The sequence below is a fragment of the Bradyrhizobium sp. 195 genome (genome assembly GCF_023101665.1).
In the GTDB taxonomy this organism is placed as follows: Bacteria; Pseudomonadota; Alphaproteobacteria; order Rhizobiales; family Xanthobacteraceae; genus Bradyrhizobium.
Genome location: NZ_CP082161.1, coordinates 6,479,071 through 6,535,495, shown reverse-complemented (window position 1 = coordinate 6,535,495; position 56,425 = coordinate 6,479,071). Strand labels below are relative to the sequence as shown.

Sequence of the window (56,425 nt, the reverse complement as noted above, 5' to 3'; positions counted from 1 at the left end):
TCACCTCGGCGAAGCGCGCGTTGAACGGCATCAGCTGCACCTCGGTGCGGATTTCCTGCTCCTTGTTGGTGAAGGTCTGGCGTATGCCGTCGCTGTTGAGGTCGGCGGGATCGGCAAGGCCGATCTCGTTGTGGCGGTAGTCGGTCGCGCCGGCCCAGAAGCGGACGGCGTCGATCGCGGCCGCATCAGGATGGTACTCGCCCTTGACGTTGATCTTGGTCTGGTGGCCGTCGATCCGTGTGTGGTGGTCGGCGCCGTCGATGCCGGGGATGTGGTAGAGCGAGTCGTTCTGCGTGATCGACGCGCCGATATAGCCGCCCTGGAAGAAGTAGGAGCCGCCGATCGAGGCACCGTCCGAACGCGTCGCCGAGTTCGGCTGGCGGCCGTTCACGGGGCGCGACTGATCGTTCAGATACGGATAGCTCGGAATGGAATAGTCCGAGGTCGTGCGGCCATAGGCGTCGGCATGGAACGCAAAATTGCCGCCGCCGGTGTCGAGCAGCACGCCGCTTTCGACGCCGCGATCGACCGAAGAGAACGCGGTGCGGGTCTCGGCGGTGACGCAGGGTGAGGTCGCGGCGCTCGCGAGCGGAGCCTTGGTCGGCAGGCCGTAGGTCTGGAACGATGGAGCGCAGGAAGGCACCGCTTCCGGAATCCGGTTGTTGGTGGCGCTGACGACGCCGCCGATCGAGGTCGAGCCGTAGCGGAGTGCTGCCGGCCCGCGCACCACTTCGATCTGGTTGGTGGCGAGCGGATCGATCGGAACGAAATGATCCTCGCCGAGATCGGACGCGCCGCTCGAATTGGTGCCATTTTCGACGATGCCGACGCGGTTGACGTCGAGACCACGGATGATCGGCCGGCTGGAGGCGCCGGGCGCGAAGCTCGAGCCGGTGATGCCGGGCTTGGAGAACAGGAGATCGCCGAGCTGGCCGCCGCCTTCGCGGCGGATCTCGTCGTTCGGCACCACCGTGACCGTCGCGAACTGATTGGTCACGATTGGCAGCACGCCCTGCTGGGGCGCGGCGGGTGCTTGGGCTGCTGGCGTTGCTTCCGCCGTTTGCTCGCGGTTGCGCACCCGCGCGGTCCGCGTGCCGCGGCCAGCGTTGCGGGACGGCACCGCCGCTCTGCGCACGATCGGGCTCGGCGCCGTCACGGTGACGGCGGGGATCTCGGTCGACGATTTGTCTTGCGCAGGCGTTTGGGCGAAAGCGGGCGTGGCGGCAGCGCCGAGCAGGAGCAGGCTTGCTCCGCCAAGACGCTGCGCGCGTCGCAATTGAAATGACATGATCCTGATTCCAGCCAGGCCGTCCGCATGTTGTTTGTTGACGGGAGGCGGCCTGCCGTCGCGGCGCGACGGAATTCGACTTCAACTTCTCCCAGGCATTCGCCGATTTGCAGCGAGCCCGGGCGTGATCAAGAGTTGGAAGTCAGGAGGCAGGAGGGGCGCGCGGCTGGAATGCCGTGCCGGCCGATTTCAGATGAATGAATTCGGCATCGGTGGTGCGGAGGAGCAGCTCGATCGCCTGCGGCAGCAACAATACGGGCGGTGCCGCGAATACGACGGTGCCCGCCATTGCGACGACGGCGCAGATTGCGCAATTGTCCTCGTCGGGGTGCTCGCGGTCGGGGCTTGAGGGCGATTGCTTCTGAACCGCTGTGCGGTCGACCGCAACAACGCCCTTGGCGCTCTCCTTGGCGCCGTCGGCCTGTTGCAGCGTGGCTTGGGCAAGCGGTGCGGCCTGGGCGAACCAATGGCTGTGGCCGAACGTCAAAGCGAACTGCACCAGCATCGCGAACAACGCGAGCCGGGCGCCGTGCCTTATATTCGACCGGAACCACTTCATCTGGAAAAGCCACCCCACATCGCGAGACGCCAATCCGCGGCGGCTGCGATGTTATAATGTAACATCGCTCGATCGGTTGGCGGATGTCAACGGCAGTCAGGCGATCCCGCAAGGGTGGCCGCGTGATGTGTCGTTCGGGCAACTAGCGTCTGTAGGATGAGCCTCGCCGAGCGCGCCAACGGAGGTGCGTCCCTCCCCCCTTGTGGGGGAGGGTTAGGGAGAGGGGTTGCCCGGGAAAAGGTCTCGGTTGTTGATGACGCACCGAGGAAGGACGCGCGACGGAAAGAACCCCCGTGTGGCACCCCCCCTCCCTGACCCTCCCCCACAAGGGGGGAGGGAACGGAGAGAGCGTCGCGGCTAAACTCGATTTATCACGCCTTAGCGCCCTTCGCGCACCCACGTCGCCGCGAAGGCGCCGAGCAGTAGCAGCAGGCCGATCACGCCGGCGAAGATCGGCAGCACGCCGACACCTTTCACCACGCTGGCATCGCGCATCCGCACGCCCATCCAGCCGTCGCCATGGAACATGCCCACCGAGCGCACCGGCAGGATGCGCGGCAGCTCGACGCTTGAGCCATTGGCCACGCGGACGGCGTCGCCGCCGGTCGCTTGCGTCAGCGGCTTCAACGTGTCGGTGGTGGAGGTGACTTCCGAAAACTCCTTCGGATTGGTCGGGCCGACATTGATCAGCGCCTTCAGCGTGCCGTCGGTCGCCTGCCACAGGCCGAGCTCGCTCGCCGGAAGGCTGGCGCGCCACTCGCCGGGATCGGCAGCCGCGAGCGTCAAATCGCGCGACACGCCCGACGGCGAGGTCACGCTCACCGGCTGAACGCTGTCGGCCATGGTCTGACGCACCACGACGAGGTCCTTGCCCTGCACCTGCAGACGCAGCGCCTCTTCATCGAGGTCCGGCTGCTTCATCAGCCAGTGTGACATCCGCCTGAGCAGATCGAGATGCGGGCCACCGCCCTCATAACCGCGCGCCCACAGCCAGATGTGATCGGACAGCAAGAGCGCAACCCGGCCCTCGCCGAAGCGCGACAGGAACAGAAGCGGCTTGCCGTCGGCCCCCGTCATCACCGGCGGGTTGACGGAATTGCGGGTGTCGACCGTCCTGAAGAAGCGGCTCCAGCGTGGCGGCTCGCTGGCGGAGCCCTCCAGGGCGCGCGTGACGGGGTGGCGTTTGCCGACGTCGGACAGATGCGCATAGAACGGCTTTTCCGTCACGCCGACGGGTTCGGCCGGCAGCACCGTATCCAGCGGCGTGCGCCAGATGCTGGTGTTGGAGGCGTAGTCGGGTCCGGCCGAGACCAGCACTGCGCCGCCCGCGCGGACATAGCGCGCGATGTTGTCGAAATAGGCGATCGGCAGCACGCCCTGGCGGGCGTAGCGGTCGAAGATGATCAGCTGGAATTCGTTGATCTTCTGCTGGAACAATTCGCGGGTCGGAAACGCGATCAGCGACAATTCGTTGATCGGCGTGCCGTCCTGCTTCTCCGGCGGACGCAGAATGGTGAAGTGCACGAGGTCGACGCTGGCGTCGGACTTGAGCAGATTGCGCCATGTGCGCTCGCCCGAATGCGGCTCGCCCGAGACCAGCAGCACGCGCAGCTTGTCGCGGACGCCATCGATGGCGACGACGGCGCGGTTGTTCACCGGCGTCAGCTCCTTCTCGAGCGGCGAAGCCTCGATTTCGACGATGTTCGGACCGGCATGCTTGATGTCGACGTCGACGCTCGCGGCCTGGCCGCTCGACAGCGTGCGCTCGTTGATGACCTCGCCGTCCCTGCGGACCGTGACCTTGGCGCGCTCGCCGGTGACGCCCTGGTCGTCGAGGCGGTAGCTGATAGTCTGGGTCTGCCCGACGATGCCGAAGCGGGGCGCAGCCGTGATCGCGATGCGGCGATCGCGCTCGTCCTTCTGCCCGGTGATCAGCGCGTGCACCGGCGCCTGGAAGCCAAGCGCGGCGGCGTTCGCAGGAATGTCATGGACGCGGCCGTCGGTGATCAGGAACGCGCCGGCGACGCGGTCGACCGGCACGTCCGACAAGGTCGAGCCGAGGGCGCCGAACAGCTTTGTGCCGTCGGTCTCACCGTCGGCCTGTCCGGCGTCGACGACGCGGACTTCGAGACCCTTGATCTTCTTCAGGCTGTCGACCAGCGCCTCCTGCGCCTGCGCGGCCTCGCGGTTGCGGTTGCCGAAATTCTGGCTCGGGCTCTTGTCGACGACGACGGCGGCAACCGAGGTGAGGGGATCGCGGTCCTCGCGGGTGAAAGAGGGATTGGAGAGCGCCAGCAGGAACAGCGCCAGCGCGGCCACGCGCACGGCGGCGCCACGCGCGCGCGCGAGCAGCAGCACGAGCGCGACGACGACGATCGCAGCGAGGGCGAGCCAGAGGACGATCGCAGGGACAAGCGGCGTGAACGCGATGCCGTAATTCATGTCGATCTTCTATTCGTTGTGAGCATGATCTCGCCGGAAAACCGGCTTCCACTTTTCCGGATCATGCTCATTGCCCCAGCCGTTCGATCAGGGCCGGTGCGTGCACCTGGTCGGCCTTGTAGTTGCCGGTCAGGGTGTACATCACGATGTTGGCGCCGGCGCGGTAGGCGAATTCGCGCTGGCGGGTGTCGCCGCCGGTCACGGGCAGCATGGCCTGGCCGTCGGGCCGCACCGCCCAGGCGCCGGCAAGATCGTTCGAGGTGATGATGATCGGCGAGACGCCGTCGCCGCCGCGCGCCGGCCGCTGCGCGCTGTCCTCGTCCTCGTCGCGCGGCAGGGTCTCGACCCAGGTCTGGCCGGTGACGAAGCGGCCGGGGAAGTCGCGCAGCAGATAGAAGGTCTTGGTCAGCACGTGCTCGCGCGGCACCGGCTCGAGCTCGGGCACGTCGAGCGAGGACAGGATCTCGCGCAGCGTCTGCATGCCCGGGGTCTGTGCCGCGCCGTTTGCGCCGGGCGGTGCTTCGATCGCATCGCGCGTGTCGAACAGCACGGTGCCGCCCTGCTTCATGTAGGCGTCGATCTTGTTGATGGCATCGCGCGGCGGCTTGGGCGCGCCCGGCACGATCGGCCAGTAGATCAGCGGGAAGAAGGCGAGCTCGTCGCGCGCAGGATCGACCCCGACGGGATCGCCGGCCTCGAGCGCGGTGCGCTGCGCCAGGAACAGCGTCAGCCCGTTCAGGCCGGCCTTGACGATGGAATCGACGTCGGCATTGCCCGTGACGACATAGGCGAGGCGGGTCTGCGACGTCGCCTTCATCGCGAAATCGTCCGCGGCGCCGTCGGCGCGTGACGGCGCCGGCGAGAGCGATGCGAACAGCAGGCCAAGGACGATCATCGCAGGCGCGGCGCGGCGGCGCAGCAGCGCGGCGATCCCGCCGCCGAGCACCGCGACGATGATGGCGTCGATCAGGAACAGCGCGAGCGCCGTCGACAGCAGCCAGCCACGCAAGTCCCGCGGCTCGGAATTGGTGTAGGTGGCGTGCCGGGCGCGCAGGCTCGCGGTATTGAGGGCCGCGATGCGGTCGGCGCTGGCAAGCGTGTTCACGGCGAGAGGTCCTTCGGCCGGACCATAGAAGCCCGGCGGATGATCGGGAGTGGCGCGGTCGCGATAGTCCGCGGGCAGGGGCTTTGCGGTCGCCGGCGGCGGACCGAAGGCGCCAAAACCGTCGAGCATGTGCAGCGGCGCCACCGTTTCAGTGGTCGCTTCGCTGGCAACGCCTGCGCCGGGCTTGGACGTGTAGCCGGACATGTCGACCACCCGCCGCAGCATTTCGACGAAGGTGCCCGACATCGGCAAATCCGACCAGCGCATGTCGGCGCTGACGTGGAATAGGCTGACGAGGCCCTTGCCGCGATGCTCGCCGGTCACGAGCGGCGTTCCGTCTTCCAGCGAGGCCCAGCTCTTGGTGGCGAGCACCGCGTCGGGCTCGGCCAGCACCTGGCGGCTCACGGTGACGTCCCTGGGGACTGCGACGCCGGCAAACGGGCCGTCGGCGGCGAAGGAGGCCAGATGCTGCGGCTTCTCCCAGGTCAGGCTGCCGCCGAGCGTGCGGCCGCCCTTACGCAGCTTGACCGGCACGAGATCGTCTTCGGCCTGCGCCAGCCGGGGACCTGCGAACCGCACCAGCACGCCGCCCTGGTCGATCCAGGCATTGACGCGCTCGCGCAGCTCAGGGGCGATGGTGCCGACATCGGCGAGGATGATCATCGGCAGCTTCTGGTCGAGAAATTGCGTGATGCCCTGCTGCGGCGAGCCCTTGTCGGCGAGCCTGACGTCGGCGAACGGCGCCAGCGCGCGGGTGAGGTAGAAGGTCGGCGCCAGCAGCGGCTGCGCGGTCTCGCTGGTCGCGCCCGAGACGATGCCGATGGCGCGGCGGCGCCAGCGCTTGTCGAGCAGCTGCACCGCGCCGGCGGAGCGCTCGCCCGAGATCTCGAGCCGGGTGATGTCGTTGCGCAGCTCGACCGGCAGATCGAAGGAAGCGTCGGTCTCCTTGTCCTGCGGGCCGAACGTATAACGGGCTTCTCCGATCGGCGAGGCCTTCTGGTCCAGCGCGCGCACGGTGCCGACAGCGATGCCGCTGTCGGTGCGCAGCACCTTCACCGTCATCCGGGCGGCCGCGTTCTCGGCCGCAACCAGCGCCAGCGGCGAGGAGGTGCCGCCTTCGAACACGGTCAGGCTGCGCTCGCCCATGGTCTTGCCGAGGCCCTGCACGAAGTCCTCGCCACGGCCGGTGTCGACGCTGTCCGACAGCCATGCGATCTCGCAATCGCCGGTGGCTTTCAGGAAGCGGTCGATTGCAGCCAGCGTCTCGACGCGGTCGATCGAATAGGGTTTTGGCGCGAGCTGGCGCAGCGCGACGCGCGCCGCGCCCGCCGGCATCAGCGTGATGTCGCGGTTCGGCTCGGACAGCGGCACCAGTGCGATGGCGCGGCGGTCGTTATCGGCGTTGGCGATCAGCTCGTCGGCGGCCCTGATCCTGACGTCCCAGTGCGAGGCCGCGCTCCAGCCGTCGTCGAACATGATCATCAGCGGCGCCTTGCTGCCGGCGAGGCCCGTTTGCGGATTCCAGATCGGGCCGGCGGCCGCGAAAATGACGAGCGCTGCAGCCAGGAGGCGCAATGCGGTCAGCCACCATGGCGTCCGCGAGGGCGTCTCTTCCCTTGGCGCAATGTCGAACAACAGGCGCGTCGGCGGAAACTCGATGCGGCGCGGCCGCGGCGGCATCACGCGCAGCAGCCACCACAGCACCGGAAGGCTGATAAGCCCGATCAGGAGCAGCGGTTGGGTGAAGGCGAGCGGCAGTCCCATCATGCGGCCGGCCCCACCTTGATCGTCGTGGTGCGGGCGCCCGACTTGCTCACCTGCATGCCGGCATGCAGGAACAGCAGCAGCTCGGCGGCGGAGCGATCGGTGGCGTGCGTCGTGAACAGCCAGTCGAGCTTGCCCGTCTCGGCGCGGATCTGGTCGCGGTGCAGCGCGAGCCGCGCGGTGTAATCCTGTGCCCAGCTCTCGGCGCGGCCGGCGGTGATCACGCCGAACCCTTCGGGCTCGACGAACTCGACGCGGCCGGAATAGGGGAACGATTCTTCGGCGGGATCGACGATCTGCACCAGCGTGCCGTGCGCGCCGGAGCCGGAGAGCCCTGCGAGCGTGGCCCTGATCTCTGATATCGGCGACCAGAAATCCGACAGCACGATCGTCTCGGCGAGCGCCGCAGGCACGAAGGACGGCGGCAGGCTGAGACGATCGGCATCGTCATGCAGCATCGCCTGCGCCATCTTGTCGATGACGCTGCGGCTCGCCGTCGGCGCCATCAGCCCGGGAATGCCGACGCGTTCGCCGCCGGAGACCAGCAGCTCGGCCAGCGCGAAGGCGACGATCAGAGTCCGTTCGAGCTTGGACTCGCGCGCACTCTTCGAGGCGAATGCCATCGAGGGCGAGCGGTCGGGCCAGATCCAGACCGTGTGCGAGGCTTCCCATTCGAGCTCGCGGACATAGAGATGGTCGTCGCGCGCCGAGCGCCGCCAGTCGACGTTCTGCGCCGGCTCGCCGGAGACGAAGCGGCGATATTGCCAGAAATTCTCGCCGGAGCCGGCGCGGCGCCGACCATGCAGACCGTGGATGACGTTGGCGGCGATACGGCGGGCCTCGAGCACCAGGCGCGGCAAGGAAGCTGCGAGCGTGCGGCTTTCGCCATCGGCACGTCGGATCGCAATGATCTCCTTTGCTGCGTGCCCGTTCTCCGCTGCCATCAACCGATCCGTGTCTTCAATTGCCGGATCACGTCCGGAATCGTGCGGCCTTCTGCGCGCGCCTGGAACGTCAGCGCCATGCGGTGCTTCAGCACCGGCTCGGCGAGGTCGAGCACGTCGTCGACCGAGGGCGCGAGGCGTCCGTCGATCAGCGCACGCGCGCGCACGGCCAGCATCAGCGATTGGCTGGCGCGCGGGCCGGGGCCCCAGGCGATGAACTTGCCGGCTTCGCCGGCGTCCGGACCGGGACGGGCCGAGCGCACCAGCGACAGGATCGCCTCCACCACGGAATCGCCGACCGGCAGGCGCCGGATCAGCCGCTGCGCGGTGATCAGCGCATCCGCGGTCATCGCCCCCCTCGCCAGCGTTTCCTCGGCGCCGGTGGTCTCGAACAGGATGCGGCGCTCGGCGTCGCGATCGGGATAGTCGACGTCGATCTCCATCAGGAAGCGGTCGAGCTGCGCTTCGGGCAGCGGATAGGTGCCTTCCTGCTCCAGCGGGTTCTGCGTCGCGAGCACGTGGAAGGGCTTTGGCAGATCGTGGCGCGCGCCGGCGACGGTGATGTGCTGCTCCTGCATCGCCTGCAGCAGCGCCGACTGCGTCCGCGGGCTGGCGCGGTTGATCTCGTCCGCCATCAGCAGCTGCGCGAACACCGGACCTGAAATGAAGCGGAAGGCGCGCTTGCCGGCGGTGCTCTCATCGAGCACTTCGGCGCCGAGAATGTCCGACGGCATCAAATCGGGCGTGAACTGGATGCGCTTGGCATCGAGACCGAGCGTGACGCCGAGCGTCTCGACCAGCTTGGTCTTGGCAAGACCCGGCACACCGATCAGCAGCGCATGGCCGCCGGAGAGGATGGTGACCAGCGTGTTCTCGATCACGCGATCCTGGCCGAAGATGACGGATGCGATCGCCTCTTTCGCTGCGCGAATCTGGCCCGACACCTGCTCGGCCGAACGGACGATCCCGTCCTCGAGTTTCTCGACACTCTCCGCCATCCGTTCGCTCCTTCAGCCCGCCATGCGGCTTGCCTGCGTCGTCACGTCAGCACGTCACGGCAGGCCATCACGCTAGATCATGGGCCCTATGCTAGACTTGCAGGAAGGCCATGTATTCGTTGAATTAACCTATCCCCACCTTATCGGCTTCGGGTTATGTACGGCATCACGAAGTGGCGACCTCCCCACCGCACTGATCCGGGGTGGAACCGAGCACCAACCTACAACGTAGACCTGCACCAATCGTGCCAAGGACAAAGTCAGGGCAAACCATGGCGAACCAAGGGCAGAGCGCCGATCGCAGTCTCGAAGGGCTGACTGCCGCCGCAAAAAGCGCTGCCAATCCCGAAGGCGCCAAAAAGGGCCTGCCTCCGGTGCATCTGTGGAATCCGCCATTTTGCGGCGATCTCGACATCCGAATCGCCTCCGACGGTACTTGGTTCTACATGGGGACGCCAATCGGGCGCCCCGCTCTGGTCCGGCTGTTTTCGACCATCTTGAAGCGCGAGGGCGACAAGCATTTCCTGGTCACGCCGGTGGAGAAGGTCGGCATTCGCGTCGATGATGCGCCGTTCATGGCAGTCGAAATGCAGAAAGACGGCGAGGACAACCATCGCGTGCTGCGCTTCCGCACCAATGTCGACGACTGGGTCGCCTGCGACGCCGCGCACCGGCTCCGCTTCGAGCAGGCCAGGGACGGCGGGCTGACGCCGTACTTGCATGTCCGCGCCGAGCTCTGGGCCAAGGTCACGCGCGCGCTCTACTACGATCTGGTTGACATGGGTGAGGAGCGGATGGTCGATGGCCAGCCGATGTTCGGCGTCGAATCATCAGGCGAATTCTTCGCCATGGCCGATGCGGAGCAGGTGAGGGCCGCGCTTTGAACAAGGCTATTCCCAAGAACGATCGGGCCGTGATGGGCGCGGCGGATTTCTTCGCGCGCTCCCGGGCCAAGCTCGATTTCGACGTCCCGGCCGGCCTCTACGATCCCAACATCATCCCCGCCTCGGGCGATCCCGGCACCGACAAGATGCTGGAGATCATCGCGCGCGAGCAGCCGGTGCGCCCCGCCGCGGTCCTGATCGCGGTGGTCGACCATCCCGAGCCGACCATCCTCTTGACGCAGCGCTCGGCGCATCTGAACGACCATGCCGGCCAGATCGCCTTTCCCGGCGGCAAGATCGACGCGACCGACTCCTCGCCGCTGGACGCGGCGCTGCGCGAGGCCGAGGAGGAAGTCGGGCTGTCCAGGGACTTCGTCGAGCCGCTCGGCTATCTCGATCTCTACGGCACGGGGTTCGGCTTCCGCATCTTGCCGACCGTCGCCAAAGTGCGACCGGGCTTTCAGCTCACCATCAACCATTCCGAGGTTGATGACGCGTTCGAGGTGCCGCTATCCTTCCTGATGAATCCAGTGAATCATCAGGTGCACAGCAAGGAATTCCGCGGCATGGAGCGCTCCTACTACGCGATGCCGTTCGCGGAACGCTATATCTGGGGTGCGACGGCCGGAATGCTGCGTGTGCTGTATGAGCGGATCTATTCGTTATGATCCGGCCGGTTCTGACCGAGATCGGAATCTTCCTCATTCCCTTTGCCGTCTATGCGCTGTTCCTGGCCGCCACGCGGTCCGGCCTGTTCGCGCGATCGTCCTGGCCCGTGGCGATCGTCGCGCGTCTCGCACTGGCGGCGATCGTGCTGGTCATCGCGGGCCTGATCGGACTTGCACACTTCTCCGGCGCGTCACCGGATTCGACCTACGTTCCCGCCCATATCGAGAACGGCAGGCTGGTGCCGGGCGTGGAAAAATAGGGGCAGCACGATGAGCGCGGAGCCGCTACTTGCGCCAATTCTTGCCGATGCGCCCTGGCTGATCTCTGGCGGGACCGCGCGCGTCCTGCAATTGCTCAACGCTGAGGGCGAGGAGGCGCGGGTGGTCGGCGGCGCCGTGCGCAACGCGCTGCTCGGTCTTGAGCCCGGCGACATCGACATCGCGACCACGGCGCGGCCGGAGGAGGTGATAAGGCGCGCCAAGGCTGCCGGCATCAAGAGCGTGCCGACCGGCATCGATCACGGCACCACCACGCTGGTGATCGACAGCCACCCCTATGAAGTCACGACGCTGCGTGAGGACACCGAGACCTTCGGGCGCAAGGCCAAGGTCGCGTTCGGCCGCGACTGGGTGAAGGATGCCGAGCGGCGGGACTTCACCATGAACGGCCTGTCGGTCGATGCGGCCGGCGTCGTCTACGACCATGTCGGCGGCATCGCGGATGCGAAAGCGCGCCGCGTGCGCTTCATCGGCGATCCCGACCAGCGCATCGCCGAGGATTATCTGCGCATCCTGCGCTTCTTCCGCATCCACGCCGCCTTCGGCGCCGGCGAGCCCGACCGCGACGGCTATCTCGCCTGCATCCGGGGACGTGCGGGCCTCGCCAGCCTCTCGGCCGAGCGGGTGCGGATGGAGATGCTGAAGCTGCTGGTGACATCAGGCGCATCCGCGGCCGCGCTGGCCATGGCCGAGGGCGGATTGCTGCAAGCGCTGACCGGCGGCGTCGTCTATACCGGGCCGCTGGCGACGATGATTGCGATCGAGCGCGAGCTCGGCCTCACCGCGAGCAGCACGCGGCGCCTCGCCGCGCTGACCGTCGCGGTGACCGAAGATGCCAAGCGCGTCGCCGCGCGCTTGCGGCTGTCCAACGCCGAGACCAAGGCGCTGGATTCGATGGGCCACCGCTGGTGGCGCTTGGCCGCCAAGGACGAAGCCAATGCACGGCGGCTGCTCTACCGGCTCGGGGCCGAGCGCTATCACGATCGTGTGTTGCTGGGATGGGCGCGGGCCGGCGGCGATGTCACCTCAATGCACTGGCGCGCGCTCGCCGAGCTGCCGCAGCGCTGGACTGCGCCGAAATTTCCGTTGAAGGCCGCGGATTTCATCGCGCGCGGCCTGGCCGAGGGACCTGCGCTCGGACATGTGTTGACGCTCGCCGAGGACGCTTGGCTTGCGGCGGATTTTCCCCTAGATGAAGCCGCGCTCGCTTCCATCGCCGATCAAGCTGCGGCCCGCATCAGCCGCGACGAGAGAACGTGACCATCGTCTCAGCCCTCGCCGACATCTCGATTTTTCAGCTCCTGCTGGTCGCGTTGATGGCGTTGTTTGCTTCGATCATCGGTGGTCTCGCCGGTTATGGCACCGGCGCCTTGATGCCGCTGGTGCTTGTGCCCCTCGTCGGCGCCGAGCCCGTGGTGCCGATCATCGCGATCTCCGCCATCTTCACCAATTCCAGCCGCGCGCTTGCCTATATCCGTTATGCCGATCGCCGCCGCGCGCTGATCGTGCTGGCCTGCGCGGGCCTAACGACGGCGCTCGGCGCTTACGGCTATACGCGTCTGACCAATGCGGGCGCGGCGCTCGTGATCGGCGCCATGCTGATCCTGAGCGTGCCGCTGCGCCGCGTGCTCCGTCGTCGAAGCGTGCGGATCGGCGACACCGGCCTTGCTGCCGGCTCGGTCGGCTACGGCGTGCTGGTCGGCGGCACCTCCGGTTCGGGCGTGATCCTGCTCTCGCTCCTGATGGCGGCAGGGCTCGAAGGCGCCGCCGTGATCGCCACCGACGCGATGATCTCGCTCGGCACCGGCCTCATCAAGATCTCCGTGTTCGGGCTCGCCGGCGCCGTCACCGCGCAGGTGCTCGCCTTCGCGCTGCTGATCGGCGCGATTGCGATCCCCGGTGCGTTCCTGGCAAAAGCCTTCGTCGAACGGATGCCGGTGCACATCCACACCGCGATCCTGGACGTAGCCGTCATCACCGGCGGGCTCGTGATGATCTCGGCGGTGGCGAGGCAGTTCGTAGCGTAGATGATTTGGGCCAATTGGCGTTCGCAACTTGCCCGCGATCGAGGCTCGTTCTTTTGAGCGTCGGCTGCGGAACGCCAAATCGGAGGTCGCCCGGCTCAACTGTCCGCGGCAGCTGTTGGACCCATTGCGGAACTCAATCCATCCGTGGCAAGCTTCCTCCTATTCCGGCCGAAGCTTTCAGCACCCCGCCCCCCACCAGGAGGATCGATGCGGCGCAGGCATTTCCTCGGCATTGTCGCCACGGTCATGGCCGCTTCCGCGCGATTGGCCCACGGTCAGACCAAGGCAACTCTGCCTACGATCGGGCTTCTCGTGCATCTTAAGGAGGACACCGATCTTGTGAGACAGAGAGTGACTGTGCTGCACAAAGGTCTCGCAGATGAAGGGCTCATTGAGGGAACGCACTATTCTCTTGTGAAGCGTTTTCTCGAAGGCGACTACAGCCGTATCGATAGCCTTGTACAGGAGTTGGGCTCGCTCAAGCCGCGTGTCCTGGTTATTGGCACGATGGGGATTAGCGCGACCCGCAAACTCTACCCGGACCTTCCGGTTGTATTCACCGGCGTTGCGGCAGATCCGATCGCCATGGGACTTGCTCAAAGCTACGTGCATCCGGGCGGAATGATCACCGGCAACGTGATGAACGCGGTAGGCGGCGAAGAGACCATGGCCCAAAAGCGTCTCGGGTTGTTCCGCGAACTCGTGCCTAACTTGAAACGGTTGGGCGTGATGGGACCTGCCGGCGGGGTGCTGCTGCTTAAGGAGAAGCAGGCCCTTCAGAAGGTTGCCGAAGCAGTCGGCTTTCAAGTTCTGCCCTACGATATCAAAACGCCGGATGATTTGGAGGGTGCCTTCGCTGCGGGCCTAAGCGATGAGGTTGACGCATTTTATATCTCGGGCGAGCCGCTTCTGTTTGCGCATATGCCAAAGGTGATGGAGCTCGTAACGGCATCACGAAAGCCCACCTTTGGCCCTTACCCCGAATGGGGGCGGGCCGGTCTCCTTCTCTCATACTCCACCGATCCGATGGAAGGATGGCGAAACGCTGGGTCGTATGCAGGAAAGATTTTCAAAGGCACCAAGCCCGGCGACCTGCCTATCCTGCAGGCCAGCAAATTCCTTTTCGTAATCAATCAGAAAACGGCAAGGTCGCTCGGCATCGCGGTGCCTCCGGCGCTTCTGGCACTCGCAGATGAGGTGATTGAGTAGAATTTGGATCTCCGCTCTTGCCCCGTTGGAGACTTGTGTCCGCCTATGGGGATAGACCGGAAGCTCTTTGGTAAAGGGCAACCCGCGCGATAGCGCATCGTGACAACTCCGCTGTCACCAAAATTATCATGTCACTTCAGGGGGGCAGTCCAGCACTGTCACCGTAACCGCAATCGAAGAACAGGTCGCTCGCCCTTCGTTCGTACGTGGTCAATGCGCCCGCCCGACGGTTGCCGTTTTGTCGGGCTCGCCGTGACTCGCGGTATGCACGTCGCTGTCACCGACCCAGCGTGCAAGCATGATGGCCAGGGCAAACATGAATGCGATGATCGCTATGCGCTGCATGCGATGTAAATGCCGAATGGCCCTACAAGGTTGCGTTCCCCGCCGTGTCGGAGGTTGGAGGAACCGGTAGGCCGTCCATTATTGGAAGTGCAATCAAGGCGAAGGGGGCTTTGTTCCAGGCGGAGCCTTTCACCGCGCAAGGTGTTGCGAAGAGGAACCACGGAGATCGGAGCAGGTTGCTTCGTCAACGACATGGGAGGACGCGCATGGATATGAAGGAAGCCTCGGCAATGACGGAAGCGTCCGGGCTGACGAACGAGCTCAGTGCCGTCAAGCAATCGTCCGGCCGACCGTCGGCCTCGCCGCCGGAAACAGCGGGCCGTCGGCCGTCTTCGTCGGACTTCGCGATGAAATGGGCCGACCAGTTGCGCGAGACAACTGTGAAGGCGCCTCTGCGCTCGCTCCTTGTCGCATTTCTTCTTGGCGCCTGGTTCGTGCGCCGGCACTAGGTTGCGAGCCTTCAAGGCGAGACGTTCGTCGGCTCTCGAAAACTTGCCGGTGATAAATGGAGGGGAAGGATGAAGCTCTTTGTGATCACGGCGGCCATCCTGCTAGGCAGCATCTCGTTTGCAATTGCGCAAAGTTCAGGAGGCGGTTCGGGTGGCTCGTCATCCGCTGGCGGTGCAACCGGGACAAGCGGCACAGGAGGCACAGGAGGCACAGGAGGTTCGACGCTTTCGAATGGGACCACGCTCAACGGAACAGGCGGTTCGCCAGGCCCCAACACGTCCAATGCCAAAAGCCACCGCACCACGGGTGAGAAACTCGGCGCGGCGGCTCCTGATCAGGATAGCGGTGGCTCTCGACCGACGTACAACACTCCAGCCGCTGACGCCGCGGTCCGGCAACTTGGAAACACCAACCCTGGCATCCTGAAGAAGTAGAGCAGTGGGCTCCACACGCCCTCACGACTTTTTCTGCTTCGCCTCGACATATCGTGCGAAGTTGTCGAGGATCGCCTGCCAACCGCCTTGCTGCTGCTCGACCGAGTGCGTCGGCTCGCTATCGAAGACAACGCGGACGACAACCCCCTTCGGGCCGGGCACGAACTCGATCTCGGCTTTTCGATCGCCGAATGCGTATTCGATCCGCTCGTGTTCGACGATCTTCGTGTAGGTGCCGGCGAAGTCAAAGCCCATGCTGCCGTCCTTGGCCTCCATCCGGGATGAGAAGGCACCGCCTTCTCGTAGCTCGACCGTCGCCTTGGTCGTATGCCAGTCGTCGGACGCGGTATTCCACGTCACGATGTCGGCCGGCGTCGTATAGGCCCGCCAGACCTGATCGATAGGGGCCGCTACGCTGGTTTCGACGCTGATCCTCATGGGCATTGCTCCAGTTCGATTTCGACAGCTCGAGGTGACGACATCACCTGACGTTTGCAGGGTCCATCCACGGCACTTCCGAGAAGTGTCCATCCAAGGACGGTCGAGACCAGCTCGTGCCGACATGGTCGAGCCGTCAATGCGTCAAAAAGTACAAAGGAGCGGGGGTGGGGTCCGGTCTTGGCTGAACGCAGTCTGATCAGCTTTTGCGGCTTGCAAAAGCGTATACAACTACCGGACCTATGGCGACTGCCATACGGACGCGACGAAGTCGGGTTGGCGAGGCAACGATACTTGGTGGTATTGTTCAAGTATCGGCTTGAAGAACTGACCTCGCATCAAAATCGCGCTCAGGCCGGCCCTCCGTTGACGGACATTTTCATCTGAGTGGGACTGTTGACCTTCCACAACATCGAGCGATGTCCGCTGCGCCATTGTTGGCAGAGAAGCGGACATCAGGGAGCCGGGTCATTCCGGCTCGGTCGTAGGCGTGCCTACTCTTCCTCCTCGTCGTCTTCTTCCTCGTCTTCATCCTCTTCCTCTTCCACCTGCACGAGCGCGGCCAGCGGCAGCGTTTCGCGGAACAGGTCGCCTTCCATGCCCATCCAGAGGCAGAGCACGTCGCTCTCCTTCACCTCCGCAACCGTCAGCGGCTGACCGCCGGATTTCAGCATCACCACATCGCCGGCTTTCAATTCCATGGATTGTTCCTTTCGAGTGATCGACTCGGGAGGGAACCTAGCAAGCGGTCATGACAGGCCGATCACGCAGGCCAGCCACGACGGGAAATTCCGCCGACGGCTTGGCGGAGCGGAGGGGAAGTCTGTTCAAATCAGAAGAGATCGCGATCGACGCTATCAGGCCGCGAAGCCCGCAGTCGCCAGTCGGTCATGGACTAGCTGCTGGTCAGCAGCAGGCGCCTCATCCCAAATGCATCACGGCGCGCCGAGCGGGCGGGTGCAGGTGACACGGAAGCTGTCCCATCGCAAATTTCGACGATGGCATTTTGCTCCTGTTTTGCCCGATGCGTCAAATGGATTTCGAAAAATCCGCAAGCCCTTGATTTTGCAGCGGCCGGCTACTGTGCATGGGGTTGTTTTTCAGTTTTTTTGTTTGGCGGCCCTGGTCAGGGCCGGCCCGGCACCAGTTCGGTCAGCGAGCGGATGATGCGGTCGGGCTTGACGGTCGAGCCTTCGGGCAGGCCGTCGCCATGCACGTCGATCCAGATCGAATAGATGCCGAGGCGCTGCGGCGTCACGACTTCCCATTCCAGATTGTCGCCGATCATCCAGGTGTCCTCGGCGGTGACGCCGAGTGCCTCCATCGCGTGCAGATAGGCGCGCTCCTCGGGCTTGCCGAAGCCGTGCTCGCCTTCGATCTGGATGTGGTGGAAACGGTGCGCCAGCTCGAAGCGTTCGACCTTGGCGCGCTGGGTGTCGGCGGCACCGTTGGTCACCAGCGCGAGCTTGATGCCGAGCGCCTTCAATTCGTCGATCGCTTCATGCGCGCCGGGGAAGACGAACATCTCCTCCTCGCGATAGGCGGTGAAGCGGTCGGCGAGGCGAACGGCGAGATCATCGGAGAGGGCGCGATGGCCGGCGGCCGCGAGCGCGGCAAAACCGCCCTTGACCGTCAGGTGCCGCGCCTCGGCGAGCTTCATCCGCCATGCGGCTTCGGCATTGGCCCAGAAGTTTCGCGCGAAGGCGAGCACGGCGGTTGCGACCAGCGCTGGCGGCAGCGGCGCAATCTCCTCGGCAAATTCGTTTGCGATCGTATTCCAGGCGATCTCGGGCCGGCCATAGGCCGACAGTATAGTGTCGTCCATGTCGATCAGCATGGCGCGGGGGAGCGGCTTGGCGGGCTTCATCGACGTCACGGCCATTTCACCTCGGGCGGCATCGACGACAGAATCGAGTCCACATTGCCGCCGGTCTTGAGCCCGAAGATGGTGCCGCGATCATAGAGCAGGTTGAACTCGACATAGCGGCCCCGCCGGATCAATTGCTCCTCGCGGTCCGCAGCGGTCCAGGCGCTCGCGAAATTGCACCTGACGATCTCGGGATAGATGTTCAGGAAGGCGCGGCCGACGTCCTGCGTGAAGGCGAGGTCGGCGTCCCAGTCGCCGCTGTCGTGCCAGTCGTAGAAAATGCCGCCGATGCCGCGCGCCTCCTTGCGGTGCGGCAGGTAGAAATACTCGTCGCACCATTTCTTGTACTTGTCGTAATCGGCGACGCCGCTCGGCTGCACACAGGCTTGCTTCATCGCGGCGTGGAAGGCGATCGTGTCGGCGTCCTCTTGCGTTCGCCGGCGATCCAGCACGGGCGTGAGGTCGGCGCCGCCGCCGAACCAGGCCTTGGTGGTGACGACGAAGCGGGTGTTCATGTGCACCGCGGGCACGTTCGGATTGCGCATATGTGCGATCAGCGAGATGCCGGAGGCCCAGAATTTTGGATCCTCCGCGGCGCCGGGGATCTGAGCCCGGAATTCCGGCGCGAACTCGCCATGCACGGTCGAGCAGTGCACGCCGACCTTCTCGAACAGCCGGCCATGCATCATCGACATCACGCCGCCACCTCCGGCCGCGCCGGTATGGTCGGTGCGCTGCCAAGGCGTGCGCTTGAAGCGGCCGGCTTCGCCCGGATAGAGGCTTTGCGGGGCGTCGTCCTCGAGCCGCTCGAAGCTCGTGCAGATGTCGTCGCGCAAGGCTTCGAACCAGGCGCGGGCACGGGCCTTGCGGTCTTCGATCGTCGAATTGTCCATGTGCATTCCCGGTCGCGTCCTCAGCGGAGTGGCGCTCTTGCGCCGTGCCCACGTCTTTTGCCGTCATCTCGAAGGGTGGGCACGCTACGCTTTGCCCACCCTACAAAATCTGTCCCTATCTGATGCCGAGCGTCTTATGCGTCTGCACGCTGAGCCGCCATTGCGGATGGCGCAGGCAATAGTCGATCGCGCGCGCGGTGTTCTGGATAACCTCGGGTCCGTCCATCGGCTGCAGCGAGAAGCGCTCGAAGGCGAGGCCCTCGAAGGCTTCAGGCGCGGCGAGGGCCTGCGGATAGACCAGCTTCAGCTCGTGGCCCTGGCGCAGCACCAGTTCGCTGCCTCCCTTGGGGCTGACGCAGATCCAGTCGAGCCCCCCCGGCGCTTCGATCGTGCCGTTGGTCTCGACGCCGATTTCGAAGCCGCGCGCATGGAGCGCGTCGATCAGCGCGGCGTCGACCTGGAGCAGCGGCTCGCCGCCGGTCAGCACCGCGTAGCGGTTGGCATTGGATGCCGTCCATTGCGCGGCGATGGTGTCGGCGAGTTCCACGGCCGAGCCGTAGCGGCCGCCGAGCGTGCCGTCGGTGCCGACGAAATCCGTGTCGCAGAACTTGCAGGTCGCATCCATGCGGTCCGCCTCGCGCCCGCTCCAGAGGTTGCAGCCGGCAAAACGGCAGAACACGGACGCGCGCCCGGCATGGGCGCCTTCGCCTTGCAGGGTCAGGAAGATTTCCTTGACCGCGTAACTCAATCGTCTCTCCTCAACCTGTCAGACTTGCAGGGCCCGGATCTGCCGCAGCGCCTCGCCGGCGGCCATCGCCGCGGTCATGGCGACATTGAGCGACCGCAGCCCCGCCTTGATCGGAATCACCAGCCGCGCATCCGCGGCCTCGACCACCGCGTCGGTGACGCCGGCGCTCTCGCGTCCGAATAGCAGGATGTCCGACGTCTGGTAACGGAAATCGCGATAGTCGGTGGCGCCCTTGGTGGTGAACAATAGCAGGCGGTAGCCGTGCAAGGCGCGCCAGTCCTCGAATGTCTGCCAGGAGTCGTGCCTGACGATGCTGACATGGCCGAGGTAGTCCATTCCCGCCCGGCGGAACGCGCGGTCGGAGACCGGGAACCCCGCGGGCTCGATGATGTGGGCGGCCAGTCCCAGGCAGGCGCAGAGCCTGAGAATCGTGCCGGTGTTCTGGGGGATGTCGGGCTGGAAAAGCGCTATCTGCATCATGGGCGGCGGATTGGTTGTGGGCGGAAATGTCTCAATAAAACATCGCCTGCCCGGGAATTCGTGCATTGCACGCTCCCGCGCCGATAGCGGGCTTGCGCTCGCCGGGCAAGGGTGCCAATAGAACGATTCTGGACTGCTGTTTCGCCTGTTTAGAGGTGGATGAGCGAAGTTCTGCCGCCGCGGGGGGCCGCGGGCGCCGGCAGCCTTTCCGGGGACCTCATGGGCGCCCCCTGGAGCGGTTCCACCGGCTGCACAAGAAGAAAGGGTTGGAATCGTGACGACAGCGTCTTCGGCGGACCATCCGACACGCCGTGATTTCTTATTCGTTGCAACCGGGGCAGCTGCAGCAGTAGGGGGCGCAGCTGCGCTCTGGCCCTTCATTTCGCAAATGAATCCTGACGCCTCGACCATCGCCGCCGGTGCGCCGATCGAGGTCGATCTCAGCCCGGTCGCCGAAGGGCAGGACATCAAGGTGTTCTGGCGCGGCAAGCCGATCTACATCAGCCACCGCACCAAGAAGCAGATCGACGAGGCGCGCGCCGTCAACGTGGCGAGCCTGCCCGATCCGCAGACCGACGAGGCCCGGGTCAAGTCTGGCCACGAGCAGTGGCTGGTCGTGATCGGCATCTGCACCCATCTCGGCTGCATCCCGATTGCTCATGAAGGCAGCTACGACGGCTTCTTCTGCCCCTGCCATGGTTCGCAGTACGATTCGTCCGGCCGCATCCGCCAGGGGCCCGCGCCCGCGAACCTGCCGGTGCCGCCGTACCAGTTCGTTTCCGACACCAAAATCCAGATCGGCTGAGCCTCGGACCCTCGTCCGAAGCTTCGCGCCGTCTCGTCGTACTATTTCCTCAGGATCGCATCATGAGCGGACCATCCGACTACCAGCCGAGCAATCCGGCCCTGCAATGGATCGAGCGGCGCCTGCCGATCTTCGGCCTCATGCACTCCTCGTTCGTCGCCTATCCCACCCCGCGCAACCTGAACTATTGGTGGACCTTCGGCGCCATCCTCTCCTTCATGCTGGGGATGCAGATCCTGACCGGCGTGATCCTGGCGATGCACTACACGCCGCATGCCGATCTCGCCTTCAAGTCGGTCGAGCTGATCGTCCGTGACGTGAACTATGGCTGGCTGCTGCGCAACATGCACGCGGTCGGCGCCTCGATGTTCTTCGTCGCGGTCTACGTCCATATGTTCCGCGGCCTTTACTACGGGTCGTACAAGGAGCCACGCGAGGTGCTGTGGATCCTCGGCGTCATCATCTACCTGCTGATGATGGCGACTGGCTTCATGGGTTACGTGCTGCCGTGGGGCCAGATGAGCTTCTGGGGCGCCACCGTCATCACCAACCTCTTCTCCGCCATTCCCTATGTCGGCGAGAGCGTCGTGACTCTCTTGTGGGGCGGCTATTCGGTCGGCAACCCGACGCTGAACCGCTTCTTCTCGCTGCATTACCTGCTGCCGTTCCTGATCGCGGGCGTCGTGGTGCTCCACGTCTGGGCGCTGCACGTGGCCGGCCAGAACAATCCTGACGGCGTCGAGCCGAAGACGGAAAAGGACACGGTGCCGTTCACGCCGCATGCCACCATCAAGGACATGTTCGGCGTGGCCTGCTTCATGCTGCTCTACGCCTGGTTCATCTTCTACATGCCGAACTATCTCGGCGACGCCGACAACTACATTCCGGCGAACCCGGGCGTGACGCCGCCGCACATCGTGCCGGAATGGTATTACCTGCCGTTCTACGCGATCCTGCGCTCCATCCCGAACAAGCTCGCGGGCGTCATCGCGATGTTCGGCGCGATCATCATCCTGTGCTTCCTGCCCTGGCTGGACGCCGCCAAGACGAAGTCGTCGAAGTATCGCCCGCTCGCCAAGCAGTTCTTCTGGATCTTCGTCGTGGTCTGCATCCTGCTCGGCTATCTCGGCGCGCAGCCGCCGGAAGGCATCTACGTCGTTGCCGGCCGGGTCCTGACGGTCTGCTACTTCGCCTACTTCCTGATCGTGCTGCCGCTGCTCTCGCGCATCGAGAAGCCGCGGCCGGTGCCGAACTCGATCTCGGATGCGGTCCTGGCCAAGACCGGGAGCAGGTCGACGCCGATGGTCTCGACCGCGATCATGCTGGCGCTCGCCGGTTCGTTGTTCGCGGGCTCGATCGACAGTGCGAAGGCGTCCGAAGGCAGCGACACGCCTCCGGGCAACAAATGGTCGTTCTCGGGCCCTTTCGGTAAGTTCGACCGTGGCGCGCTGCAGCGCGGCCTGAAAGTCTACAAGGAAGTCTGCTCCAGCTGCCACGGCCTGTCCTACATCGCCTTCCGCAACCTCGCCGAAGCAGGCGGACCAGGCTATTCAGTGGCGCAGGCGGCAGCCTTCGCTTCCGAGTACAAGGTCAAGGACGGCCCGAACGATGCGGGTGACATGTTCGAGCGTGCGGGGCGCCCGGCGGATTATTTCCCGTCGCCGTTCCCGAACGAGCAGGCCGCGCGTGCGGCGAACGGCGGCGCCGCGCCGCCCGACCTCTCCCTGATCACCAAGGCGCGCTCGTATAAGCGCGGCTTCCCCTGGTTCATCATCGACTTCTTCAGCCAGTATCAGGAGCAGGGCCCGGACTACGTCGCGGCGGTGCTTCAGGGCTACGAAGACAAGGCGCCGGAAGGGGTGACCATCCCGGAGGGCTCCTACTTCAACAAATACTTTCCCGGCCACGCCATCAAGATGCCGAAGCCGCTGAGCGATGGCCAGGTCACCTTCGACGACGGCTCGCCTGCCACAGTGGCGCAATATGCCAAGGACGTCACCACGTTCCTGATGTGGACCGCAGAGCCGCACATGGAAGCACGCAAGCGCCTCGGATTCCAGGTTTTCGTGTTCCTGATCCTCTTTGCAGGTCTGATGTACTTCACCAAGAAGAAGGTCTGGGCCAGCTCCCACTGAGCGGCGAAAGACGAGACATGAAGAAGCCCCCGTAAGGGGGCTTTTTTGTTGGCGTCGCCGGTGTCCCGGACGCGCTGCAGCGTGCAACGCTGCTGCGCAGAGCCGGGACCCAGCGTGCTCGTGGCTGGGCCCCGGATCAGCAACGCACCACGCCGCACGGGACGATGCTTCGCATCGCCAGGGGCGCGCTGCATTGCATCCGGGGCACGAGAGTGTGTTGTTTGGCGCGATTGCCTATCTGCCGCCCACCCGCCAAAATGCCGCCAATCGCTCCCACAAAACTCATCGGAGGACACCATGGGAACCGCCATCACCTTCAAGCGTCCGGACGGCAAGGACGCCTCGGGCTATCTCGCCAACGCCGCGCGCGGCAACGCGCCGGGCGTGGTCGTGATCCAGGAATGGTGGGGGCTGTCGGACCAGATCAAGGGCCTGTGCGACCGCTTTGCGCTGGCTGGTTTCGATGCGCTGGCGCCCGATCTCTACAAGGGCAAGGTGGTGCCGTACCACGACATGGAGAGCGCCAACAAGGAGATGAACTCGCTCGACTTCATGGACGCCACCACGCAGACCGTGCGCGGCGCCACGCAATACCTGTCGCGCAATGGCGCCAAGGTCGGGCTGACAGGCTTCTGCCTCGGCGGTGCCGTTACCATCATCGGCGCGACCAAGATTCCGGAGCTCGCGGCCGGCGTCGTGTTCTATGGCATCCCGCCCGAGCAGGCGGCCAAGCCCGCCGACGTCAAGATCCCGCTCCAGGCCCATTTTGCCAACAAGGACGATTGGTGCACGCCGGAGCTGGTCAATGGCTTCGAAAAGGCCATGAAGGCCGCCGGCAAGTCGCTCGAGCTGTTCCGCTATGACGCCGAGCACGCGTTCGTCAACGAGCAGCGCCAGGCCGTGCACGACCGCGAAGCCGCCGAGCTCGCCTGGGGCAGGGCCACGGAGTTTTTCCGGAAGCATCTGGGGTAGGGCGCTGAAATCGTGTAGCCCGGATGGAGCGCAGCGTAATCCGGGCTGTCTCGTCGTGGCAGGAATCCCGGATCGCGCTGCGCTCCATCCGGGCTACGGCTCGGGCGCCACCCTTGACGCCGCCTCCCGGCCATGGTGAGTATCCGCCCATGAGCACCGCCGTCCGCCCAGCCCGTCTTTGGTGGCGCACCTCCTAACGAGGTGGCCGGTGCGATTTTCCTTTCCCAAATCGTCTGAGGTCGCCAACGCAGTGCGGCGGCCTGATCGTTTGTCCTGTGTGGCGTTCCCTCGGCAAGTTTCGTAAGAGGACGACATGAACAGGACAGTCTTTGCCCTCCCGGCCCGAAGCGACTATGTGACCCGCGCAGGACTTGCGATCACGCGGGTGGCCGAGCAGTTTACCGGCGGCGCCAACCGGCTCGACGATCTCATCAATCTGCTCGACCGCCGCCGCGGCGTGGTGCTGTCCTCGGGCACGACCGTGCCCGGCCGTTACGAGAGCTTTGACCTCGGCTTCTCCGATCCGCCGCTCAAGCTCGAGACCACGGGCGTCAATTTCAAGCTGGAAGCGTTGAACGCGCGCGGGCAGGTGCTGATCGCCTTCCTCACTGACGTGCTGCGCGAACCCTGCGTGGTGATCTCCGAGAAGACCGCTTCGCGCCTGGCCGGCCACATCATCCGCGGCGACGCCCCGGTCGAGGAGGACCAGCGCACGCGCCGTGCCAGCGTGATGTCGCTGGTGCGTGATCTCGTTGCCGCCTTCTCCGCCAATGACGATGGGCTGCTCGGCCTGTTTGGCGCCTTCGCGTACGACCTCGTGTTCCAGATCGAGGACCTCGTGCAGAAGCGCGCACGCGAGAGCGACCAGCGCGACATCGTGCTCTACGTGCCCGATCGCCTGCTGGCTTATGACCGCGCCACCGGCCGCGGCGTGGTGCTCACTTACGACTTCGCCTGGAAGGGCAAGTCCACCGAGGGCCTGCCGCGCGAGACGGCCGAGAGCCCGTACCTGAAGACGCCGCGCCAGGGCTTTGCCGATCACGCGCCCGGCGAATATCAGGCCACGGTGGAGACCGCGCGCGCGGCTTTCGCCCGCGGCGATCTGTTCGAGGCGGTGCCCGGGCAACTGTTCGCCGAGCCCTGCGACCGCTCGCCGGCCGAAGTGTTTCAGCGCCTCTGCGTCATCAATCCGTCGCCCTACGGCGCGCTGATGAATCTGGGTGAGGGCGAGTTTCTCGTCTCCGCCTCGCCGGAGATGTTCGTGCGCTCGGACGGACGCCGGGTCGAGACCTGCCCGATTTCGGGCACCATCGCGCGCGGCCTTGATGCGATCGGCGATGCCGAGCAGATCCGCCAGCTCCTGAACTCGGAGAAGGACGAATTCGAGCTCAACATGTGCACCGACGTCGACCGCAACGACAAGGCGCGCGTCTGCGTTCCCGGCACCATCAAGGTGCTGGCGCGCCGGCAGATCGAGACCTACTCAAAATTGTTCCACACCGTCGATCACGTCGAGGGCATGCTGCGCCCCGGCTTCGACGCGCTCGATGCCTTCCTCACCCACGCCTGGGCGGTCACTGTCACCGGTGCGCCGAAGCTCTGGGCGATGCAGTTCGTCGAGGATCACGAGCGCTCGCCGCGCCGCTGGTATGCCGGCGCGATCGGTGCGGTGAATTTCGACGGCAGCATCAACACCGGCCTCACCATCCGCACCATCCGCATGAAGGATGGTCTGGCCGAAGTGCGCGTCGGCGCGACCTGCCTGTTCGATTCCGATCCCGCCGCGGAAGATCGCGAGTGCCAGGTCAAGGCCGCCGCCCTGTTCCAGGCACTGCGCGGCGATCCGCCAAAACCGCTGTCGACCTTCGCGCCGGATGCGACCGGTTCGGGCAAGCAGGTGCTGCTGATCGACCACGACGACAGTTTTGTGCACATGCTCGCCGATTATTTCCGCCAGGTCGGTGCCGACGTCACCGTGGTCCGGCACGTGCATGCGCTCGACATGCTGAAGCGGAAGAGGTGGGATCTGCTGGTGCTGTCGCCCGGCCCCGGCAGGCCGGAGGATTTCGGGATCAAGAAGACCATCGACGCTGCGCTGGAGAAAAAGCTGCCGGTGTTCGGCGTCTGCCTCGGCGTGCAGGCCATCGGCGAGTATTTTGGCGGCGAGCTCGGGCAGCTCACGCATCCCGCCCACGGCCGGCCCTCGCGGGTGCAGGTGCGCGGCGGACGGCTGATGCGCAATCTGCCGAACGAGATCGTCATCGGCCGCTATCACTCGCTGTTTGTCGAGCGTGACAGCATGCCGGAGGTGTTGTCCGTTACCGCCAGCACCGAGGACGGCGTCGCCATGGCGCTGGAGCACAAGACCCTGCCGATCGCCGGCGTGCAATTCCACCCGGAATCGCTGATGTCGCTCGGCAATGAGGTGGGACTACGTATTGTCGAGAATGCGTTCCGGCTGGATGCGCGCGTTGATTGAGAGGCACCAATGACCTTCGACCATGATATTAAGGCGAGCGTCCGCACCATTCCTGACTATCCCAAGCCGGGGATCATGTTCCGCGACATCACGACCTTGCTTGCGGATGCGCGCGCGTTCCGGCGCGCGGTCGACGAACTCGTCAATCCCTGGGCCGGCAACAAGATCGACAAGGTTGCCGGCATGGAGGCGCGCGGCTTCATCATTGGGGGCGCAGTGGCGCACCAGCTCTCGGCCGGCTTCGTGCCGATCCGCAAGAAAGGCAAGCTGCCGCACACGACCGTGCGCATCGCTTACTCTCTCGAATACGGCATCGACGAGATGGAGATGCATGTCGACGCGATCCAGCCCGGCGAGCGCGTGATCCTGGTCGACGATCTCATCGCCACCGGCGGCACCGCGGAAGGCGCGGTGAAGCTGCTGCGCCAGATTGGCGCCAACGTCGTCGCCGCCTGCTTCATCATCGACCTCCCCGAGCTCGGCGGCGCCGCCAAGCTGCGCGCCATGGACGTGCCGGTGCGCACGCTGATGACGTTCGAGGGGCACTGAGCCGCCGCTGCGGTCAGATCATCTCGGCCTTCAGTTCGGCCCGCCAATGCAGCATGCGCTCCTTCAAGAGCGCGTTCCTGACATAGGCGCTTTCCTCGTCGTCCAGGCGCTCGCATTCGCCGAAAGTGAGGCTCGTCTCGCCATGCGTGTTCCAGGCGGCCTGGAGGCTGCAGCACGCGTGGCTGCCGTGGCGTAGCGAGAACCAGATGCGGTTCTGGATCGTCTCCAGGTTCGGCGCCTGGCCGACCCAAGCCTCGCCCGAGGCGGTGCAGCGCACGACGAAGATGCCCGCGATGGTCTTTCGCTCCTTGTAGGCGGCGATCGCTGCTTTCCGGTCAATGCTCATGGTGACGGGCCTGATTGAGGGACGTTGCTGCGCAATCCCAGTAGCGGCAGCCTTGCCCTCTGTCAATATTACCCGGGTAAAATGTTCAAGATCGCTGCAGGATCAGGTTGAGCTCGAGCTCACGGAAGGCGAGGTAGTTGCGTCGGGTCCACTGATGCAGCTCGGTGGACGAGTCCTTCTCCTGGCGCAGATAGCCGGTGAAGGAGAAGTTCAGCCGGTCGATATAGGTCTTCAGGAAGCCCGGCAGCGCGGGCAGGCGGAACAGCCGGCCCCCCGCCATCGCGGCCGGCAACTCGCCACGCACGACATATTCGTTGTCCACCGTGATCAGGTTCATGCGCGGGATCTGCCCGCGCAGCATCTCGTGGGCGCGAAGTGAGACGCGGTCGGTGTCGGCGATGAACAGGATCTGAGGCGCGACATGGCGGCGCGCTGCCTCCTTCAACAGGCCGATCTCGTCGGTCATCTTGAAGAACTCGTCGAAGGCGTGGAAGCCGAGGTCGATCACCTTGGCAAGCCCGTCGTCGACGATGACGCGGTCCATCAGCTGCATCTTGCCGTAGGTGTCGATCACGTCGGCGGTCTCGGTGATCCCCGGCAGATAGTCGAGCAGCGACGGCTCCTTCAGGTTGACGTCGAAGGCCGCGACGTTGCCGTTCTTGAGCAGCAAAAATTCGCTCAAAAGCCGCGCCAGCAGGGTCTTGCCGACCTGCGGGCGGGGCGAGCAGATGATGTAGACGGGCGTTGCGGACATCGACTGCTATATCAGGCCAACTCACCGCCCAATCCAGCCGTATCCGCCCGCCTCGCGCAACTATTTTTCGCTGTTGCGGGTCGCCGGTTTCGAACCGACGATGTCAGTCAGGCGGATGCGGTCGAACTCGCTCCAGACGTTGGCCAGCCAGTGCCTGACATAGCCGCGCAGCACGAAGGAATAGTTCGCGGCATCGTCGTTGATGCCCTTGTTGGCGACGAATTTCAGGAACGGGACGGAGGACACCTCGACCTGCTCATAGGCCATTTCGTTGAGCTTGGGGATGGTCAGCTCGGTCGCGTCCTTGATGCGGTGGAAGTAGGAATTATAGGTCGCCTGGTCCCACTGGAAGAACTGGGTGTCATTGATGAAGTTCTTCACCAGGAAATATTTCGCGCCGGTCATGAAGCCCGCGGTCTCGGCGATCTCCTCGAGCGAGGCGATCGAGGGTCCCAGGATATGGAACACGGCGAACGTAATCTGGCCGGCCTTGGCGGCGTCCAGAAAGCCGATGTCGCGCAGCGAAGCCAGTGCAGGCGAGAGCAGGCCGGCGCGGACGTCGATGACGGTGACTGAAGGGCTGACAGCGTTGAGCGTGTCAAAAATCTTCATCTGGTCCGACGTCGTCGTCATGTCGACGATCTCGGTGATATCGGGGTGGAAGCGCTTCAGGGTTCCGCGCGGCGACTCCGTGTCGAAGGCGCGCGTCGGCACGTTGTTGGCGGAAAAATAATCGAGCAAGGTACGCGACACAGTGGTCTTGCCGACCCCGCCCTTGTCTGCGCCCACCACAACCACTGCCGGCTTTGCCATTGCTGTCCCCTAACGCGCGCCCCCGATCGCGAGGTCGCAATCGGCCGGGCCCCAAATCGATGTCCGAAGGATGTCCCAAGGATCGTCCCAAGTCTGCTGTTGGGCGCGAACATGGCAGAAACAAGGGAGAATTCAATTCCGCAGGCCCCAGTTACGGCAATTCCCGAGGTTTTTCCCAATCGCGATCAAACCTGCCGCGCGTGGCGTCGAATGACGTACTCAATGGCGGCCCCAAGGTCCCATGGGATTGCCGATGGGATTGCCTATCGGGTTGCTGCTTGTGGTTCCGGCGGGGCTGGGTGCTGGCACCGGCGGCGGGTTGGTCGAGCCGCCTGCATCGTTCCAAGGCCCCTGCCGCAGCGGCGGCGCCGCATCCTGCTGGCCGGCTTGCGCTTCTGGTTCTTCCCCCTCATAGCCGGGCGGCGGCAACGGACCGGAATCATGGCCGCCGGCGAACTTGACCAGCGCGTCGACCCGGGACTGCACCGAGGGGTGGGTCGCGAACAAATCGGCAAAGCCCTCGCGGGGATTATCGACGCAGAGCTCCATGACGGCCGAGGTGGCGCCGGGCAGCTCGCCGCGGTTCTCGATCTTGCGCAGCGCTGAGATCATGGCGTCCGGATTTTTGGTTAGCTCGACGGAGCCTGCGTCGGCGAGATATTCGCGCGAGCGGGACAGTGCGAGCTTCACCACCTGCGACAACAGCCAGGCCACCACGATCAGCACGACCGCGATGATGATGACGATCACCGCACCGCCGCCGGAGCTCTTGCTGTCGCTGGACGAGGAGGACGACCGCGACGACGAGGAGGAGCCCGACGACCACGATCCGCCGCTCGAGCTCCAATTGAAATTCGTGAACAGGCGGAAGAACAATTCGCCGAAGAAGCCGACCACGCCGGCGATGATGACGGCGACCACCATCAGCTGTACGTCGCCGTTCTTGATATGGGTCAGCTCGTGGCCCAGCACGGCCTCGATCTCCTTGTCATCAAGCGCATCGAGGAGACCCGTGGTCACGGTGATGGAGTATTGCCGCGGATTGAGGCCGGTTGCGAACGCGTTCAGCGCCGGGCTCTCCATGATCTTCAGCTTCGGCATGGTGATGCCGCGCGAGATGCAGAGGTTTTCGAGCAGATTGTAGAGCCGCGGCTCCTCCTGCCTGTTAACGTCGTGGCCGCCGGTGACCGCGTCGATCATCGACTGATGGAAAAAATAGGCGATTACGATCCAGACCGCCGCCACGACCGTCGCAACGGGGGCTGCGACTTTCAGATCCTGGAAGGCGTGGCTCAGGTAGAAGGCGACAGTCCGGTTGCTGTCGATGAGAACTTCGGCGACCAGCGCACCGGCATAGACCAGCACGTAGACCAGCATGAACAAGCCGGCGAGCAATAGCATCGAACGAAACTTGTTCGAGGCGATATGCGTGTAGAGACCATACGCGGCCATGACGCGGGTGCCCTGCCGGCCTATCGGCTCAAATCAGAACTTCACCTGCGGCGTCGCCTCGACCTCGGTGCGGCTGGCGCCGAGATCGAAGAAGTCCTTCCTGGTGAAGCCGAACATGCCGGCGAACAGGGCCGCAGGCAGCTGCTGGATGCCGGTGTTGTATTCCTGGACCGCGTTGTTGAAGAAGCGGCGGCTCGCCGCGATCTTGTTCTCGAGGTCGGAGAGCTCGGATGCGAGCTGCTGGAAGTTGGCATTGGCCTTGAGGTCCGGATAGGCCTCCGACAGAGCGATCAGCCGGCCGAGCGCACCCGAGAGCTGGTTCTCGGCCGCGGACACCTGCGCCGGACCCTGCGCCGACATCGCCGAGTTGCGCGCCTTGATGACGTCGTCGAGCGTGCCGCGTTCATGCGAGGCATAGCCCTTCACCGTCTCCACCAGGTTCGGGATCAGATCGTGGCGCTGCTTGAGCTGCACGTCGATATCGGCAAACGCCTGGCCGACACGCTGGCTCAGCGCCACCAGGCGGTTGTAGGCGCTGAAGCCTAAGAACACGAGGACGACGATGACGCCGAGAACGATCCAGCCGGTCGACATGGAGAACTCCTGAAGGGGAAGAAGGCGGGCGCTAGGGTAGACCAAATTGGCGCGAAGCGAGAGCCCGGCGCAGAGGGGAGGTAAGACTTGGTCGAATGGGAAGCCGCTCGAGTTCAAGGCAAGAGAGGTCAGCAAAATTAACTTTCGGACATGATCGCATCGCCCCAGCGCCAGCGCCGGGCGTCGGCATAGGCCGCCTTGTCGCGTCGCGGGACTTTCGTCAGCGCGACCCCAGCCCCGGTGCAAAGCTTGGCCGTGATCTCGGCCTTGCCGACGTCCGGCAGCGCCAGCACGCGGGCGGCGCGGCTCTCGGGCGCCGTGCGGGTCAGGGCGACGTAGATGAAGCGCTCGTCCTCGAACGGCACCTCGGCGCCCTTGATCTGGCGGTGTGCCTGGGAGCGCGGCAGGCGCTGGGAGAAATGACACCAGTCGGGCGCGGTGAGCGGGCAGGGTTTTTCATGCGGGCAGGGCGCGGCGACATAGGCACCCTGTGCGATCAGTTGCTGGCGCAGCGCGAGGATGCGCGCATAGCCGGCGGGTGTGCCGGGCTCGATCACGAGCAGCGCGTGGCGCGCTTTGGCCCACATCGCCTCGGTGAGCTTGCGCTGGTCGGCCTCACTGAGCTCGCCGATGATGTAGCTCGCAATGACGAGGTCGGCGTGCGAGGCCTCGGCGAGATTGCCGCCGGCATCGCCCGGCAGATTGCGGCACTCCGCAAGACGCGTGCTGTCGCGCGCGAGCTCAAGCGCGAGCCGGCTAAGCGTGGCGTTGGCGTCGAGCAGGGTAAAATCCTGCAGCGACGGAAAGGCTTCCGCGGCCGCCCAGCTCGCGGTGCCCGGGCCTGCGCCAACGTCGAGCAAGGTTTCCGGGGCTAGATCAGGCGCGATCGCCGTGAGTGCATTGAGGCTGGCCGCCACCGCCGCGTAGGTCGCCGGCATGCGCGCGAGCGCATAAGCGAGTGCATCGGCTTCGGACTTGATCATGCCGGAGCCGCCACCGGCGCGATAGGTGGTCGAGATTTTCTGCGACCGCTGCGCGGCGTCGCTGCGCGAAAAGCCCTGGAGCTTGCCGTCGAGGGCGGCCTTGAGTTCGGCGGGGAGGGTGGGGGCGATCATCATCCGCGGTCATGCCCCGCGCAGGCGGGGCATCCAGTACTCCGAGACAGTGCCGTCAAAACCGAGAGGCCGCGGCGTACTGGATCATCCGCCTTCGCGGATGACGACGTCAATGGGTGTGGAACGCGTGCCGCCTCACGCCACGTTCTGGTCGAGGATGTCCACGGCCTCTGACAGGCTCACCGACACCAGTTGCGACACGCCGCGCTCGGCCATGGTGACGCCGTATAGGCGGTTCATCCGCGCCATCGTGATCGGATTGTGCGTGATGATGACGAAGCGCGTGTCGGTCGAGCTGGTCATCTCATTCAGCAGGTTGCAGTAGCGCTCGACATTGTGGTCGTCGAGCGGCGCGTCGACTTCGTCCAGCACGCAGATCGGTGAAGGGTTGGTCAAGAACACCGCGAAGATCAGCGCCATCGCGGTCAACGCCTGCTCGCCGCCCGAGAGCAGCGACAGCGTCTGCGGCTTCTTGCCCGGCGGTTTTGCGATGATCTCGAGACCGGCTTCGAGCGGATCGTCGCTCTCGATCAGATGCAGCGCGGCCTCGCCGCCGCCGAACAGCTCGACGAACAGGCGCTTGAAGTGGTTGTTGACCACCTCGAACGAGGTCAGCAGCCGCTCGCGCGCTTCCTTGTTGAGGCTCTGGATGCCCTGACGCAGCCGCTTGATGGCTTCGACGAGGTCGTCGCGTTCGGTGACGAGGCCGGTGTGCTGGGTCTCGACCTCGCGCAGCTCCTCCTCGGCGCGCAGATTGACTGCGCCGAGACGCTCGCGGTCGCGGCGCATCTTTTCGAGATCTTCCTCGATGTCATGCAGCGGCGGCAGCTCCGCGCCGGGCTCGATCTCGGCGAGGCCGGCGACGGCCTGCGGCTCGACTTCCAGCATGTCGCGGATCTCGCGCTCGATGTCCTCCAGCCGGCGCCGCGCGCCTTCCATGCGCTCCTCGGCGCGGGCGGTAGCTTCGCGCGAGCTGGAGAGCGCCTCGAGCGTCAGCTTGGCGACGCGGTCGGTCTCCGCCATCGCGGTCTCCGCAGTGGCGAGCGCGTCGGCGGCCATGCGGCGGTCGTTCTCCGCGTATTCGATCTCGGTGATCAGCGCGCTGCGCTTCTCGGCGAACACTTGCGGCGCGTTTTCGAGCTCGCTGCGCTCGATCGTGAGTTCGGCGATACGAGCCTGGATAGTGTCGATGTGAGAAGCCGCGCTCTCCTTACGGTTCTGCCACTCGGTACGCTCGGCCAGGATCGCCTGCACGCGGCGGTCGGCGAGCTCGGCCTCGCGCGCCAGCGCCTGTGCCTCGGCGCGGACCTGGGCGGCCATGCGACGATGGCCTTCGATGTCGCTGCGGACGGCGGCGAGACGGGTCTCGGTGTCCTCGCTCGACGGCAGCTCGGAGATGCCGGCTTCGGCATATTCGTAGGCGGCTTCGGCTTCGGCACGGTCGGCGGCGAGACGGCTGTGGGCTTCCGACAACGTCGCCTTGCGCGCGGCGTGGCGGCTGATCTCGCGCTCGGCGGTGGCATGACGCTCACGCGCGACGTTGAGCTCGCGCTGCGCGGCGCGCCAGGCTTCGCGGCTGGCGCCTTCGGTGCTGGCGGCCATCTGAAGCTCGGACTCGGCATTCTCCAGCGCCTGGCGCTTGATCTGCGCGTCGATGCGGGCCTGCTCCAGCTCGTTCTCGATGTCGACGAGGCGGGCGCGTTCGGCGAGGCGGCGGGCGGCACCGGTCGGGGCGTGAGCCGCGGCGACGAAGCCGTCCCAGCGCCAGACGTCGCCCTCGGGCGAGACCAGCCGCTGGCCGGTCTTGAGCTGCGAGACCAGCTCGGCGCCGCGCTCGCGCGGCACCACGCCGATCTGCGCCAGGCGGCGCGCCAGTTCGGCCGGCGCCTGCACGTGATTGGCGAGCGGTACGACGCCTTCGGGCAACTCGGGATCGCCATCGGTGACGCCGGCATTGGTCCAGCGCATCGGCGCCGACGGATCGACCGGCGCGTCGAGATCGTCGCCGAGCGCGGCGCCGATGGCTTTTTCGAAGCCCTTGTCGACGGTGATGCCATCGATGATCGGCGGCCACAGATTCTTGGTCTCGCCGTTGAGGATCTTGGAGATCGTGCGCGCCTCGGTTTCGAGCCGCTGCGCGCGCTTGTCGGCTTCGACCAGGGGCGAGCGCGAGGATTCCAGCGTCTGGCGCGCTGCAACATGCGCAGCTTCGCTCGCCTGCGCCGCGGCTTCCGAAGCGGCAAGCGTCTGCTCCGCCGTCTCGACCGTCGCGGTCAGCTCGTCGAGATCGCCGAAACCGCCGGTCTCGGCGGCAAGCTTCTGCTCTTCCGCGGTAACGTTCGCGATCTCCTGGTCGAGCCGGGCGAGCTTGTCGCGGTGGGTGCGGACGTTGGCCTCTAACTGGTTGCGCTTGGCGGTGAGGTCGGCCAGCGCGGTGGTGAGCTCGGCGAATTGCTGCTCGGTCTCGGTCAGCACCGCCTCGGCTTCGCCGACGCGTTCATCCACGCCAGAGCGCTTCTCGACGCGCGACTTGATCTCTTCCTTCAGCTCGGCGTCTTCGGTGTCGAGCCGCTGCAGCGCGACGTCGGCGTCCATAGTTTGTTGCTGAGCACGGGAAATGTCGCCTTCGAACTGAGCGAGGCGACGCTCGAGCTCGGCGACGCGTTCCTTGGCGCGCTCTTCCTCGCGGTCGAGCAGCTCGCGGGCATTGGTCAGGCGCTGCAGCCCGGCCGCGGCGCGCGCTTCGGCATCGCGCAGCGCCGGCATTTCGGCGGCGCGGATCGCCTGGATGCGGGCGGCTTCGGCCTGGTGCTGGGTGCGCTCGGCCATCTCGCGGACGGCGAGATCGTGGGTCTGGCCGGACTCGTTGACGTCGGCATGGGCGCCGATCCAGCGCAGATGGAACAGGGTTGCTTCGGCCTTGCGGACCTTGGCCGCGACCTCGCGGTAGCGCACGGCCTGGCGGGCCTGCTTCTTCAGGCCTTCCATCTGCCCTGCGAGCTGGCCGATCACGTCCTCGACGCGGGTGAGGTTGGTTTCGGCCGCCTTCAGCCGCAGCTCGGCCTCATGACGGCGGGCATGCAGGCCGGCAACGCCGGCGGCGTCTTCCAGCACGCGGCGGCGCTGCTCGGGCTTGGCCTGGATGATTTCGCCGATCTTGCCTTGGTGGACGAGAGCCGGCGAACGCGCGCCGGTGGCGGCATCCGCGAACAGGATCTGCACATCGCGGGCGCGCACGTCGCGGCCATTGATGCGATAGACCGAGCCGGCTTCACGCTCGATGCGGCGGGAGATTTCGAGAAGCTGGCTGTCGTTCATCGCCGCCGGCGCGGTGCGATCGGCATTGTCGATCGTCATCGTCACTTCGGCGTGGTTGCGCGCGGGACGGTTGCCGGAGCCGGCGAAGATCACCGCGTCCATGTCGGCGGCGCGCAGCGACTTGTAGGAGGTCTCGCCCATCGCCCAGCGCAGAGCCTCGACGAGATTCGACTTGCCGCAGCCGTTGGGGCCAACCACGCCGGTCAGGCCGGGCTCGATGACGAAGTCCGTGGGCTCAACGAAGGACTTGAAGCCGTGAAGGCGCAGGCGGGTGATTTTCATAAGCACGCATCTCTGTTGGCAGGCGCGAATCCCCCTGCCGGGACAATACCATGAAAGGCAATGTCGCTCTCTGGGTGAGTCGCGCGAGGCGGCTCATGCGGCTGGACAATGGCCGCGGTGCGCCGCAAGGGCAACCAGCGAAAGCCGCTTTTCCCAAGGGATTTATGCCGGGAAAGATACGGCTTTAGATGCGCGAATCAGGATTGTCGCGTGCGAATCAGCTCTTCAACAGCGGATTGATCTTCTTGGCGAAATCCTCGAACGAGGTCTCGCCCTTGATCTTCTCGCCGTTGATGAAGAAGGTCGGCGTCGAATCGACCTTCAACACGTCGCTGGCATATTTCTGGTCGGCGGCGATTTTGTCGAGCAGCGCCTGGTCCTTCAGGCAGGCTTCGACCTGCTGCTGGGTGAGGCCGGCCTGCTTGCCGATCCGCGTCAGGGTCTCGGTGGTGTTCTTCATGACCCAGTCGTTCTGCTGGCGGAACAGCATGTCGGTGACCGCGAAGTATTTCGGCGCGTCCTCCTTGGCGATGCAGCGCGACAGCATCGAGCCGGCGGCGGCTTTGATATCGAGCGGGAACTCGCGGAAGATGTAACGCACCTTGCCCGTGTCGATGTATTCCTTCTTGATCTTGGGGAACACCTGCTCGTTGAAGGCGGCGCAGTGTGGGCAGGTCATCGAGGCGTATTCGGTGATGGTGACGGCGGCATCCTTCGGGCCGAGCGCCATGTCCGGCAGCGACACGGGCTTCGCCACATCGCCGGCCGACTGTGCCATGGCCTCAGAGACGAAGCGCAGCGGCGAGAACCCGGCGAGCGCGGCAAGCCCGGTCAGCGACAGCATCGTGGTGAAGGCGCGGCGGGTGATGATCACGGTCGGCTCCCGGATTGGCAAGGTCTTGCCCGGAGTTCCCGCCGGGCGGCCTGTCGCTAGCTCGAAACGTCGTTTGAGGCAATGGCGAGCGCTATGGACAGGTCCAGATTAGCGGCGGAATGAGGCTCAATTTCGCTTGATGGCGGCCCCTAGCCGCGCCAGCGCCGTCTTCAGTTGTTCATCTTCGATGTCGCCGAGGCTCTCCGCCACCTTGGCCACCGATTGGGGATCGGGCGGACCGGGTCGCACCGGCCGCCGGGCGCGCGACAGCGGGGCCTGGCGGAAGGCGAGCTTGCCGACCGCGCTCCAGCCGAAGAAGCGGTTGACCCGCTCCAGGATCACGTCGGCGGAATGCTGGATCTCAAGGGCCATCGGCCCCTCGACCCGCAGCACCAGCGTCGCCGGCTCCTGCGGCTGGCCCTCCACCGGCCGCGGCCATTGCATCTTCAGCGGCTCGGCATGAGCCGCGATCTCCGGCCCGGCAATCTGGGCCCACCGCGTCACCAGCTCGCGCGCGGCAAACCCCTGCTTGGCATAGGCCTCGGCAAAGACGTCGTTGAGCAGAATCCCCAGCGGCTTGGCGCTGATCGGACCGGGCTTGGGAGGGAATTTGGACATGGGGGCTTTATAGCACTTCAGGCGGAAGACCACAGACCTCGGCCGTCATGGCCCGGCTTTGTCCCGGCCATCCACGTTGTTCAGCGAAGAAAGACGTGGATGCCCGCAACGAGCGCGGGCATGACGTGGAGAGATCGGTGTTACGCCGCTACAGTGTGAGCATGAGCCCTAAATCCGCGCTGAAGGCAAAATCGGAACCCAGTCAGGCGGAGACCCTGTCGCGCCCGATCGCACTTCTGCAATGGTACGACCGCCACCGCCGCCGATTGCCCTGGCGTGCGGCGCCCGGAGAGGCATCGGATCCTTACCGCGTCTGGCTGTCGGAGATCATGCTCCAGCAGACCACGGTGAAGGCGGTCGGCCCCTATTTCGAAAAATTCGTCGCGCGCTGGCCTGAGGTCACCGCGCTCGGACGGGCCTCACAGGATGACGTGCTGCGGATGTGGGCCGGGCTCGGCTATTATTCGCGCGCACGCAACCTCCATGCCTGCGCGGTCGCCGTGACGCGCGACCATGACGGCACCTTTCCCGACACCGAGGAGGGCCTGCGTGCACTGCCGGGCATCGGGCCCTACACGGCGGCGGCGATCGCGGCGATCGCCTTCGATCGTCACACCATGCCGGTCGACGGCAATATCGAGCGGGTGGTGTCGCGGCTCTTTGCTGTCGAAGAAGAGCTCCCGCAGGCCAAGCCGCTGATCCAGCAATTGGCGGCGACGCTGCTGGCGAACTCTCGCGCCGGCGACAGCGCGCAGGCGCTAATGGATCTGGGCGCCTCGATCTGCACGCCGAAGAAGCCGGCCTGCTCGCTGTGTCCGTTCACTGAGGATTGCACGGCGCGTGCACAAGGCACGCAGGAGACGTTCCCGCGCAAGGCGCCGAAGAAGAGCGGGACGCTCCGCCGCGGCGCCGCCTTCGTCGTCACGCGCGGCGATGAGCTGCTTGTCCGCTCAAGGCCGGAAAAGGGCCTGCTCGGCGGCATGACCGAAGTGCCCGGCTCGGACTGGCTTGCCGGCCAGAAAGACGCCACAGCGAAGCAGCAGGCGCCGGAGCTGAAGGGGCTGTCGCGCTGGCAGCGCAAGCTGGGCGTGGTCACCCACATCTTCACGCATTTTCCGCTGGAGCTGGTGGTCTACACGGCGAAGGCCGACGCCCGCACGCGCGCGCCCGAGGGCATGCGCTGGGTTCCGATCGCGACCCTTGCCGGCGAAGCGCTGCCCAACGTGATGCGCAAGGTGATCGCGCACGGATTGAATCTCCAGGACTGATCCTGCTGACACCAGGTTGTCAGCAGGCTTGCGCTATCGGTTGACGGCAACGGAGGTTCGCCATGGTCAAGACCGCGCTCGACAACTTTCCAAGGCCGCCCTGCGCCGAGCTGCTCGGCTGGCGCCTGCTCGATGCCCGTCCCGGGGAGGGCTGGATCAGGCTCGCCTTCAACGGCAAGCCGGAGTTCTGCAATCCGGCCGGCTTCATCCAGGGTGGCATGCTCTCGGCCATGCTCGACGACACGATGGGCCCGGCCGTGCTGGTGATGAGCGAGGGCCGGCTCTACACGACGACCATCAGCATGACCGTGAATTTTTTGGCGCCTGCAAAGCCGGGGCCGATCATCGGCGAAGCGAAGGTCACGCAGCTCGGCAGGACGATTGCGTTCGTCGAGGCGAAGCTGATGGCGGAGGACGGCACGGTGCTGGCGACGGCAAGCGCGAGCGAGCGATTGCTGGAAGCGGCGAGGGTGGTGGGCAAATAGTCTCGTCGCGCATGCGGTACCCCTTTTCACCTTGTGGGAGAAGGTGGCGCGGAGCGCCGGATGAGGGGTATCTCTCCGCGGATTCAAATCGCGAGATGCGCGCGCCGAGACAGACCCCTCACCCAACTGAGGTTGTGTCTACCGGCGTCGCCGCCCTCTCCCACAAGGGGCGAGGGCACAGTCATGCGCATCTCGCCTGGTGCAGAAACTCACGCCTCAATCCGCCGCGCGTCCTTGCTCACGATCGGCGGCTTCGCGTTCAACGCTTCCACCTGGAATCCCGCGACGCGCTTGTAGTTGGCGGCGATGTCTTCCAGCTCCTGCTGCGACAGCACGTCGGTGACGACCTCAAAGCCGTCGGGCGCGCGCTCCTCGACGAGCTGCATCACCTGTTCGGGGCCGTTCTTGCGGTTGAGCAGGACGAGGTCGGTGGTCGCGGGCCGGCGCTCGGCCTCATAGGCGAGCAGCGCCGCGCTCGTCGGTCCATGCGCGAGAATCTCGCGGGTGATGGTGCGGGCATCGAGGATCGCCTGCGAGGCGCCGTTCGATCCGATCGGATACATCGGATGCGCGGCATCGCCCATCAGCGTGACCTTGCCAAAGGTCCATTGCGAGACCGGATCGCGGTCCACCAGCGGATATTCATAGGCGTGCGGGCAGTTCTTGATCAGGCCGGGCACGTCGAGCCAGTCGAATTGCCAGCTCTCGAACCAGGGCAGAAACTCCTCGAGCCGCGCAGTGCGGTTGTAGTCCTCGCGCCGCCACTGATAGGTCGGCGGCATGTGGCGCTCGGCGACCCAGTTGATCAGATGATTGCCGGCCGCGTCCGACGCCTTGCTGATCGGATAGCAGACGAATTTCAGGATCTCGTGCCCGGCCATGATCATGGTGCGGCCGGTGAGGAAGGCCTTTGCCGGCGTGACGCCGCGCCAGAGGATGCGCCCGTTCCAGATCGGCGGGCCTTCGCCCGGATAGAGCTTTTCGCGCGCGGCGGAATGGATGCCATCGGCGGCGATCAGGATCGCACCGTCGTAAGTTCCCGCGGCCTTGCCGGTTGCCCTGTCGATAAAGTCGGCGCGCACGCCCTCGGCCGTTTCGGTCCAGCCGGTCAGATGGTGGCGGGTGAGGATGTTCTCGCGGCCGAGCCGCTCGACCGCGGTGTCGAGCAGGAGCTGCTGCAGCGTGCCGCGATGGATCGAGAATTGCGGCCATTTATAGCCGGCCTCGAGCCCCCGCGGCTCGCTCCAGATCGGCTTGCCGTGCTTGGAGAAATAGGCGAGCTCACGGGTCCGTACGCCGCTGGCATCCAGCCTGTCCATCAAGCCCAGCTCGATCAGCTCACGCACCGCATGCGGCAGCACGTTGATGCCGACGCCGAGCGGCTTCAGTTCGGCGACGCTCTCGAACACTTTTACGGGAACGCCGATCTGGTGCAGGCTGAGCGCAAGCGTCAACCCGCCGATGCCGCCACCGGCGATGAGTACGGTCATGACAAAATCCCCCTCCGATTGACGCGTCTTCGCATAGCAGGGCGGCGGTGGGCAACTGCGAAGAGCTCGCCTATGGACGGCGCGGACGAGGGCCGATAACCTCCGGTTTTCCCATGAGGTCCGCCATGCTCAAGCTCTACTACGCCACCGGCACCTGCGCGCTCGCCACCTACATCACCCTGGAGGAGGCCGGCGCCGACTACACGGCTGAACGGCTGAGCTTCAAGGACAACCAGCAGAACAGCCCGGACTATCTCGCGATTAACCCGAAGGGCCGCGTGCCGGCGCTGGTGACCGATCGCGGCGTCCTCACCGAGACGCCGGCGATGCTGGCTTACCTCGCGCAGACGTTCCCGAAGGCGAAGCTCGCGCCGCTCGACGATCCCTTCGACTTCGCCCAGGTGCAGTCGTTCAACTCCTATCTCTGCTCGACCGTGCACATCAACCATGCCCACAAGATGCGCGGCGCGCGCTGGGCGACGCAGGAGAGCTCGTTCGCCGACATGAAGGCTAAGGTCCCGCAGACCATGGCCGCCTGCTTCGTGCTGATGGAGCAGAAGATGCTTCGGGGACCCTGGGTGATGGGCGATCAGTACACGATCTGCGATCCCTATCTCTACACCCTCTCGACCTGGCTCGAAGGCGACAGCGTCGACATCAACGCAACGCCGAAGATCGCCGATCACTTCAAACGCATGTCGGACCGCCCCGCGGTGGCAAAGGTGATGGCCGCGCAGAAGGCGTAACGCGCGCCGGCTCATAGGGTGGGCAAAGGCGCGCAGCGTCGTGCCCACGATCTTTTTCCGGAACGTAGGGCGGGTAGCGAAGCGTAACCCGCCACTTCGGTTTCCAAACGGGAAGCCAGCGGCGGATTACGCCTTCGGCTAATCCGCCCTACGAAGATTTCTTCTCCAACGCCCGCCCCGTTTCCAGCATCAGCCGCCGCAACCAGATCGAGCCGGGGTCCATCTGCGCGCGGGTCGGATGGAACATGAACTGTTCGTCGATCCCAGGATCGAGCGGCGGCGTCACTGCGACGAGGCCGAGCTGCTTCGACAGCGCGGCGATCAGCCGGCGCGGCACGAAGGCGACGAGGTCGGTACGGGCGGCGACGTGCAGCGCTTCGAGATAGCCTGACACGGCCAGCGAGATGTGCCGCTCGATGCCCTTGGCCCGCAGCCAGGTGTCGATGAGATCCTCGGGCTGGCCGCGGATGACCACGCCGACATGGCGTGCGGCCAGGAACGCCTCGCGCCGTTTAAGTTTGGCGCCGATTGGATGGCCGCGCCGCACCGCCAGCGCGTCACTGTCGGTATAGAGCAATTGGCGATGAAACCCCTTGAACGCATTGCCGATCGCGATCACGAGGTCGATGGTGCGGGCGAACTCGGTGTGGAAGATCGCAGGTCCCCGCCATGGCACGACGTCGATGCGGACGTTGGGCGCAAGACGCGTCACCTTCTCCATCAGCGGCGGCATCAGCAGCTCGACTGCCAGGTCGGGCATCATCAGGCGGAATTGCCGCTCGCTGCGTGCCGCGTCGAACTCGTCAGGCACGAACAGTCCGCGCACCTGGTCGAGCGCCTGAGCGAGCGGTGCGCGCAGGGCCTGCGCCCGCGGCGTCAGCTCCATGCGCGCGCCGGTGCGCACCAGCAGCGGATCGCCGAGAATGTCGCGCAGGCGCTGCAACGCATGGCTCGCTGCCGGCTGGGACAGGCCCATCCGGAGCGCGGCGCGACTGACACTGGCCTCGCGCAGCAATGCGTCGAGCGCGGTCAGCAGGTTGAGGTCAAGCGAATTCAAATTCATAAGACGAATACATATCATATCTACTATCGATTTGAAGAATGTCGATCGGCCGGCGATGATCTCCGCGTTCTCACCAAAAAGGAGATGCCGCCATGAGCGCGAGCGCCAACAAGAAACTGATGCAGGATATTTTTGCCGCCGCCGCCAATCCCGATCCGGCCGCGCGCGATCGCGCCCTGTTCACCACAAGCCTTGCCGAGGATGCCAAATGGGTCGTGACCGGACAATATTCCTGGTCCCGCACCTTTGCGGGCAAGGAGGCGATCCTCAACGATCTGCACGGCTATGTGCGCACCCGCCTGCGCGACCGCACGCGCACGGTCGCGCATCGCTTCATCGCCGACGGCGATGTGGTCGTCGTGGAGGCCAAGGGCGACAACGTCACGCCTGAGGGCGTGCGCTACGACAACGACTATTGCCTGGTGTTTCGTCTTGAGGACGGCAAGATCAAGGAAATCCGCGAGTACTGCGACTCGATCCTGACCGAGAGGGCGCTGGGCCCGTTTCCGCAAGCACCGGCTGCGAGCTGACCGGCTTGGACGGCGTCGCGTCCACCGGCCGGCCCTGTCCGTCACGCCTCACGATGTTTGTGCGGGTGTGGCGGACGCTGGTGGACCTCGTGCGGGCCCGGCGCCAGCGGTCCCGGGTCCGATGCCAGCTCGCTGCGATGACCGAGCGGGAGCTTCAGGACTGCGGGATGACCCGCGCCGAGATTGCCTACGAACTGACAAAGCCTGTGCGGCGGAAATAGATCGATCAAGAGGAAACGCCGCCCGCGCCGCTTCCGGCTTGAATCCCGGACCCTCAGGAACCTTTGCAGCTCGGCCACGTTTTTGTGGCTTGCTGGGGCATCGCGCCCGAGACCGCGAGCTTTTGGGAATTGCATGCTGGTTGGGGCTTCGGACGTTACGAGACATGCGGGCCGCAGCTTTTCCGGTCTCCGTGAACGCCTGAGAGATGCGACGTCGGATGCCCATCGCGAGCTCGATTCGCAACTGTCAGCGTTCGATCTGACCGGTTTTTCCGGCTATCGCTGCTTTCTTCATGCCAGTGCCGGTGCCCTTCTTCCGCTCGAAGCCGCGCTGGTTGACGCCGGTGTGGAGGAGCTCTTTCCGGACTGGCCGGAGCGGTCGCGGAGCGCTGCCATTGCGACCGATCTCGAACGCCTGGGCGCAAGCGCGGCGGCGACGGTGTCCGTGCCGCCACTCACGCGCAGCGGCGTGCTTGGCACCATGTACGTGCTGGAGGGCTCCCGGCTCGGCGCGAAATTTCTGCTGAAGATGATTGCCGATGCGACCGATCCGCGCATCGGCGGGGCCACCAGCTACCTCCGCCACGGCACGGGCAAGCGGCTCTGGCAGAGTTTCCTGTCAAAGCTCGAAGACGAAGAAGAGTGCGACGAGGTCGAGGTGATCACGTCGGCGCGCGTTGCCTTTGCCGCGTTCGAGCGGGCGGCGGACCGCGCATGAACGAGGCGGTCGATCTCACCAATTGCGATCGCGAGCCGATCCACATTCCCGGCACCGTGCAGCCGTTTGGCTTCGTGCTCGTCGTGCTCTCGGATTTCACGATCTGCATGGCCTCGGACAATGCCGGCAGCTTTCTTGGAAGTGACTTCGCCGATCTGCTCCTGCAGCCGTTGTCGAGCGTCATCTCCGCAGCCGCCGTCGAGACCATCCGCAGCCGCGTCGATCATCTGAGCGGGCCGGATGCGACCGAGCGCCTGTTCGGTGTCGGGCTCCAGGCCGGCAAGCCGCTTTACGATCTCTCGATCCATTTCTCGGGCGTCTATCTCATCGTCGAGGCGGAGCCGAGCGTGCACGAGCCGGGCGTCAATTCCGGCGAGCTTGTCCGCCTGATGCTCGACCGGATCCGCAAGACGCGCGGCATGACCGACCTCGCGCGCGAGGCGGCGCGCCAGCTCAAGGTGCTGACCGGCTTCGATCGCGTCATGGTCTATCAGTTTCATCCGGACGGATCGGGCGAGGTGATTGCCGAGACCGCGGAGACGGGTCTCGAATCCTTCCTCGGCCTGCGCTATCCCGCATCGGACATCCCGAGGCAGGCGCGTGCCCTCTACCAGCGCAACTGGCTGCGCATCATCGCCGACATCAACGCCAGGCCGGCCGCTCTGATGTCGACGGCGACGCACAATGCGGGATTGCTCGACCTTTCAATGAGTGTGCTGCGCTCGGTCTCGCCGATACATATCGAATATCTGCGCAACATGGGGGTGGCTGCCTCGATGTCGGTGTCGATCCTGCGCGACGGCAAGCTATGGGGATTGTTCGCCTGTCATCATTATTCGCCGCGTTACATCTCGTTCGACAAGCGGACGGCCTCCGAACTGTTCGGGCAGATGTTCTCCTGGATCGTCGAGGGGCGCGAGCGCGAGGGCGACGTCGCCTATGAGGCCCGCGCCCACCAGGTCCAGGAGCGGTTGATCGAGATCGCGGCCTCGCACGAGCACAGCCGCCGCGCGATCGTCGACTTCCTCGGCGACTATCGCAAGATGATCGACTGCGACGGCGTCGCGGTGTGGTCCGACAACAAGATCGCGCGTCAGGGCGAGACGCCGACCGAGGACGAGGTGAAGGATCTCGTCGCCTTCATCAACCGGACCTCGCCGGGGCGGATCTTCGCCAGCGCTGATATCGCCAAGGTCTATGCCGCCGGCCAGGCCTTCCGTGATCGCGCGGCGGGATTTCTCGCCATTCCGATCTCGCGGACCCCGCGCGACTGCCTGATCTTCTTCCGGCGCGAGCTGACGCGTTCGGTGAACTGGGCCGGCGCCCCCGACAAGGTCTACGACGAGGGCCCGAATGGACCGCGTCTGACGCCGCGCAAGAGTTTCGAGCTCTGGCAGGAGACGGTGGAGGGCCAGTCGAGACCGTGGTCGACGGCCGACATCCGCATCGCCGAGAGCCTGCGCGTCACACTGCTGGAAGTGATCCTGCAATTGTCCGATCTCGCCGCGCGCGAGCGCCGCGGTGCCCAGGAGCGGCAGGAGTTGATGATCGCCGAGCTCAACCACCGCGTCCGCAACATCCTGAGCCTGGTCCGCGCGCTGGTGGCGCAGAGCAAGGACACCGCGATGAACGTCGAGGAGTTTGCCAGCGTTCTCGGCGGCCGCATCCAGGCCCTGGCCCGCGCCCATGACCAGATCACCAATTTGAACTGGGCGCCGGTGGCGCTGCGGACCCTGTTGGAATCCGAGGCGGGCGCCTATCTCGGGTCGCGCGCTGACCGCGTGAAGATCGGCGGGCCCGACGTGGCGCTCGATCCCAAGGCCTTCGCCACGCTGGCGCTCGTCGTGCACGAGATGATGACCAATTCCGCCAAATACGGCGCGCTCGCCGATTCCACCGGGAGTGTCGAGGTGGTCTGGCGCCTCGATCCCTCGTCGAGCCTCGTGATCGAATGGAAGGAAAGCGGCGGTCCGCCGGTGCAGCCGCCGTCGCGGCGCGGCTTCGGCACCACGATCATTGAGCGCTCGGTGCCGTTCGATCTCAAGGGCGATGCCGAAATCCGCTTCGACCTTCTGGGGGTGCAGGCGAAGTTCGTCATTCCCCCCAATTTCGTTGAATTGGTGCCGTCAATCGCAGGAGCCGCCATGCGCATCGAGGAGCAGGAGTCGAGCCGTCCCCGGATTTCCGAGACCGCGCTGATCGTCGAGGACAATCTGATCATCGCAATGGCGGCGGAGGTCATCCTGCTCGATCTCGGCGCCCGCCACGTCGACACCGCCGCAACCGTCGACCAGGCGCTGCGCTCGATCGAACGCACGCGGCCGAGCTTTGCGTTGCTCGATCTCAACCTCGGCAGCGAGAGCAGCATCAAGGTCGCGCAGAAGCTGAAAGAGATCGGCGTGCCCTTCATCTTCGCAACCGGCTATGGGGAGCGCGCGCCGCTTCCGGCGGAGCTAGCCTCCATGCCGGTCGTCCAGAAGCCGTACACGCTCGAAGTGGTCGAGCACGCACTCGGCAAATTGCAGCAGGCCAGCGCCCTCTAGAGGTTCGCGTACGACGCTATGCACGCCGCTGCGGATTCTTGCATGACTTCGCATAGCTGCCGATAAAATCAGCACATCTCATGTGCGGTGAGGCGCGCACGCGCGAGGAATTTGAAGGTTCAATTAACGAGTGTCATCCATTGTGTCGCGGTGCAGCGTGGGTCGCAAGGATGCGAGCGCGGCTGCCAGGGTGGCCGGTGACGATCGCCGGAAGCGTTCGGCCGCTCGAAGTGGAATGCATCTGGGTGGACAGTGGGAATGCCGAAGTTTCGTTTGCGGATCAGGGGACGCCTGTACGCAGGCTTCATGGCCCTGGTGGCGGTTGGTCTCGTGATGGCGGTGGTTGCCGTCTGGAATTTGTGGGCGGTGCAGGATCAGGTCGCAAGACAATCCGCGCTCTCGGACAGCACGGCGCGCGTGCTGGAGATCTCGACCCACCTTCAGGCAATCCAGCGCGCTAATCTGCGCTACGTCTACGATGCCAACGAGCCCGCGATGAAGGAAGCGCAAGAGCGCGAAACCGCGGCGACCGAGCTGTTGCGGGTCGGCGCGAGGGGGACGCTCTCGGAGGAGCGGCGGGCGCTCTACAACGGCCTCATCGACGACGTCGCCAAGATGCGGCGCCTGCGTGACAACCTCGCAGACGCCGTCAACGAGACGAGGACGGGCAAGGCGACGTTGCTGCCGAGCGGCGAGGAGCTGGCCGTCAAGATGGGCAAGCTGGTCGACGCGGCACGCGCAGCCGTCGACGAAGACACTGCGGCCCTGGTCGCCGACCTCGAATCCAGGATCCTCCTTGTTCGGGTCGCAAACTGGCGTTTCCTGGCCCTGCGCGACACCCAGGGGCCGGCCAACTTCCGGGCGAGTGTGGACAGGGCGGCGCAGCGGCTCGTGGCGATCGAAAAGAGCCCTCAGGCAGCGGAATTGCGATCCACGCTCGCGCCGGTGAAGACCTCGCTCGGCATCTACAAATCCGCGTTCGAGGCGACCTCCGCCGCGATGCTCCAGGCCGACGAGATCTATCACAAGAACCTCGCGCCCCTCATCGTCGACAGCATCGGCAGGCTCAAGGCCGCTGAAACGACCCTGAAGAAGGACTATCAGGACTCGCGCACCCATGCCGAAGCGGTGATCGCCGGCACGACGACCATTCAGGAGATTGCAGGCGGTCTGGCTATCCTGTTCGGCGGCATCGTCGCCTTCCTGATCGCCCGCAGCATCGTCGGCCCTCTGACCTCGATGACGAGCGCGATGGGACGGCTCGCCGGCGGCAATCTCGAGGTCGAGATCCCCGGCCGCGGCAAGGCCGACGAGATCGGCGACATGGCCAAGGCGATCCAGGTGTTCAAGGACAATATGATCGACACCGAGCGCATGCGCGCCGAGCAGAGCGAGCTCGAGGCGCGGCAGGCCGAAAGCCGCAAGAAAGACATGGTCAGGCTCGCCGACCAGTTCGAGCAGGCGGTCGGCGAGATCGTCGACACCGTGTCGTCGGCATCGAGCGAACTGGAGGCCTCAGCCGGCACCCTGACCACGACCGCCTCGCGGGCCCAGGACCTGTCGACGGAGGTGGCCTCCGCATCGCAGGAAGCCACCGCGAATGTCCAGGCGGTCGCCACCGCGACCGAGGAGCTGTCGTCCTCGGTCGGGGAGATCGCCCGCCAGGTGCAGGAATCCGCCCGCATCGCGGGCGAGGCCGTCGGCCAGGCGAGCAGGACCAACGATCGCGTCGGCGAGCTCTCCAAGGCGGCGGCCCGGATCGGCGACGTCGTCGAGCTGATCAGCACCATTGCAGGCCAGACCAATCTCCTCGCGCTCAACGCCACCATCGAGGCGGCGCGTGCGGGCGATGCCGGCCGCGGCTTTGCCGTCGTCGCCACCGAGGTCAAGGCGCTCGCCGAGCAGACCGCGAAGGCGACCGGCGAGATCGGCCAGCAGATCGCGAACATCCAGGCCGCCACCGAGCAGTCGGTCGGCGCCATCCGGGAGATCAGCGGTACCATCGAGCGGCTGTCCGAGATCTCCTCTGCGGTCGCCGCCGCGGTGGAGCAGCAGGGCGCGGCCACGCAGGAAATCTCGCGTAATGTACTGCAGGCCGCTCAGGGCACCCAGCGCGTCTCGACCAATATTGGCGACGTGCAGCGCGGGGCGTCCGAGACCGGTTCAGCCTCCTCGCAGGTGCTGTCGGCGGCGCGCTTGCTGTCGGCCGACAGCAACCGGTTGAAGCAGGAAGTTGCCAAGTTCCTGAGCTCGGTTCACGCCGCCTGAGCTGAAAAGCAAAGGGCCACGCGCACCCGCGTGGCCCTCAATTGCGGCGTGGCGCGATCAGGCCACTTTGGTCGTCATGTGCTTGAACATGTTGGCGCGCGCCTCATCGTCCATCTCGGCCTTGAAGGCGAACTTGTCCTTCAGCGCGATCGCGCGCGCGGCTGCCGGGCGCGCCGAGATCTCGTCCACCAGCCGCTTCACGTTCGGGTATCGCGCAAAGGCGTCGTCGCCGAGCTTGAACGGCAGCATCCGCGCCCAGCCCCACAGCGCCATGTCGACGATCGAGTAGCTGTCGCCGACCATGTAGCGGCGGCCTTCGAGGTGACCGTCGAGAATCTTGTAGTGGCGATCGGTCTCGTACTGATAGCGGTTATGGGCGTAGTCGTGGTTCTGGTCCTTCGGCGCAAAATGCTTGAAGTGCACCGCCTGGCCCGAATAGGGCCCGACGCCGGTGGCGATGAACATCAGCCATGACAGCATCTCGCCACGCACGCTGGCTGAGGGCAGGAACTTGCCGGTCTTCTCGGCGAGGTAGAGCAGGATGGCGTTCGAGTCGAACACGATCGTCCCATTGTCGTCGATCGCCGGCACCTTGGCGTTCGGATTGACCTTCAGATAGTCCGCCGTGAATTGCTCGCCCTTGCGGGTGTCGATCTTTACCGGTTCGTAGGGCAGGCCGGACTCTTCGAGATAGAGCGCGACTTTGGTCGGGTTCGGCGAACCGTTGAAATAGAATTTGAGCATCACACATCTCCCCAGTGTTTCTTGCCGAGAGCGAACGCGGCGTCATCGCCGCAGGGTCGTCTTCTCTTGCCCGAACCTCCGTAGGGAGGGCAACCGGCGAGTTTGCCGGGCGGTATCTGCGCCCTGCGCAGATCAGCCGGCGTAACAAAGGCCGATCGCCGCCGTAATGACCATCACCGCGCCGACCGCCTCCAGGCGCAGGCCGAGCCGTGTGGCGAGATGCATGTCGCCGGCCCGCGCCTTGCGCTCCGATCCGCGCGAATAGCCATGAACGATGACGTCGTGATTGAAATTGTCGTGAGCCTCGTTGCTGCTGGCGAGCCCGACGCAGATCACCAGCACGCCGAACAGCGCGAGGCCGAAGAATCCGAGCAGGGCGATCAGGAACATCGGAAACATGCCGACCAGGAAGATCGGCAGCAGCGGCACCAACAGCAATGTCTCGGACTGTCGTCGCATGGGAGCCGGCCGGTTAGGACGGGGCTGATGGGCGAATCTAGTCCTGACGGCGGCGGCATTCAAGGTGCCGTAGGTGGGCAAAGGCGCGAAGCGCCGTGCCCACGTCTTCGCATCAATTGGGCAGGACGTGGGCACGCTTCGCTTTGCCCGCCCTACGAGGGCAGAGGAGGCCTACTCCGCCGCCATGCCGGCGCGGATTTCGGCGCGCAGCTCGTCGATCAGCTTGAGACCCTTCTTGGTCTCGATGTGCCAGAACGTCCAGCCGTTGCACGCCTGCGCGCCTTGCGCCACCGCGCCGATGCGGTGGATCGAGCCGACCTTGTCGCCGAACATGATGGCGCCGTCGGCGCGCACCAGGGCGCCGAGCTTCTTCTTGGCGTCGAACAGCTTCGTGCCGGGCATGATCATGCCGCGTTCGATCAGTTCGGAGAACGCGACCCGCGGCGCTTCGCGCGCAGTCATGAACGGGGCGAGGCTTGCCTCCGGCAGCGGCTCGACCGCGGCGATGCGCGCTTCGGCGGCCTTGGCATAGATCTTGTCGCGCTCGAAGCCGATATAGGAGCGGCCGAGGCGCTTTGCGACGGCGCCGGTGGTGCCGGTGCCGTTGAACGGATCGATCACGAGATCGCCGGGTTTCGACGACGACAGCAGCACGCGCGCGAGCAGGCCTTCCGGCTTCTGCGTCGGATGCACTTTCTTGCCGTCGGCGCCCTTGAGGCGCTCCTCGCCGGTGCAGAGCGGGATCAGCCAGTCGGAACGCGCCTGCACGTCCTCGTTGGCGGCCTTGAGCGCCTCGTAATTGAACGTGTAGCCCTTGGCCTTTTCGTCGCGCGCGGCCCAGATCATGGTCTCGTGCGCGTTGGTGAAGCGGCGGCCGCGGAAATTCGGCATCGGGTTCGACTTGCGCCAGACGATGTCGTTCAGGAGCCAGAAGCCGAGGTCCTGCATGATCGCGCCGACGCGGAAGATGTTGTGGTAGGAGCCGATCACCCAGATCGTCGCCGACGGCTTCATCGCGCGGCGGGCCGCCAGCAGCCAGGCGCGGGTGAAATCGTCATAGGCGGAGAACGAATCGAACTTGTCCCAGTCGTCATCGACGGCGTCGACGTGGGATTCGTCGGGGCGCTTGAGATCGCCCTTGAGCTGGAGATTGTAGGGCGGATCGGCGAACACAAGGTCGACCGAACCTGCCTGAAGCTTCGACATCTCGGCGACGCAATCGCCGAGAATGATGCGATGCGAAGGAGACTCAAAATTTGTGCGGGGCGCCCTTGCAGACGCCCCGCGACGCGACTCTACCATGACTCAAGAACTCTGACTCAGGCGACGCTGTCGGCGACGCGGGACCAAACAACCGACTGACCGTTACAATGAAGCGGCAAAGTAAAAATCGACTTAACCCGCCGCTTTCGTGAGCAGGCCGCGCATCACTCCTCGCGTGCGATTCATCATGCGCATTCGTCGTGTTTTGCAGTGTATTTCGCGTTTCGTCGCATTGCGGGAGCGATCATGGCCCCAGAAAGGCGTCGAATTTCTCTCGGAAAAAATTGCTCGATCCTCGGAAAAAATTGCTGGCACCGGCATGCTGTCGCACTAGGCAATAATTGCCGAGCGGGATATTGATTAACGCAATGGAAATTTTACGTGTGTGGCGCGTTGAGCTTTCGCGCTTCTGCGTCCGAATGACGCCAATCGAGGACTGAGGAAAACCCGCCATGCGCTACGATGATTTCCGCCGCAGCGACGACATCGAGGATCGTCGCGATGATGGTGGCGGCGGCGGTGGAGGAGGCGGGTTCGGGCTGCCGATGGGGGGCGGCGGGCTCGGCATCGGTACCATTATCGTGCTTGGCCTGGTCGGCTACGCCTTCGGCATCGATCCGCGCATCCTGATCGGCGGCGCCGAGATCCTCACCGGCGGCGGCCAGGCGCCGAGCTACCAGACCGACCGTCAGTCCACCTCCGCCAAGCGCGGCGCGCCGACCGACGAGATGGGCAGCATGATCTCCGGTATTCTCGGCGAGATCGACGATCGCTGGAGCGAAATCTTCCAGGCCTCGGGCCAGTCCTACACCGGTCCGAAGGTCGTGCTGTTCCGCAACGTCACCAATGGCGGCCGCTGCGGCCGGGCGGAGTCGGCGATGGGGCCGTTCTATTGTCCGCCGGATCGCACCATCTTCCTCGATACCTCGTTCTTCCGCGAGGTCGAGACGCGCTTCCGCGGCTGCTCCGGCAAGTCGGCGTGCAATTTCACCACCGCCTACATCATCGCGCATGAAGCCGGCCACCACATCCAGAACCTGCTCGGCATCATTCCGCGCGTGACGCGGCTGCAGCAGCAGGCCGGCTCGAAGGCGGAGGCGAATGCGCTGCAGGTGAAGGTGGAGTTGCAGGCCGACTGCCTGTCCGGCGTCTGGGTCAATCGCGAGGCGAAAAAGCGGCCGAACTTCCTGGAAGCCGGCGACATCGACGCCGCGCTGACCACGGCGAGCGCGATCGGCGACGACACGCTGCAGCGTCAGGCCACGGGACGCGTCGTGCCGGATTCCTTCACCCATGGCTCGGCCGCGCAACGCAAGCAGTGGTTCATGACCGGCTATCAGCAGGGCACGGTCCAGGCCTGCAACACGTTCGGCGGCGGACAGATGTAGTTATCCGTCATCCTGAGGTGCGCGCTCTTGCGCGCCTCGAAGGATGGCGAGTCCGCGGCCCATCCTTCGAGGCGCGTAAGGACGCGCACCTCAGGGTGACGGCGGTGGGTGGGAGAGAAGGTGCAGCGAATGGCCTCCATCGACGAAGCAAAACAATTCATCCCGCTCAACATCGCGGTGCTCACCGTCTCCGACACGCGCGCGCTTGCGGATGACAAGTCCGGCCAGACCCTGACCGACCGCCTCCTGGCTGCCGGGCATCATCTCGCAGCGCGCGAGATTGTCACCGACGACGTCGAGGCCATCCGCACCGTGATCCGCCGCTGGATCGAGGACGCCGGCGTCGACGTCGTCATCACCACCGGTGGCACCGGCTTTACCGGGCGCGACGTCACGCCGGAGGCGATCGAGCCGCTGTTCGAAAAGCGCATGGACGGTTTCTCGATCGCGTTCCACATGCTGAGCCACGCCAAGATCGGGACGTCGACGATCCAGAGCCGCGCCACAGCGGGCGTTGCCGGAGCGACCTACATCTTCTGTCTGCCAGGCTCCCCCGGCGCCTGCCGCGACGGCTGGGACGGCATCCTTGCAGCCCAGCTCGACTACCGCACGCGGCCCTGCAATTTCGTCGAGATCATGCCACGCCTGGACGAGCATCTGCGAAGGCCGAAGGCGCAAGGCGCGACGGTGTAGCGCCGACACAGGTGCTCTTCCTTCTCCCCTGTGGGAGAAGGTGGCGCGAAGCGCCGGATGAGGGGTTCTCTTCACACGGAATGCGCGGAGACAGACCCCTCACCCAAGCGAGTCTGTATTTGCGAGCGGAGATGCCCTCTCCCACAAGGGGCGAGGGCACATCAACGAGCATCTCGCTAAGGCTTGCATCGTGCTCGTTGCGAGATCAGAGATCTCGCTCCCAGGTCTCGCCAATCAGATCGGCACCGAAGCTGTGGTGCTTCTCTTCCTTCACGAGCTTGAAGCCTGCGCTTTGATAGATGCCGCGTGCGGCCACCAGGATGCTCTGCGTCCACAGCGTCATCCTGCTGTAACCCCTTTCCCGGGCGCCCTGGATGCATTGCTCGACCAGCGCGCGGCCGACGCCGAGGCCCCGCGCTTTCTTCTCCACCTGCAGCAGGCGCAGCTTGGCGATCTCGTCCGTGGCCTTGACCAGAAAGATCGAGCCGACCGGCTCGCCACCCACTTCCGCGATCCAGCAGTGCTCGCGCGCGGCGTCGTAGTTCCTGATGAACTGTGCGCAGATCTCGGCGACCAGCGCCTCGTAGCTGATGTCCCAGTTGTAGTCCGCGGCATAGGCGGCGGCCTGGCGGGAGGTGACCCAGCCCATGTCGCCGACGCGATGGCTGCGTAGCATGAAAGAAGCGGGCTGGGTTCGACGTTGCTCCAGCACCGCCTCGATGGTCGCCATGGCCTGCGTGAGCCGCGTGGCATCGTCGGCCGAAAGCTGAGCCAGTATGGCGGCGACTTCGTTTTGTGAGCTCAGGTTCAGCTTGGCGTAGGTCTGGCGGCCCTTGGCGGTGAGGCTGAGCTGGTATTGCCTGCGATCCGCGGGCAGGGGCTTTCGCGTGATCAGCCCCTTTTCGTCGAAGTTTTGGACGATACGGCTGAGATAGCCGGGGTCGAGACCTAGTTCGAGGCCGATCTGTTTTGCCGCCAGGTCGTCGCGATGCGCGAGTTCATAGAGCACCCGGGCCTCGCTGAGCGAAAACGGGGTCTTTCCAAGGTGCTGGTCGAGCACACCGAGCTTGCGGGTGTAGAAGCGGTTGAAGGCGCGGACCGCTGCGATTTGATCGCCGGCGATCGGTTCGGCCGCCGGGGTTACCGGCGAAGAGCTGGATGGCATGGGACACCTCGATATTCGCCATTGTCAATTAATTATTTGACTTTGGCAAGTATCGCGGCTTCAGCCCGTCATGACGATCCGGCTGCGCAGCATGGTCCGGGACGAGCGGCCGAGCCGCCGGAGCAGCCGCGCTTCGGGGCGTCGGGCCTGCGGCGGGTAGCCGCCGATCCGGTCGTAATGGTCTCGCGCGATCAAAAGTCCCTGGTCGCTGAGCGGGCCGATAAGCGTGCGCGCGACGGCGCGGAGGATGTCGCGCAATCCGCGATCCGCGTAAGGCGAGCGCGCATAGCGGAATACCGCAGCACGGTCCCGTCCGCTGGTCGCGACGGCCTGGATGAACTGGGTGGTTTCCTCGATCCAGCCGGTTTCCAGCACGGCGCCCGCGGGCAGGAACATCAGCCACGGCGAGCGGGCCTGGAGTGCGCCGGCTGCGAGCGCGGCGCCTTGCGAGGATCCCTCGAAGCCGACGAAACGGCAGCCTGCGACGTCGGCAACGCGCTCGATAACGCCGGTGCGGGTGCCGTCGACCAGGAGCACCTCCCGGATGATTCCGGCGGCGGCGCCGGGGACCAGCGCGGCCAGAGTCGCCACCGCAGTCTGCTCGACGCCTTCGGTCGGAATGATGACGCTCAGCATGGATTAAAGCTTCAATGTCTGCACTTCGGGAGAAGCGTAGCTTGTTATGATGGTGTCATAAACACGTGGCGCTGCCGAGCGCAACTTTCTCGCGGCGCATCGGCGTCCGATGGTAAACTGCAGCAGCTGTCGCGGCCAAATGTGTCATGGGCAGGCTGGCAATGTTGCCGAATGTTTCGGCACAAGCCCATCCCGAGGGTGTTAACCCGTGGTTTCACGGCGGGATCGTGCGCCGCGCGGGCAGTTGGCTCCCTGCAAGGAGGATGCGCCTTGCAAGAAAGGTTCGGGAAATGTGTGACTTTGGTGCCGGCGGAGGCTTCATATGAACGCCGATCAACTCGCCGTTGGTACGGTGTCAACGTCGCCAAAGCAGGAGGCTGCGCCGACCTTGCGGATCCGGGCGCTGATGCTGGGCGACCGCATCAATGCCTCTGGCCTGGAGCTCGGCACGCTGGTGTCCTCGACGCCGGCCGCCTTCCGCGTCCATGCCGGTCTTGCCGTGATCTTCCGCTACGGCGTCGTGGTGCTGATCGGCCTGCTCCCTTCGGAGGAGAAGGTCCTCATCGACAACCTGAAGTCACGCGTGACCGGAGAGCTCAGTCCCTTTGAGGAGGAGATCGCACAGGCGCAGCTCTGCACCGATGAGGCCGCCGAGGCGATCCAGCCGGGCGGGCCGATCTGCCTCGCCAAATTCTCCGACGACCGGCTGCTGCTGGTTGCGGATGCGCTCGCCAAGAGCACGTCGCTGGCGCGCGACGAGCGCCGCGTCGCCGCGGTCTTCGACGTGATCGAGCCCTTTGCGCGGGAGCTCGCGGAATACGGCCGCACGCCGCGCCGGCGCAAGGGCATTCTGCAACTGATCGGCAATGCATTGCTGGTGCAGCAGCGCGTCGCCGGTCGCGTCGCCATCGCCGAGAAGCCCGACGTGCTCTGGGAGAAGCCCGAGCTCGACCGGCTCTATTCCCGTCTCGAAGACGAATACGAACTGAAGGAGCGCCTCGACACGCTCGAGCGCAAGCTCACCGCGGTGTCGGAGACCGCGAACGCGCTCACCGACATCATCGACACCCAGCGCTCGCTGCGCCTCGAGATCGCGGTGGTGGTGCTGATCGTGATCGAGGTCGCGATCGGGTGTTTTCAGATATTGTCGGGGACACATTAGGGCGGCGAGAGGGCTGTCTCTCCGCGAGTCTTATCGTAGGGTGGGCAAAGGCGCGCTTGCGCCGTGCCCACCAGACAGAGGTGGTGGGCACGCTTCGCTTTGCCCACCCTACGATACCTGGGTTTTCGTCCGCAGCATCGCGACGCAATGCCGTGCTATCACCTGTTCCTCATTCGTCGGAATGACGAACACTTCGACGGCACTGCCTCTTCCGCCGATCCGCTCGCGCGCTTCATCATTCGCAGCCGCATCGATCCGCACGCCGAGCCACGCCAGGCGCTCGCCGATCGCGCCGCGGATCTCCTTCGCATGCTCGCCGATGCCGCCAGTGAAGACCAGACAGTCCAGTCCTTCAAGCGTGGTGGCCATCATCGCGATCTGCTGTACCGCCCGGAAGACGAACAGATCGACCGCCTCTCGCGCAGCAACTTCCCTACTCGCGAGCAGTGTGCGCATGTCCGCGGAGAGGCCGGAGACGCCGAGGAGGCCGGACTCGTGATAGAGCAGGTGCTGGACCTCCTCGACCGTCATGTTCTCGTGCTGTTGTAGATAGAGCAGGACGCCGGGATCGATCGTGCCTGAGCGTGTGCCCATCACGAGACCGTCGAGCGGCGTCAGCCCCATCGTGGTGTCGATGCTGCGGCCGTCGCGCAGC

The 56,425-nt window shown here is 65.3% G+C and carries 52 protein-coding genes (2 of these 52 running past the window's edge); 23 read left to right on the top strand and 29 right to left on the bottom strand.

Going from position 1 to position 56,425, the window contains the following annotated elements:
• The 6 genes from IVB26_RS30565 to IVB26_RS30540 all read right to left on the bottom strand — a co-directional run.
• Positions 1-1,288, bottom strand: the 5' portion of a protein-coding gene (locus IVB26_RS30565) for a TonB-dependent receptor (RefSeq protein ID WP_247968766.1). The gene continues 1,082 nt to the left of window position 1, outside the view; 1,288 of the gene's 2,370 nt are visible here — the first part of the coding sequence; it begins with the start codon at positions 1,286-1,288; the stop codon falls past the left edge of the window.
• Positions 1,289-1,430: 142 nt separating this feature from the next.
• Positions 1,431-1,847 carry a DUF2946 domain-containing protein gene (locus tag IVB26_RS30560; RefSeq protein WP_247968765.1) on the bottom strand — a complete coding sequence of 139 codons (417 nt, stop codon included), beginning with the start codon at positions 1,845-1,847 and terminating at the stop codon, positions 1,431-1,433.
• 378 nt (positions 1,848-2,225) lie between these two features.
• Positions 2,226-4,289, bottom strand: a complete 2,064-nt coding sequence (locus IVB26_RS30555) for a hypothetical protein (protein ID WP_247968764.1) — start codon at positions 4,287-4,289, stop codon at positions 2,226-2,228.
• Positions 4,290-4,356: 67 nt separating this feature from the next.
• Positions 4,357-7,161 carry a DUF4159 domain-containing protein gene (locus IVB26_RS30550; protein WP_247968763.1) on the bottom strand — a complete coding sequence of 935 codons (2,805 nt, stop codon included), beginning with the start codon at positions 7,159-7,161 and terminating at the stop codon, positions 4,357-4,359.
• Positions 7,158-8,102, bottom strand: a complete 945-nt coding sequence (locus IVB26_RS30545) for a DUF58 domain-containing protein (protein WP_247968762.1) — start codon at positions 8,100-8,102, stop codon at positions 7,158-7,160. The genes IVB26_RS30550 and IVB26_RS30545 overlap by 4 nt, the downstream gene beginning before the upstream one ends.
• The gene (locus tag IVB26_RS30540; protein ID WP_247319681.1) at positions 8,102-9,100 is read right to left on the bottom strand and encodes an AAA family ATPase; all 999 of its coding nucleotides are present in this window, start codon (positions 9,098-9,100) and stop codon (positions 8,102-8,104) included. Before IVB26_RS30540 ends, IVB26_RS30545 begins: the two co-directional genes overlap by 1 nt.
• A gap of 272 nt (positions 9,101-9,372) precedes the next feature.
• Here IVB26_RS30540 and IVB26_RS30535 point away from each other — a divergent pair, with 272 nt between their 5' ends.
• The 7 genes from IVB26_RS30535 to IVB26_RS30505 all read left to right on the top strand — a co-directional run bounded on the left by IVB26_RS30535 (position 9,373) and on the right by IVB26_RS30505 (position 14,961).
• Positions 9,373-9,984 carry a DUF1285 domain-containing protein gene (locus tag IVB26_RS30535; RefSeq protein ID WP_247968761.1) on the top strand — a complete coding sequence of 204 codons (612 nt, stop codon included), beginning with the start codon at positions 9,373-9,375 and terminating at the stop codon, positions 9,982-9,984.
• 32 nt (positions 9,985-10,016) lie between these two features.
• Complete coding sequence (locus IVB26_RS30530) at positions 10,017-10,652, top strand: CoA pyrophosphatase (RefSeq protein WP_458309378.1); 636 nt, start codon at positions 10,017-10,019, stop codon at positions 10,650-10,652.
• Positions 10,649-10,912, top strand: a complete 264-nt coding sequence (locus IVB26_RS30525) for a DUF6111 family protein (protein WP_247968759.1) — start codon at positions 10,649-10,651, stop codon at positions 10,910-10,912. The genes IVB26_RS30530 and IVB26_RS30525 overlap by 4 nt, the downstream gene beginning before the upstream one ends.
• A 10-nt stretch (positions 10,913-10,922) precedes the next feature.
• Complete coding sequence (locus IVB26_RS30520; RefSeq protein WP_247968758.1) at positions 10,923-12,191, top strand: CCA tRNA nucleotidyltransferase; 1,269 nt, start codon at positions 10,923-10,925, stop codon at positions 12,189-12,191.
• Complete coding sequence (locus tag IVB26_RS30515; protein ID WP_247968757.1) at positions 12,188-12,958, top strand: sulfite exporter TauE/SafE family protein; 771 nt, start codon at positions 12,188-12,190, stop codon at positions 12,956-12,958. Before IVB26_RS30520 ends, IVB26_RS30515 begins: the two co-directional genes overlap by 4 nt.
• 207 nt (positions 12,959-13,165) lie before the next feature.
• Entirely contained in the window at positions 13,166-14,167 is a 1,002-nt protein-coding gene (locus tag IVB26_RS30510) for an ABC transporter substrate-binding protein (protein ID WP_247968756.1), read from the top strand.
• A 551-nt stretch (positions 14,168-14,718) separates the two neighbouring features.
• Positions 14,719-14,961 carry a hypothetical protein gene (locus IVB26_RS30505; RefSeq protein ID WP_247968755.1) on the top strand — a complete coding sequence of 81 codons (243 nt, stop codon included), beginning with the start codon at positions 14,719-14,721 and terminating at the stop codon, positions 14,959-14,961.
• Between the two features lie 456 nt (positions 14,962-15,417).
• Here IVB26_RS30505 and IVB26_RS30500 read toward each other — a convergent pair whose 3' ends face one another.
• The 6 genes from IVB26_RS30500 to IVB26_RS30475 form a co-directional block, all read right to left on the bottom strand.
• Complete coding sequence (locus tag IVB26_RS30500; RefSeq protein WP_247968754.1) at positions 15,418-15,834, bottom strand: SRPBCC family protein; 417 nt, start codon at positions 15,832-15,834, stop codon at positions 15,418-15,420.
• Positions 15,835-16,328: 494 nt separating this feature from the next.
• Positions 16,329-16,535 carry a YodC family protein gene (locus IVB26_RS30495; protein ID WP_247968753.1) on the bottom strand — a complete coding sequence of 69 codons (207 nt, stop codon included), beginning with the start codon at positions 16,533-16,535 and terminating at the stop codon, positions 16,329-16,331.
• A gap of 425 nt (positions 16,536-16,960) precedes the next feature.
• Positions 16,961-17,716: an HAD family hydrolase gene (locus IVB26_RS30490; protein WP_247968752.1), complete on the bottom strand. Its 756-nt coding sequence runs from the start codon at positions 17,714-17,716 to the stop codon at positions 16,961-16,963.
• Positions 17,707-18,594, bottom strand: a complete 888-nt coding sequence (hemF, locus tag IVB26_RS30485; protein ID WP_247968751.1) for an oxygen-dependent coproporphyrinogen oxidase — start codon at positions 18,592-18,594, stop codon at positions 17,707-17,709. Before hemF ends, IVB26_RS30490 begins: the two co-directional genes overlap by 10 nt.
• 115 nt (positions 18,595-18,709) lie before the next feature.
• On the bottom strand, positions 18,710-19,342 hold the full coding sequence (gene queE, locus IVB26_RS30480; RefSeq protein ID WP_247968750.1) for a 7-carboxy-7-deazaguanine synthase: 633 nt from the start codon (positions 19,340-19,342) through the stop codon (positions 18,710-18,712).
• Between the two features lie 18 nt (positions 19,343-19,360).
• Positions 19,361-19,819, bottom strand: coding sequence for a tRNA (cytidine(34)-2'-O)-methyltransferase (locus tag IVB26_RS30475; RefSeq protein WP_246921841.1), 459 nt, complete (start codon positions 19,817-19,819; stop codon positions 19,361-19,363).
• Positions 19,820-20,096: 277 nt separating this feature from the next.
• Here IVB26_RS30475 and petA point away from each other — a divergent pair, with 277 nt between their 5' ends.
• The 5 genes from petA (at position 20,097) to IVB26_RS30450 (ending at position 26,762) form a co-directional block, all read left to right on the top strand.
• Complete coding sequence (gene petA, locus IVB26_RS30470; RefSeq protein WP_246921823.1) at positions 20,097-20,627, top strand: ubiquinol-cytochrome c reductase iron-sulfur subunit; 531 nt, start codon at positions 20,097-20,099, stop codon at positions 20,625-20,627.
• A gap of 62 nt (positions 20,628-20,689) precedes the next feature.
• On the top strand, positions 20,690-22,762 hold the full coding sequence (gene fbcH, locus IVB26_RS30465; protein WP_247968749.1) for a cytochrome b/c1: 2,073 nt from the start codon (positions 20,690-20,692) through the stop codon (positions 22,760-22,762).
• A gap of 297 nt (positions 22,763-23,059) precedes the next feature.
• Entirely contained in the window at positions 23,060-23,734 is a 675-nt protein-coding gene (locus IVB26_RS30460) for a dienelactone hydrolase family protein (protein ID WP_011085274.1), read from the top strand.
• 313 nt (positions 23,735-24,047) lie between these two features.
• On the top strand, positions 24,048-26,213 hold the full coding sequence (locus IVB26_RS30455) for an anthranilate synthase component I (protein WP_247968748.1): 2,166 nt from the start codon (positions 24,048-24,050) through the stop codon (positions 26,211-26,213).
• Between the two features lie 9 nt (positions 26,214-26,222).
• Complete coding sequence (locus IVB26_RS30450; RefSeq protein ID WP_018323310.1) at positions 26,223-26,762, top strand: adenine phosphoribosyltransferase; 540 nt, start codon at positions 26,223-26,225, stop codon at positions 26,760-26,762.
• Positions 26,763-26,775: 13 nt separating this feature from the next.
• On the opposite strand, the gene IVB26_RS30445 is transcribed toward IVB26_RS30450, so the two are convergent.
• From IVB26_RS30445 to IVB26_RS30405, 9 genes are all read right to left on the bottom strand, one after another.
• Positions 26,776-27,108, bottom strand: a complete 333-nt coding sequence (locus IVB26_RS30445; RefSeq protein ID WP_247968747.1) for a GIY-YIG nuclease family protein — start codon at positions 27,106-27,108, stop codon at positions 26,776-26,778.
• 85 nt (positions 27,109-27,193) lie between these two features.
• On the bottom strand, positions 27,194-27,862 hold the full coding sequence (locus tag IVB26_RS30440; protein ID WP_247968746.1) for a hypothetical protein: 669 nt from the start codon (positions 27,860-27,862) through the stop codon (positions 27,194-27,196).
• Between the two features lie 60 nt (positions 27,863-27,922).
• Positions 27,923-28,675: a P-loop NTPase family protein gene (locus IVB26_RS30435; RefSeq protein WP_246921811.1), complete on the bottom strand. Its 753-nt coding sequence runs from the start codon at positions 28,673-28,675 to the stop codon at positions 27,923-27,925.
• Between the two features lie 219 nt (positions 28,676-28,894).
• Complete coding sequence (locus IVB26_RS30430) at positions 28,895-30,127, bottom strand: M48 family metallopeptidase (protein ID WP_247968745.1); 1,233 nt, start codon at positions 30,125-30,127, stop codon at positions 28,895-28,897.
• 33 nt (positions 30,128-30,160) lie between these two features.
• On the bottom strand, positions 30,161-30,721 hold the full coding sequence (locus IVB26_RS30425) for a LemA family protein (protein ID WP_247968744.1): 561 nt from the start codon (positions 30,719-30,721) through the stop codon (positions 30,161-30,163).
• Between the two features lie 137 nt (positions 30,722-30,858).
• On the bottom strand, positions 30,859-31,839 hold the full coding sequence (locus IVB26_RS30420) for a small ribosomal subunit Rsm22 family protein (RefSeq protein ID WP_247968743.1): 981 nt from the start codon (positions 31,837-31,839) through the stop codon (positions 30,859-30,861).
• 132 nt (positions 31,840-31,971) lie between these two features.
• The gene (smc, locus tag IVB26_RS30415) at positions 31,972-35,436 is read right to left on the bottom strand and encodes a chromosome segregation protein SMC (RefSeq protein ID WP_247968742.1); all 3,465 of its coding nucleotides are present in this window, start codon (positions 35,434-35,436) and stop codon (positions 31,972-31,974) included.
• Positions 35,437-35,653: 217 nt separating this feature from the next.
• On the bottom strand, positions 35,654-36,310 hold the full coding sequence (locus IVB26_RS30410; protein ID WP_247968741.1) for a DsbA family protein: 657 nt from the start codon (positions 36,308-36,310) through the stop codon (positions 35,654-35,656).
• Positions 36,311-36,436: 126 nt separating this feature from the next.
• Positions 36,437-36,928, bottom strand: coding sequence for a DUF721 domain-containing protein (locus tag IVB26_RS30405; protein WP_247319718.1), 492 nt, complete (start codon positions 36,926-36,928; stop codon positions 36,437-36,439).
• A 161-nt stretch (positions 36,929-37,089) separates the two neighbouring features.
• On the opposite strand from IVB26_RS30405, the gene mutY reads away from it, so the two are divergent.
• Both mutY and IVB26_RS30395 read left to right on the top strand, forming a co-directional pair.
• On the top strand, positions 37,090-38,196 hold the full coding sequence (gene mutY / locus IVB26_RS30400; protein ID WP_247968740.1) for an A/G-specific adenine glycosylase: 1,107 nt from the start codon (positions 37,090-37,092) through the stop codon (positions 38,194-38,196).
• Between the two features lie 62 nt (positions 38,197-38,258).
• A complete protein-coding gene (locus tag IVB26_RS30395; RefSeq protein WP_247968739.1) occupies positions 38,259-38,681 on the top strand; it encodes a PaaI family thioesterase in 423 nt (140 codons plus the stop codon).
• A gap of 209 nt (positions 38,682-38,890) precedes the next feature.
• Here the strand turns inward: IVB26_RS30395 and IVB26_RS30390 are convergent, their stop codons facing one another.
• The gene (locus IVB26_RS30390) at positions 38,891-40,171 is read right to left on the bottom strand and encodes a flavin-dependent oxidoreductase (protein WP_247968738.1); all 1,281 of its coding nucleotides are present in this window, start codon (positions 40,169-40,171) and stop codon (positions 38,891-38,893) included.
• Positions 40,172-40,296: 125 nt separating this feature from the next.
• Here IVB26_RS30390 and IVB26_RS30385 point away from each other — a divergent pair, with 125 nt between their 5' ends.
• Positions 40,297-40,917: a glutathione S-transferase family protein gene (locus IVB26_RS30385; RefSeq protein ID WP_247968737.1), complete on the top strand. Its 621-nt coding sequence runs from the start codon at positions 40,297-40,299 to the stop codon at positions 40,915-40,917.
• A 148-nt stretch (positions 40,918-41,065) separates the two neighbouring features.
• Here IVB26_RS30385 and IVB26_RS30380 read toward each other — a convergent pair whose 3' ends face one another.
• The gene (locus IVB26_RS30380; protein WP_247968736.1) at positions 41,066-41,980 is read right to left on the bottom strand and encodes a LysR family transcriptional regulator; all 915 of its coding nucleotides are present in this window, start codon (positions 41,978-41,980) and stop codon (positions 41,066-41,068) included.
• A gap of 92 nt (positions 41,981-42,072) precedes the next feature.
• On the opposite strand from IVB26_RS30380, the gene IVB26_RS30375 reads away from it, so the two are divergent.
• The 5 genes from IVB26_RS30375 (at position 42,073) to IVB26_RS30355 (ending at position 48,260) form a co-directional block, all read left to right on the top strand.
• Positions 42,073-42,510 carry a nuclear transport factor 2 family protein gene (locus IVB26_RS30375; RefSeq protein ID WP_247968735.1) on the top strand — a complete coding sequence of 146 codons (438 nt, stop codon included), beginning with the start codon at positions 42,073-42,075 and terminating at the stop codon, positions 42,508-42,510.
• A gap of 53 nt (positions 42,511-42,563) precedes the next feature.
• Positions 42,564-42,731 (top strand): DUF1127 domain-containing protein, encoded by a 168-nt coding sequence (locus IVB26_RS30370; RefSeq protein WP_247973308.1) that lies wholly within the window; start codon positions 42,564-42,566, stop codon positions 42,729-42,731.
• 133 nt (positions 42,732-42,864) lie between these two features.
• Complete coding sequence (locus IVB26_RS30365; RefSeq protein ID WP_247968734.1) at positions 42,865-43,449, top strand: biliverdin-producing heme oxygenase; 585 nt, start codon at positions 42,865-42,867, stop codon at positions 43,447-43,449.
• Complete coding sequence (locus IVB26_RS30360) at positions 43,446-45,992, top strand: HWE histidine kinase domain-containing protein (RefSeq protein ID WP_247968733.1); 2,547 nt, start codon at positions 43,446-43,448, stop codon at positions 45,990-45,992. Before IVB26_RS30365 ends, IVB26_RS30360 begins: the two co-directional genes overlap by 4 nt.
• Positions 45,993-46,250: 258 nt before the next feature.
• Positions 46,251-48,260: a methyl-accepting chemotaxis protein gene (locus tag IVB26_RS30355; RefSeq protein WP_247968732.1), complete on the top strand. Its 2,010-nt coding sequence runs from the start codon at positions 46,251-46,253 to the stop codon at positions 48,258-48,260.
• 57 nt (positions 48,261-48,317) lie between these two features.
• Here the strand turns inward: IVB26_RS30355 and IVB26_RS30350 are convergent, their stop codons facing one another.
• From IVB26_RS30350 to IVB26_RS30340, 3 genes are all read right to left on the bottom strand, one after another.
• Positions 48,318-49,004, bottom strand: coding sequence for a glutathione S-transferase family protein (locus IVB26_RS30350; RefSeq protein ID WP_247968731.1), 687 nt, complete (start codon positions 49,002-49,004; stop codon positions 48,318-48,320).
• A gap of 132 nt (positions 49,005-49,136) precedes the next feature.
• Positions 49,137-49,463 (bottom strand): hypothetical protein, encoded by a 327-nt coding sequence (locus tag IVB26_RS30345; protein ID WP_247968730.1) that lies wholly within the window; start codon positions 49,461-49,463, stop codon positions 49,137-49,139.
• A gap of 171 nt (positions 49,464-49,634) precedes the next feature.
• The gene (locus tag IVB26_RS30340; protein ID WP_276578700.1) at positions 49,635-50,765 is read right to left on the bottom strand and encodes a site-specific DNA-methyltransferase; all 1,131 of its coding nucleotides are present in this window, start codon (positions 50,763-50,765) and stop codon (positions 49,635-49,637) included.
• Between the two features lie 413 nt (positions 50,766-51,178).
• Between IVB26_RS30340 and ypfJ the strand changes: the two genes are divergently transcribed.
• Together ypfJ and moaB are read left to right on the top strand one after the other, a co-directional pair.
• Entirely contained in the window at positions 51,179-52,114 is a 936-nt protein-coding gene (ypfJ, locus tag IVB26_RS30335) for a KPN_02809 family neutral zinc metallopeptidase (RefSeq protein ID WP_247968728.1), read from the top strand.
• 129 nt (positions 52,115-52,243) lie between these two features.
• Complete coding sequence (gene moaB, locus IVB26_RS30330; RefSeq protein WP_247968727.1) at positions 52,244-52,807, top strand: molybdenum cofactor biosynthesis protein B; 564 nt, start codon at positions 52,244-52,246, stop codon at positions 52,805-52,807.
• Positions 52,808-53,012: 205 nt separating this feature from the next.
• Here moaB and IVB26_RS30325 read toward each other — a convergent pair whose 3' ends face one another.
• The gene (locus IVB26_RS30325; protein WP_247968726.1) at positions 53,013-53,972 is read right to left on the bottom strand and encodes a bifunctional helix-turn-helix transcriptional regulator/GNAT family N-acetyltransferase; all 960 of its coding nucleotides are present in this window, start codon (positions 53,970-53,972) and stop codon (positions 53,013-53,015) included.
• Positions 53,973-54,032: 60 nt separating this feature from the next.
• The gene (locus IVB26_RS30320) at positions 54,033-54,608 is read right to left on the bottom strand and encodes a glycosyltransferase family protein (RefSeq protein ID WP_247968725.1); all 576 of its coding nucleotides are present in this window, start codon (positions 54,606-54,608) and stop codon (positions 54,033-54,035) included.
• A gap of 322 nt (positions 54,609-54,930) precedes the next feature.
• On the opposite strand from IVB26_RS30320, the gene IVB26_RS30315 reads away from it, so the two are divergent.
• Positions 54,931-55,770, top strand: a complete 840-nt coding sequence (locus IVB26_RS30315; protein WP_247968724.1) for an RMD1 family protein — start codon at positions 54,931-54,933, stop codon at positions 55,768-55,770.
• 108 nt (positions 55,771-55,878) lie between these two features.
• Here IVB26_RS30315 and IVB26_RS30310 read toward each other — a convergent pair whose 3' ends face one another.
• On the bottom strand, positions 55,879-56,425 hold the final stretch of the coding sequence (locus tag IVB26_RS30310) for an acetate/propionate family kinase (RefSeq protein ID WP_247968723.1). Its footprint extends 647 nt past the window's final position; the window shows 547 of its 1,194 coding nt (coding positions 648-1,194); the start codon falls outside the window, past its right edge — the gene reads right to left on this strand; the stop codon is at positions 55,879-55,881.

Excerpts from the sequence above, each read along its gene's own strand:
- IVB26_RS30530 (WP_458309378.1), top strand. The coding sequence starts at position 10,017 with ATGGGCGCGGCGGATTTCTTCGCGCGCTCCCGGGCCAAGCTCGATTTC.
- IVB26_RS30375 (WP_247968735.1), top strand. The coding sequence starts at position 42,073 with ATGAGCGCGAGCGCCAACAAGAAACTGATGCAGGATATTTTTGCCGCC.
- moaB (WP_247968727.1), top strand. The coding sequence starts at position 52,244 with ATGGCCTCCATCGACGAAGCAAAACAATTCATCCCGCTCAACATCGCG.
- IVB26_RS30325 (WP_247968726.1), bottom strand. The coding sequence starts at position 53,972 with ATGCCATCCAGCTCTTCGCCGGTAACCCCGGCGGCCGAACCGATCGCC.
- IVB26_RS30440 (WP_247968746.1), bottom strand. The coding sequence starts at position 27,862 with ATGTCCGCAACGCCCGTCTACATCATCTGCTCGCCCCGCCCGCAGGTC.
- IVB26_RS30510 (WP_247968756.1), top strand. The coding sequence starts at position 13,166 with ATGCGGCGCAGGCATTTCCTCGGCATTGTCGCCACGGTCATGGCCGCT.
- smc (WP_247968742.1), bottom strand. The coding sequence starts at position 35,436 with ATGAAAATCACCCGCCTGCGCCTTCACGGCTTCAAGTCCTTCGTTGAG.
- IVB26_RS30475 (WP_246921841.1), bottom strand. The coding sequence starts at position 19,819 with ATGCAGATAGCGCTTTTCCAGCCCGACATCCCCCAGAACACCGGCACG.
- IVB26_RS30355 (WP_247968732.1), top strand. The coding sequence starts at position 46,251 with ATGCCGAAGTTTCGTTTGCGGATCAGGGGACGCCTGTACGCAGGCTTC.
- IVB26_RS30430 (WP_247968745.1), bottom strand. The coding sequence starts at position 30,127 with ATGGCCGCGTATGGTCTCTACACGCATATCGCCTCGAACAAGTTTCGT.
- IVB26_RS30345 (WP_247968730.1), bottom strand. The coding sequence starts at position 49,463 with ATGCGACGACAGTCCGAGACATTGCTGTTGGTGCCGCTGCTGCCGATC.
- IVB26_RS30360 (WP_247968733.1), top strand. The coding sequence starts at position 43,446 with ATGAACGAGGCGGTCGATCTCACCAATTGCGATCGCGAGCCGATCCAC.
- IVB26_RS30385 (WP_247968737.1), top strand. The coding sequence starts at position 40,297 with ATGCTCAAGCTCTACTACGCCACCGGCACCTGCGCGCTCGCCACCTAC.
- IVB26_RS30555 (WP_247968764.1), bottom strand. The coding sequence starts at position 4,289 with ATGAATTACGGCATCGCGTTCACGCCGCTTGTCCCTGCGATCGTCCTC.
- IVB26_RS30370 (WP_247973308.1), top strand. The coding sequence starts at position 42,564 with ATGTTTGTGCGGGTGTGGCGGACGCTGGTGGACCTCGTGCGGGCCCGG.
- IVB26_RS30380 (WP_247968736.1), bottom strand. The coding sequence starts at position 41,980 with ATGAATTTGAATTCGCTTGACCTCAACCTGCTGACCGCGCTCGACGCA.
- IVB26_RS30550 (WP_247968763.1), bottom strand. The coding sequence starts at position 7,161 with ATGATGGGACTGCCGCTCGCCTTCACCCAACCGCTGCTCCTGATCGGG.
- IVB26_RS30320 (WP_247968725.1), bottom strand. The coding sequence starts at position 54,608 with ATGCTGAGCGTCATCATTCCGACCGAAGGCGTCGAGCAGACTGCGGTG.
- IVB26_RS30435 (WP_246921811.1), bottom strand. The coding sequence starts at position 28,675 with ATGGCAAAGCCGGCAGTGGTTGTGGTGGGCGCAGACAAGGGCGGGGTC.
- IVB26_RS30340 (WP_276578700.1), bottom strand. The coding sequence starts at position 50,765 with ATGGTAGAGTCGCGTCGCGGGGCGTCTGCAAGGGCGCCCCGCACAAAT.
- IVB26_RS30490 (WP_247968752.1), bottom strand. The coding sequence starts at position 17,716 with ATGGCCGTGACGTCGATGAAGCCCGCCAAGCCGCTCCCCCGCGCCATG.
- fbcH (WP_247968749.1), top strand. The coding sequence starts at position 20,690 with ATGAGCGGACCATCCGACTACCAGCCGAGCAATCCGGCCCTGCAATGG.
- IVB26_RS30395 (WP_247968739.1), top strand. The coding sequence starts at position 38,259 with ATGGTCAAGACCGCGCTCGACAACTTTCCAAGGCCGCCCTGCGCCGAG.
- mutY (WP_247968740.1), top strand. The coding sequence starts at position 37,090 with ATGAGCCCTAAATCCGCGCTGAAGGCAAAATCGGAACCCAGTCAGGCG.
- IVB26_RS30350 (WP_247968731.1), bottom strand. The coding sequence starts at position 49,004 with ATGCTCAAATTCTATTTCAACGGTTCGCCGAACCCGACCAAAGTCGCG.
- IVB26_RS30450 (WP_018323310.1), top strand. The coding sequence starts at position 26,223 with ATGACCTTCGACCATGATATTAAGGCGAGCGTCCGCACCATTCCTGAC.
- ypfJ (WP_247968728.1), top strand. The coding sequence starts at position 51,179 with ATGCGCTACGATGATTTCCGCCGCAGCGACGACATCGAGGATCGTCGC.
- IVB26_RS30500 (WP_247968754.1), bottom strand. The coding sequence starts at position 15,834 with ATGAGGATCAGCGTCGAAACCAGCGTAGCGGCCCCTATCGATCAGGTC.
- IVB26_RS30560 (WP_247968765.1), bottom strand. The coding sequence starts at position 1,847 with ATGAAGTGGTTCCGGTCGAATATAAGGCACGGCGCCCGGCTCGCGTTG.
- IVB26_RS30525 (WP_247968759.1), top strand. The coding sequence starts at position 10,649 with ATGATCCGGCCGGTTCTGACCGAGATCGGAATCTTCCTCATTCCCTTT.
- IVB26_RS30535 (WP_247968761.1), top strand. The coding sequence starts at position 9,373 with ATGGCGAACCAAGGGCAGAGCGCCGATCGCAGTCTCGAAGGGCTGACT.
- IVB26_RS30460 (WP_011085274.1), top strand. The coding sequence starts at position 23,060 with ATGGGAACCGCCATCACCTTCAAGCGTCCGGACGGCAAGGACGCCTCG.
- IVB26_RS30390 (WP_247968738.1), bottom strand. The coding sequence starts at position 40,171 with ATGACCGTACTCATCGCCGGTGGCGGCATCGGCGGGTTGACGCTTGCG.
- IVB26_RS30315 (WP_247968724.1), top strand. The coding sequence starts at position 54,931 with ATGAACGCCGATCAACTCGCCGTTGGTACGGTGTCAACGTCGCCAAAG.
- IVB26_RS30365 (WP_247968734.1), top strand. The coding sequence starts at position 42,865 with ATGCTGGTTGGGGCTTCGGACGTTACGAGACATGCGGGCCGCAGCTTT.
- hemF (WP_247968751.1), bottom strand. The coding sequence starts at position 18,594 with ATGGACAATTCGACGATCGAAGACCGCAAGGCCCGTGCCCGCGCCTGG.
- IVB26_RS30405 (WP_247319718.1), bottom strand. The coding sequence starts at position 36,928 with ATGTCCAAATTCCCTCCCAAGCCCGGTCCGATCAGCGCCAAGCCGCTG.
- IVB26_RS30505 (WP_247968755.1), top strand. The coding sequence starts at position 14,719 with ATGGATATGAAGGAAGCCTCGGCAATGACGGAAGCGTCCGGGCTGACG.
- IVB26_RS30455 (WP_247968748.1), top strand. The coding sequence starts at position 24,048 with ATGAACAGGACAGTCTTTGCCCTCCCGGCCCGAAGCGACTATGTGACC.
- IVB26_RS30420 (WP_247968743.1), bottom strand. The coding sequence starts at position 31,839 with ATGATGATCGCCCCCACCCTCCCCGCCGAACTCAAGGCCGCCCTCGAC.
- IVB26_RS30445 (WP_247968747.1), bottom strand. The coding sequence starts at position 27,108 with ATGAGCATTGACCGGAAAGCAGCGATCGCCGCCTACAAGGAGCGAAAG.
- IVB26_RS30425 (WP_247968744.1), bottom strand. The coding sequence starts at position 30,721 with ATGTCGACCGGCTGGATCGTTCTCGGCGTCATCGTCGTCCTCGTGTTC.
- IVB26_RS30545 (WP_247968762.1), bottom strand. The coding sequence starts at position 8,102 with ATGGCAGCGGAGAACGGGCACGCAGCAAAGGAGATCATTGCGATCCGA.
- IVB26_RS30540 (WP_247319681.1), bottom strand. The coding sequence starts at position 9,100 with ATGGCGGAGAGTGTCGAGAAACTCGAGGACGGGATCGTCCGTTCGGCC.
- IVB26_RS30520 (WP_247968758.1), top strand. The coding sequence starts at position 10,923 with ATGAGCGCGGAGCCGCTACTTGCGCCAATTCTTGCCGATGCGCCCTGG.
- IVB26_RS30495 (WP_247968753.1), bottom strand. The coding sequence starts at position 16,535 with ATGGAATTGAAAGCCGGCGATGTGGTGATGCTGAAATCCGGCGGTCAG.